Source organism: Plantibacter sp., from assembly GCF_059073635.1.
In genome coordinates, this window is sequence record NZ_JCACOF010000009.1 from 170673 (window position 1) to 228343 (window position 57671).

The window sequence follows — 57671 nt, forward strand, 5'->3', positions numbered from 1 at the left end:
GGTCTCGACCGACTCGACCGGTCGGTCATGGAAGGCATGCTCGACCGCTTCGCCGGAGGCCCGGTCGGGCTCAGCACACTCGCGGTCTCGGTCGGCGAGGAAGCGGAGACGATCGAGTCCGTCGTCGAGCCGTTCCTCGTCCGGATCGGCCTCATCACGCGCACGCCACGGGGCCGCGTGGCGACCCCGGCCGCCTGGCGGCACTTCGGCAGAACACCTTCTCAGCATGGCTCGACCCTCGATGGCCTATAATTTCCCTTTGGCGGTGCGTTCCCAACGTCTCCCGCCCTCAATCTCCTCTGGAAGGTTCCCATCGTGGATGCAATGACCCTCGTCCTGTTCGGCCTCGCCGGCGTCATGATCGTGTTCATGATGGTGAGCAACAACAAGCGGAAGAAGCAAGCCGCGGTGACGGAGCAGAAGCTCGTCCCCGGCGCCGAGGTGCTCACCGGCTTCGGTGTCTACGGCACCCTCATCTCGATGGACCGCGACTCCCGCAAGGCCGATGTCGAGATCGCCCCCGGCGTCATCGTCACCATCGACCCCCGCTACGCGGGTGCGGTCGTCGCACCGACGGTCGCCGAGACCGCCGAGGAGGCCCCCGTCGTCGAGTCGATCCCCGACGACGCCTCCTCGCTCGACCTCTCCAAGCCCGAATTCGGCCAGCGCGTCGAGGACACCTCGAAGCCGCAGAAGAGCGACGACTAGTCCCAACCCCTTCCCGGGTGGTGGCCGTCGTGCCACCGCCGGCAGAGAAAGCTGAGTTCCGAGTTTGGCAAAGTCGACTCCGGTCAAGAAAGCGTGGCGTTCGCTCACCTGGCTTGGCGTAATCCTCATCGGTTTGTTCGCGATCAACGCGGCCGGGGTCCTCTGGGGGAACAGCTCATGGGCGCCCAAGCTGGCCCTCGACCTCGAGGGCGGCACCCAGATCATCCTCGCGCCGAAGCTGGAGTCCGGCCAGACGGTCTCCAACGAGCAGCTGAACCAGGCCGTGGCGATCATCCGCCAGCGCGTCGACGCGTCCGGCGTGTCGGAGGCGGAGATCACGACGCAGGGTCAGAACGTCGTCGTCTCGATCCCGGGAACCCCCGACGAAGCGACGCTGAACCGCATCGAGAGCTCCGCGAAGCTCGAGTTCCGTCCGGTCCTCACCTCGCAGCAGCTGACTCCCGGTCAGCCGTCCAACACCTTCATCGGTGAGGACGGCGCCTCGACCCCGTATCCGACGCCGGATCCGGGCCTCGAGAGCACGCCGACCGCGTCGCCGACGAACGCGAGCGACCTGTCGCAGGTGACGCCCGCGCTGTACGCCGCCTTCCAGGCCTACGACTGCGCCGCGAACGCGGACTCGCTCGACGCCACCGCAGCGCCCGCTGCCGAGCCGCTCATCACGTGCGACGTCGACGGCACCTTCAAGTACGTCCTCGGCCCGGTCGAGGTGTCCGGAGAAGACCTGTCCGACGCGAGCGCCGGCATCAAGACGACGTCGTCGGGTGCCAGCACGGGCGAGTGGGCGGTGTACCCGGTCTTCAACGAGAAGGGCACCGCGCTCTTCGCCGACGTCACCGGCCGCCTGACCTCGCTGCAGAGCCCGCAGAACCAGTTCGCGATCGTGCTCGACGGCAACGTCATCTCCGCACCGCAGTCGCTCGCCGTCATCTCGGACGGCAAGCCGGAGATCAGCGGCTCCTTCACCGAGGAGTCCGCCAAGACCCTCGCCGACCAGCTCAAGTTCGGCGCCCTGCCGATCAGCTTCGTCGTGCAGAGCCAGGACACCATCTCGGCGACCCTCGGTTCGACGCAGCTGGAGAGCGGCCTCATCGCCGGTCTGATCGGGCTCATCCTGGTCGTCATCTACACGCTGTTCCAGTACCGGCTCCTCGGCACCGTGACCATCGCCTCGCTCGTCGCGGCAGCGGTGCTCACCTATGTGGTGATCCTGCTGATGTCCTGGCGTCAGGGCTTCCGGCTCTCCCTCGCCGGGATAGCAGGCCTCATCGTCGCGATCGGTTTCACCGCGGACTCGTTCATCGTGTACTTCGAACGCATCAAGGACGAACTCCGCGACGGCCGCGGTCTGGAGTCCGCCGTCGAAGCCGGCTGGAAGCGCGCCAAGCGCACCATCTACGCGGCGAAGGGTGTCAACCTCCTGTCCGCCGTGGTGCTGTACGTCCTCGCGATCGGCAACGTCCGCGGCTTCGCCCTCACCCTCGGCGTGACCACGATCATCGACGTCATCGTCGTGCTGCTGTTCACCCACCCGATGATGCAGCTCCTCGGCCAGACGAAGCTCTTCAACAGCGGCAAGCCGTTCACCGGTCTCGACCCGTCGGCGCTCGGCGCCATCTACCGTGGTCGTGCAGAGTTCCGGAAGCCCGTCTCGGTGCCCGGCGCCAAGGCCGCGTCCAGCAGCCGTGAGGCGGCCAAGCGCCAGACGATCGCCGAGCGCAAGCAGGCGGCCCTCGTCGGAGGCGGCTCCGACACCAGAGCAGACGATCTGCCGACCGATGGGAAGGACTCCTGATGGGTGCGTTCGCACGGTTCGGAAACGAGCTCTACACCGGGAAGCGCTCCTACGACTTCGTCGGCAAGCGCAAGATCTGGTACACGATCGCCATCATCGCGGTCGTCCTCTCGGTGTTGATCCCGGTCGTCAAGGGCGGATTCAACTTCGGCATCGAGTTCCGCGGTGGTTCGCAGTTCCAGATCGCCGACGTCAAGAGCACCGATCAGACGCTGGCCGAAGACGCGGTCGCGTCCGTCGTCAGCGGCGCGACCACCCACGTGACCGTCGTGGGCGGCAACTCGGTCCGCGTGCAGACCGACCAGCTGAAGAACGACAAGGTCACCCAGCAGGTGTCGGCAGCCTTGGCCGAGGCCTACGGCGTCGAACAGTCCGACATCACGAGTTCGTTCATCGGCCCGTCATGGGGTCAGGACGTCTCCAAGCAGGCGATCGTCGGCCTCATCGTGTTCCTCGTGCTCGCGGCGATCCTCATGGCCCTGTACTTCCGCACCTGGAAGATGTCCGCGGCCGCGCTGCTCTCCCTCATGCACGACCTCATCATCACGGCCGGTGTCTACGCCGCGACGGGCTGGGAGATCACGCCGGCCGCCATGATCGGTTTCCTCACCATCCTCGGGTTCTCGCTGTACGACACCGTCGTGGTGTTCGACAAGATCCGCGAGAACACGACGCTCGACGCCGACGGCGCGGCCCGGACGTTCGGGGAGTCGGTCAACCTCGCGGTCAACCAGACCCTGGTGCGCTCGATCAACACCGGCGTGGTGGCGGCGCTCCCGGTCGCGGCGATCCTGTTCTTCGGTGCCTTCGTCCTCGGTGCCGACACGCTGCGCGACATCTCGCTCGCTCTGCTCGTCGGTATCCTCGTCGGCACGTACTCGACGATCTTCGTCGCCGCACCGCTCTACGCGAACTTCCGGCACAACGAGCCCCGCATCGCCAAGCACGACAAGCGCGTGCTGCAGGCGCGCGAGCGCGCTCAGACCTCGGATGACGCCGAGGGCGAACGCACGGAAGCAGACGCGCCGCTGGCGCGTTGACCCTGACAGCGACCGACAACCGCGTGCACGAGCGCAGGGAGGCCTGAGATGGCGGACACCACGACATCCTCGACGGCCTCCCTGCGCCGTCTCGTCCCACGGATCTTCTCGAAGGCGCAGCCGGCCGGCGCCGTCGACACCCTGATGCGGACGGTGCGGCAGCACCATCCCAAGGCCGACCTGGCGCTCATCGAACGTGCGTACACGGTCGCCGAGCGGGCCCACTCCGGCCAGAAGCGCCAGAGCGGCGAGCCGTACATCACGCACCCGGTCGCCGTCTCCCAGATCCTGGCCGACCTCGGCATCGGACCGAAGACGATCGTCGCCGCCCTCCTCCACGACACCGTCGAGGACACCGACTACTCGCTCGACCAACTCCACGCGGACTTCGGCGACGAGGTCGCCATGCTCGTCGACGGCGTCACGAAGCTCGACAAGGTCAAGTACGGCGACAGCGCACAGGCCGAGACGGTCCGGAAGATGATCGTCGCGATGTCGAAGGACATCCGCGTCCTCATCATCAAACTCGCCGACCGGCTGCACAACGCCCGGACCTGGGGATTCGTCCCGGCCGAGAAGGCGGCGAAGAAGGCCACGGAGACCCTCGAGATCTACGCACCGCTCGCGCACCGCCTCGGGATCCAGGCGATCAAGTGGGAGCTCGAAGACCTGTCCTTCGCCGTGTTGTACCCGAAGCTCTACGCCGAGATCGAATCGCTCGTCAAGCAGCGGACGCCGCAGCGCGAGGAGTACGTGCAGCACGTCATCGACGCGGTGAACGAGGATCTCAAGGCGCAGAAGATCCGCGGCAAGGTCGCCGGTCGTCCGAAGCAGTACTACTCGATCTACCAGAAGATGGTCGTCCGCGGCCGCGAGTTCGACGACATCTACGACCTCGTCGGCATCCGTGTCCTCGTCAACTCGCTCCGCGACTGCTACGCGGTCCTCGGGTCGATCCACGCGCGGTGGACCCCCGTCCCGGGGCGCTTCAAGGACTACATCGCCACGCCGAAGTTCAACCTGTACCAGTCGCTGCACACCACCGTCGTCGGACCGGGCGGGAAGCCCGTCGAGATCCAGATCCGTACGAACGAGATGCACCAGCGGGCCGAGTTCGGTGTCGCCGCGCACTGGAAGTACAAGGAGCGGATGAACAGCGGGAAGACCGCGTCCTCCGCCGAGCCCGACAGCTCGATGGCCTGGCTCGCCCACATCTCCGACTGGCAGGCGGAGACGGCGGACCCGGGGGAGTTCCTCGACTCGTTGCGGTTCGAGATCGGTGCGAAGGAGGTCTACGTCTTCACCCCGAAGGGGCGTGTCGTCGGCCTGCCCGCCGGCGCGACGCCGGTGGACTTCGCCTACGCCGTCCACACGGAGGTCGGCCACCGGACGATGGGCGCTCGGGTCAACGGGCGGCTCGTGCCGCTGGAGAGCTCGCTCAACACCGGCGACGTGGTGGAGGTCTTCACCTCGAAGAACCCCGATTCCGGTCCGAGCCAGGACTGGTTGAACTTCGTCAAGAGCCCTCGGGCGCGGAACAAGATCCGCCAGTGGTTCACGAAGGAGCGACGCGACGAGGCCATCGAGCAGGGCCGTGACGCGATCGCGCGGGCGATGCGCAAGCAGAACCTGCCGCTCCAGAAGCTCATGAACCAGGACTCGTTCGCCGAGGTCGCGGCGCAGCTGCGCTACGAGGACGTCACGGCGCTCTACGCGGCCGTCGGCGAGGGCCACGTCTCGACGCAGTCCGTGCTCGAGAAGGTGGTCGCGCTCCTACAGAAGGACGCCGACAGCGAGCACGCCGAGTACACCGTCCCGGTGCGCGGGAGCCGCCGTGAGCGGCTGCAGAACAGCGACTCCGGGGTCCTCGTGCTCGGTGCTCCCGACATCCTGGTCAAGCTCGCGAAGTGCTGCACCCCGGTGCCGGGTGATGAGATCGTCGGGTTCGTCACGCGGGGCTCCGGCGTCTCCGTCCACCGTTCGGACTGCCACAACGTCCAAGGCCTCCTGCAGGAGCCCGAGCGCATGATCGATGTGGAGTGGGCGCCGTCGTCGAAGAGCGTGTTCCTCGTCCAGATCCAGGTCGAGGCACTCGATCGAGCTGGACTGTTGTCGGATGTGACGCGGGTGCTGTCCGAGTACCACGTCAACATCCTGTCGGCGACGGTGAACACCTCGAGCGACCGCCTGGCCATCAGCCGCTTCGTGTTCGAGATGGGCGACACCACCCACCTCGACCGGGTGCTGAACGCGGTCCGGCGGATCGACACCGTGTACGACGTCTACCGGGTCAACGGCGGCTGAGCGGGAGCGACCAGGACGCCAGTTCGCTCCGAGTCGGCTCGAGGCCGGGGAGCATCACCTCGGTGGCACTCGACACGACACGGACGATCCGTGTGCCGCCGAGGACCCGCGGGACGGAGCGGACCCAGGCGACGACCTCCTCAGGGCTGGTGAGCCCGAGCAGGAAGTAGTTGCGGATCGTCGTCATGGCCTCCTCAGCTTCGGCCCCGGTGCGCCGTGCCAGATCCGCGACCGTGCGCGTGGGGGTCGTGACCCGCAGTGCGCCGCACCGCTCGCTGTCGTCGGGGCGGAGTGACACCTGACGCAGACGCAAGCGGGGCGAACGCGCGCTTCGCCGTTCCATCGACACGAAGCCCGTGTGGACCCTCGGTGCGATGAGCGCCGCGCCGTGCAGCCAGGCGGCACTCGTCTCAGCGATGACCGCGCCGGCCAGCCCGGGCAGCTGTTCGAGGACCGCCGCGCGCAGCCTGACGGTGTCGGGTTCGTCGACACTGCAGTAGCCGTCTTCGAAGGCGAAGAGCTCGCCGTCGAGCCGCGCGGCGGCGAGCTCGGCGACGGAGAGCTCAGGTGGCTGGAGGTAGGCGGGGAGGCGGCTCGTGGAGGCCGAGGGATCCGTCGCGCAGTCTGGCTCGATGGGGGAGGACGTCTGGAGTGCCGTGGACATACGACGATCCTCCTGCAGCCGTCCGGCAGCAGGAGGATCGTCGACGGATCTGTGGAGAACCGCGACCGTCACGCGGTTGGTGGAGCGGATCCGCCTAGCGGATCGCCCCGAGCCACGCCTTGCGTGCATCCAGCGCCTCGATGGCCGCGGTGAGCCGGTCGGCGTCACCCGAGGCTCGTGCAGCCTCGACCTCGTCCTCGAGCTTGGCGATGGCGTCGGCGAGCTGGCTCGCGAGCCCCTCGGTGCGCGCCTTCGTCTCGGGGTTGTTGCGCTTCCAGTGCTCGTCCTCGAGCTGCTTGACGTGGGTCTCGATCTTGCGGAGACGGTCTTCGACGACGCGGACCTGCTCGCGCGGGACCTTGCCGATCTCGTCCCACCGACGCTGGATGTCGGTGAGCGCCTTGCGCGCCGAGTCCCGATTCGTGTCGGCCAGGATCGGCTCGGCATCCGCCAACACCGCGAGCTTCAAATCCAGGTTGCCCTGGAACTCCTCGTTGTCGCGCGCGTCGATCTCGGCCTTCGCGCCGTAGATCGCGTCGCCCGCGGCCTTGAACTTCGCCCAGAGTGCGTCATCCTGGCGCTTCCCGGCACGCGGGGAGGCCTTCCACTCGTCGAGCAGGCTGCGGTAGGCGGGGATGCCCTCGGCGCCCTTGGCGATGAGGGCCTCGGCGCGCTCGACGAGCTTCTGCTTGATCGCGCGTGCTTCCTTGTGGACCGAGTCCAGCTCCGTGTAGAACGCACGACGGTGCTGCTCGATCGTCGCGCGCGCCGTCCGGAACCGCTTCCAGAGGTCGTTGGCGTCGTTCTTCGCGAGACGCGGACCGTCGTGCTGCTGGCGCTGCCACTCGGCGAAGAGTTCGTCGAGTCGCGCCGAGGTCTGCTTCCACTGCACCCGTGCCGGATCCTGCTGCGCGAGCTGCTCGGCCTCCTCGACGATCGCGAGACGCGCACGTGCCGCTTCCTCGAGGGCTGCCTTGGTCTCCTGGCTCTGCGCCTCGGTCAGCTCGCTCACGGTGCCGTCGAGCGCCGCGAGGCGGGTCAGGAGCGCCTGGAGGTTGCCGACCGCGTTGGCGGACTCGACCTGCTTGGTGATCGACTTCACGGCCTTCGCGACGTCCGTCGCCGGCGCACCACGCTTCGCGCGCTGCTCGAGGAGCGTCACCTGTCCGGCGAGGTCCGTGAACTTGCGCTCGAAGTACGCGAGCGCCTCCTCCTTGGAACCGTCGGGGTACTGTCCGACCGCTCGTTCACCGTCGGCCTCACGGACGTAGACGGTGCCGTCGTCGTCGACACGGCCCCACGGTTCGATCTCTGGACTGGTCACGCGCATCACCCTTGCTGTGTGTTGACCGCCGTTCGTGGCGATCGTGATCGATCCACAAGCCTATTACCCCGAGTCCTGCTCGGGGCGACCGCTTGCGCCGGTCGGTTCCGTCTGGTGCAGGTTACTGCACGCGCTACTGGACCGTCACCGAGGTGATGGTGGCGGGGACCGCTGGAGCACCGTCACCGCTGCCGTCTGCGACACCGCCGGACACGACACCCGAGACGAGCTGGTCGAGACCGCTCGTGATCTGGCCGAGCACGGTGTAGCCGCCGGCGGCGTCGGACGGGATGGTCGAGTCCTGGTACACGAGGAAGAACTGCGAACCGTTGCTGTAGCCGTTCCCTCCCTGGCGTGCCATGGCGATGGTGCCGGCCGGGTAGACGTCGTCCGTCGGTGCGTTCTCGACCGGGCCGTAGCTGTAGCCGGGGCCGCCGGTGCCGGTGCCGTCGGGGTCGCCGCACTGCAGGACGTAGATGCCGCTCGTCGTGAGGCGGTGGCAGGTGACGCCGTCGTAGAAGCCGGATTGGGCGAGGGAGATGAAGGAGGAGACGCCCTGCGGCGCGCAGGCGCCGTCGAGGGTGAGGTTCATGACGACGTCGTTGATCGTCATCTCACCACTCCAGTCGCGGTCCTCGGCGATGGTGCTCGCGGGGACCTCGCCGGTGTTCGCGCCGTCCGTGGCCCCGGTGACACCGCAGGCCCCGGCCTCGGCGGAAGCCGTGGGCGTCGCGACCGGGGTGCCCGGACCGCCGGCGAAGAAGAACACCTGCGCAGCCGTGGCACCGGCCAGGATGACGACGAGCGCCGCCGCGGCGATCACGTTGTCGCGGACGCGGCGCTTCGAGCGGTGCTCGTGCACGGTGCGCCGGGCGTTGTAGGCGCGCAGTCGTGCGCGTGCTGCGCGTGCCTCTTTGTCCGGACCCTTGCTCGTTGCCACGTCGTTCCCTCCAGGTGCCGTCGGCCGAGCGGCGGCATCGCGCTGTCATCTGGCACCACGCCCGCGGCGGACTGCCCAGGAGAACCTTACGGGGAGCGCTCCGCGCGGACCAAACGACGCACGACGGCGGCGACCCCGTTCTGCAGCGGGTCCGCGTGTCGCAGGCTGCGGCTAGCCTGGTGGAATGTTCAGTCGAGGACCCGGCATCGCCGGCGCACCGGTTCCGCTCGCCGTGCGCATGCGGCCCCGCAGCCTCGAGGAGGTCGCCGGCCAGCAGCACCTGCTCCGTCCCGGCTCGCCGCTCGTCCGCCTGGCGAGCGACAACGAGGGGACGCAGGCGGCCGTGTCCGTCATCCTCTGGGGCCCACCGGGCACCGGGAAGACGACCCTGGCGCAGGCCATCGCGCACAGCTCCGGCCGCCGGTTCGTGGAGCTCTCGGCCGTGACGGCGGGCGTCAAGGACGTCCGGCAGGTCATGGAGGAGGCGATGTCGAGCCGCGACCTCTACGGCAGCTCGACCGTCCTCTTCCTCGACGAGATCCACCGGTTCACGAAGGCCCAGCAGGACGCCCTGCTCCCCGGCGTGGAGAACGGCTGGGTCATCCTGGTCGCCGCGACGACCGAGAACCCGTCGTTCTCGGTCATCTCCCCGCTGCTGTCGCGTTCGCTGCTCCTCACGCTCGAACAGCTGAGCGACGACGACCTCGGCATCCTCATCGACCGCGCCGTGACCGACCCGCGCGGCCTGGCCGGTCGCTTCACCGTGACGCCGGAGGCCCGCGCCGCGATCATCCAGTTGTCATCCGGCGATGCCCGACGAGCCCTGACGGCACTGGAGGCGGCCGCGATCGCCGCCGACTCCGATCTCGGCGCTCCGGTCGACCCCGACGAGCTCGATCTCGACGACGCGGGCCTCCTCGACGTCGGCGATGAGGATGATGAAGACGACGAAGACGGGGTGGACTCCGACACCGCGACGCGGGCGCCCCGCGGTCCCGTGATCACCGACGAGCTCGTCTCGCAGGCGGTCGACCGCGCCCTGCTCCGATACGACCGCAACGGCGACGAGCACTACGACGTCATCAGCGCGTTCATCAAGAGCATCCGCGGATCCGACGTCGACGCCGCGCTGCACTACCTCGCTCGGATGATCGAGGCGGGGGAGGACCCGCGCTTCATCGCCCGCCGCATCATCATCTCCGCGGCCGAGGACATCGGCATCGCCGACCCGCAGGCGCTGCCCATCGCCGTGGCGGCCGCCGACGCCGTCCAGTTCATCGGCATGCCCGAGGGTCGCATCCCGCTGGCCGAGGCCGTGGTGTACCTGGCCACGGCCGCCAAGTCGAACGCGGCCTACGTCGCCATCGACCAGGCCATCGCCGACGTCAGGGCCGGAGCCTTCGGACGCGTGCCGAAGCCGATGCGCGACGCCCACTACGCGGGCGCCAAGCGTCTCGGACACGGCAAGGGCTACCGCTACCCGCACGACCACCCGATCGGTGTCGTCGCCCAGCAGTACCTGCCCGACGAGCTCCGCGACGTCCGGTACTACCAGCCCACCGATCACGGCCACGAACGCGACATCTCGGCGCGGTTGGACAAACTCCGGAAGATCGTCCGGGGCGAGTGATCCTCGGGTCGCGGCGGCCCGGCGACCGGGGCACGTCGTGCTAGTATTGATCCGCCTAGAACCGGTGTGACTGCGCGGCTGCTCGATCACCGTGTTCGACGGGCGTGTTCTGTAGCCGAACAGCCCCGGCGGACCCCTCTGACTTTGTCCGGTGTGATTCCGGATCACCGACGCGTCTTCGCGCCGGTCATTCATCGTTTGAGACTTCATCGAAAGGAAACCGTGTCTACCAAGTCACGTACCCGCAGCAAGACCCGCCTCTCGCGGGCACTCGGCATCGCCCTCACCCCGAAGGCCGCCAAGTACCTCGAGAAGCGTCCCTACGCTCCCGGTGAGCACGGCCGCACCAAGCGCAAGGCCGACAGCGACTACGCCGTCCGTCTGCGCGAGAAGCAGCGTCTGCGCGCCCAGTACGGCATCCGCGAGGCTCAGCTCAAGATCGCCTTCCAGGAGGCACGTCGCACCCAGGGCCTGACGGGTGAGAACCTCGTCGAGATCCTCGAGACCCGTCTCGACGCGCTCGTCCTCCGTGCCGGCTTCGCCCGCACCACGGCTCAGGCTCGCCAGATGGTCGTGCACCGCCACATCATGGTCGACGGCCAGCTCGTCGACCGCCCGTCCTTCCGCGTGAAGCCGGGTCAGCTCATCCACGTCAAGCCGCGCTCCGAGGGCACCGAGCCCTTCCAGGTCGCCGCTGCCGGCGGTCACGTCGACGTCCTGCCGAAGGTGCCCGCGTACCTCTCGGTCGAGCTCGACAAGCTCCAGGCACGTCTCGAGCGTCGTCCGAAGCGCGCCGAGGTCCCCGTGACCTGTGAAGTGCAGCTCGTCGTCGAGTACTACGCAGCCCGCTAGGACTGCGGCCCGGCTCAGGGCACCACACGAAGAGGCATCGGCTCCGGCCGGTGCCTCTTCGTCGTTGTACGACGCCATCGGTCCACCGCGCTCGACTACGATGGATGCTTGGTACGCCCGGCGACGCCCGGGTGGTCGCACCGCAGATGAGGAGTTCCCCATGAAGAACGTGTTCTGGCTGATCGTCGGCATCGGCGCCGGCTTCGTCGTCGCCCACGAGATCAACAAGACACAGTCCGGCAAGCGGTTCTTCTCCGAGCTGGACTCACGCGTCAGGGAGTTCACCGACACCGTCGGCGACGCCTACAAGGAGCGCGAGGCGCAGCTGCGCGACACGGCGGAGACCGTCGTCGCGCGCGTCGAGGACGCCGCAGAAGACCTCACCAAGCCGTAGCGGCACGCCCGGACGGGCATCGCCGCAGCGCACGAACATCGACACGCACACCCCTGACGTACGGACACCATGGACACCGCTGACATCCGCTCCCGCTGGCTCACCTTCTTCGGCGATCGGGGGCACACCGTCGTCCCCTCCGCCTCCCTCGTCAGCGACGACCCCTCGCTCCTCTTCACGGTCGCCGGCATGGTGCCGTTCGTGCCGTACCTCACGGGCGTCGTCCCCGCGCCGTTCGACCGCGCCACGAGCGTCCAGAAGTGCATCCGCACCAACGACATCGAAGAGGTGGGCAAGACGCCCCGGCACGGCACCTTCTTCCAGATGAACGGCAACTTCTCCTTCGGCGACTACTTCAAGGAGGGGGCGATCACCTACGCGTGGGAGCTCCTGACCGGCAGTGAGTCGAGCGGCGGCCTCGCCTTCGACGAGAAGGACCTCTGGGTCACCGTGTACAAGGACGACGACGAGGCGATCGACCTCTGGAAGCGCGTCGCAGGGCTCCCCGAGCACCGCATCCAGCGGCTCGACAAGGACACGAACTACTGGTCGACCGGTCAGCCCGGACCGGCCGGCCCGTGCTCGGAGATCTTCTTCGACCGCGGTCCCGCGTACGGAGCCGACGGCGGCCCGGCGACCGACGACGACCGGTACGTCGAGATCTGGAACCTCGTCTTCATGCAGTACCTGATCGAGAACGTCCGCGGCAAGGTCGACTTCGACATCGTCGGCGAACTCCCGAAGAAGAACATCGACACCGGCATGGGGCTCGAGCGGGTCGCCTTCCTCAAGCAGGGCGTCGAGAACATGTACGAGATCGACCAGGTGCGCCCGGTCCTCGATCGCGCCGCCGAGTTGAGCGGCCGTCGCTACGGCGCCGACCACGACGACGACGTCCGGATGCGCGTCATCGCCGACCACGTGCGTTCCTCGCTCATGCTCATGAGCGACGGCATCACCCCGTCGAACGAGGGACGCGGGTACATCCTCCGCCGCCTCATGCGACGCACCGTCCGTGCGATGCGCCTCCTCGGTGTCGACACCGCGACGTTCCCCGAGCTGTTCTCCGCGTCGCGCGACGCCATGAAGGCCGCCTACCCCGAGGTCGAGACCGACTTCGGCAGGATCTCGCAGAGCGCCTACGCCGAGGAGGAGACCTTCCTCCGGACATTGGCCAGCGGGACGACCATCCTCGACCTCGCGCTCGAGCAGACGAAGGGCACGGGCCGGACGGCCCTCGCCGGCGACTCCGCGTTCCTCCTGCACGACACCTACGGGTTCCCGATCGACCTGACCCTCGAGATCGCGGAGGAAGCCGGCCTCTCCGTCGACCGCGACGCGTTCGATTCGCTCATGACCGCGCAGCGCCAGCGGGCGAAGGCCGACGCGAAGGCGAAGAAGAGCGTCCTCGCCGACCTCTCGGTCTACAGCGACATCCGCGCCAAGGGCGAGACCGTGTTCACCGGCTACACCGAGCTCGAGACCGAGAGCCGCATCCTCGGCATCATCGTGGGCGGTCACCCGGTGCAGCGCGCGGTCGCCGGTGACATCGCCGAGGTGATCCTGGCGGAGACCTCGCTGTACGCCGAGTCCGGCGGGCAGGAGGCCGACCAGGGCGTCATCGTCGGTCCCGGATACGAGCTCGAGGTGCTCGACGTCCAGAAGCCGGTCAAGGGTCTCATCGCGCACAAGGTGCAGGTGAGCCAGGGCGAGGTGGGCGTTGACGCACCGGCGACGACCATCGTCGACGCGAGCTACCGCCGCGGCGCGCAGCAGGCGCACTCCGGCACGCACATCATCCACGCCGCCCTGCGGCAGGTGTTGGGCGACAGCGCCCACCAGTCCGGTTCGTCGAACAAGGCCGGGTATCTGCGGCTCGACTTCACCTGGAACCAGCCGCTGTCACCGGCGACGAAGTCGGAGATCGAAGAGATCTCCAACAACGCCATCCGCGACAACCTGCAGGTGAGCACCCGCGAGATGGCGCTCGACGACGCGAAGGCGCTCGGCGCCATGGCGCTGTTCGGCGAGAAGTACGGCGAGACCGTCCGCGTCGTCGACATCGGCGGACCGTGGTCGCGTGAGCTGTGTGCGGGCACCCACGTCAGCTCCAGCGCCGAGATCGGGTTGATCAACCTCGTCAGCGAGTCGTCCGTCGGCTCGACGAACCGTCGGGTGGAGTCGCTCGTCGGACTCGAGGCATTCCGCGACCTCGCCGCCGAGCGGGCGCTCGTCTCACAGCTCTCCGGCAGCCTCAAGACGCCGAAGGAGCAGCTGCCCGACCGCATCGCCGAACTCGTCGCGAACCTCAAGGCCGCTGAGAAGAAGATCGCCGCGTTCGAAGCCCGTGGGCTGAGCGAACGCCTCCCGGCACTGGCGCAGACCGCTCACCGCGTCGGCCCGGTGTCGCTCGTCGCCGAGCACCTGGGCGAGCTCGGGTCACCGAACGACGTCAGGACGCTCGTCACGCAGCTCCGCGAGCAGCTCGGCGCGAGCCCGGCGGTCGTCGCCCTGGGCGCGGTCGTCGGCGGGAAGCCCGCGATCGTCGTCGCGACGAACCAGGGTGCCCGCGACGCCGGACTCAAGGCAGGCGTCCTCGTCCGGGTCGCTGCCGGTGTCCTCGGCGGCAACGGTGGCGGGAAGGACGATCTCGCACAGGGTGGCGGCGTCGACGCCACCGCGCTCGGCGACGCCCTCGCGGCGATCGCACGCGAGATCGCCTGACGTGACGGACGAGTTCCGCCGCGGAGTCCGACTCGGGATCGATGTCGGGAAGGCCAGGGTCGGGGTCGCGAGAAGCGATCCCGACGGCCTGTTGGCCACGCCGGTGGAGACGGTCCCACGGGACCTCGGGGGCGATGCCGACATCCGGGCGATCGCGGTCATCGCCGAAGAACTCGGCGCGGTGGAGCTCGTCGTCGGTCTCCCGATCGCCCTGTCGGGGAAGGACACGGCGTCCACGCAGGACGCCCGGGAGTTCGCGGCCCGGCTCAGATCGATCACCGGTGTCCCGGCCCGTCTCGTCGACGAGCGCCTGACGACGGTGACCGCCCACAGCGCCTTGCGCTCCGCTGGGAAACGACAGAAGCAGACCCGCTCGATTGTCGATCAGGTGGCGGCCGTCATACTCTTGCAGTACGCCCTCGACGCCGAACGCGGTTCGGGGCGACCCCCCGGAAGCCCCGTCGACCCGTGAACAGGACGTGCCTGTGTCGAATCTGACACCTCAGAACAACCCAGCAGACGATCCGCTCGCCGACCTCTTCACGTCCGAACGGAACGCCGCGGGGGAGCAGCCGGTGCCACTGTCCCGACGCGAGGCACGTCAGCAGCGTGAGGCCGCGGAAGCCGCCTCGACGCCGTCCGAGCCCGTCGAGGAAGACGCCGCGAGCGACACGGCCGAACCGGCCCCGACCGGCGTCGCGTCCGTCGGCCGACCCCACGACCGCGCGTCGTCGGGTGACTCCAGTGTCAGCGAGCCTGCCGCGAGCGACACACCCCTGAGCGGGCCGACCTCACGTGCGCCCGAGTCGGACGACACCGATTCCTCAGCGTCCCGGGCCAGGACCACGACCATCCCAGCGTTCGAGGACCTGCTCGCCGAGGACGACACGGCGAACGACAGCGGGCCGCAGCCGATCCATCGGGGGCGCCGTCGTGCGCTGGCCGGCGGGGAACCGCCGAAGCGCCGACGTGGCCGTCGCGGGCTCATCGCGCTCATCGTGTCGATCGTCGTCGTCGGGGGTCTCGTCGCGTGCGCCGCGGTCGTGTGGACGAGTTACGAGCCGCAGATCCGCAAGGTCCTCGGCTGGGAGGAACCGAACGACTACGAGGGTGCCGGCAGCGGCGAGGCCGTCGTCATGGTCAACGAGGGCGACATCGGCGAGGACATCGCGACGAGCCTGCACGACGCGGGGGTCACGAAGTCGTTCGACGCCTTCTACGACCTCCTCCTCGCACAGCCCACCCAGCCGGAGTTCTTCCCGGGCGCCTACAAGCTGAAGCTCAAGATGAGCGCCGAGTCCGCCCTTGCGGCCCTGACCGACGAGGCGAACCGCATGGAGGACACCTTCGTCATCCCCGAGGGCACCGCTGAGCAGGACGCCCTGCCGTCGATCGCGGAGGGCACCGGCATCCCGCTGGAGGAACTCCAGGCGGCGGCCGCCGACGTCGCGTCCTTCGGCCTCCCCGCCGAGGCGACCTCGCTCGAGGGGTTCCTCTTCCCGGCGACCTACAGCCTCCCCGACGGCGGCGATGCGCACGCGGTCCTCCAGACCCTCGTGAACCGGTCGTTCCAGGCGCTCGACGACGCCGGGGTGAAGCCCGAGGACCGTTGGAAGACCATCGTCCTGGCCTCGCTCATCCAGAAGGAGGCCGGCCTCCGCGACGACTACTACAAGGTGTCGCGGGTCTTCCTCAACCGGCTGGACCCGGCCCAGTGGGAGAGCGGTCTGCTGCAGTCCGACGCCACGGTCGCGTACGGGACGGGCAACACCCACCGGGTGTCGACCACGGACGCCGAGCGCGCCGACGCCTCGAACCCGTACAACACCTACGTCCACCCGGGCATGGTCGTGCGACCGATCTCGAACCCGGGCGACCTCGCGATCGACGCCGCGCTGCACCCGGCCGACGGACCCTGGCTCTACTTCGTCACCTGGAACCTCGACTCCGGCGAGACGATCTTCTCCACCACCCAGGAGGAGCACGAGGCCGCGGTCGACAAGTGGCTGTCCTGGATGGACGAGCACCCCGAGTACCAGTAGCGGGAGCGTGGCGCACATGAGTGGAACAGGGGCGGGTCACGGCGAGGACGGGCAGCCGCGGCTCGCCGTGCTCGGCGCGCCCATCGCCCACTCCAAGTCCCCGGCACTGCACGAGGCCGCCTACCGGGTGCTCGGGCTCGACTGGGACTACGGTCGCCACGAACTCGAGGCGGCCGGCCTCTCGGCCTTCCTCGACGACCTCGGCTCGGACTGGCGGGGGCTCTCGCTGACCATGCCCCTGAAGCATCGCGCGCTCGAGCTGGCCGACGTGGCCGACCGCGCCGCAACCGAGACCGGGGCGGTCAACACGCTGCGTCTCCGCCGAGCCGAGGACGGATCCCGTCGGATCGAGGGGTTCAACACCGACGTCGGCGGCATCGTCCGCGCGATCGGGGCGGCCGGCGTCGACGCGATCGCCTCCGCGGTCGTCCTGGGCGGGGGAGCGACGGCCTCCTCGGCGATCATGGCCGCGGCGGACCTCGGTGCCGAGCACGTCCACGTGGCGCTCCGACGACCGGCCCAGGCGCGACCACTCGAGGACCTCGCCGGCCGGCTGGGGCTGCGGTTCGCCTCAGGGCCGCTCGACGGTGAGACGCCTGACGCACCACTCGTGATCAGCACCCTTCCCGGCGGCGCCCTCACCGAACCGGGTCCGGTCCTGTCCCATGCTCCAGGCGCGCTCCTCCTCGACGTCGCGTACGACCCGTGGCCGAGTGTGCTCGCGGAGGCGTGGTCGCAGGCCGGCGGGTCGGTCCTCAGCGGACTGTCGATGCTCGTGCACCAGGCGTTGCTCCAGGTCCGGATCTTCGTCCTCGGCGATCCGCTCCTGCCGCTCGAGGACGAGACGACGGTGCTCCGGGCGATGCTCGACACGGTCCACCTCGATCACACCGGGGCGCCGGTCGCCTCGCACTGACCGCTCCGGACGCATCCGTCGCCCACCTGCACACCCGCCGGGCCGTCGACCGAAGGCGCACGGTCGCGTCCCGGCTCTATGGAAGGATAGGACCATGCTTCGTTGGCTCACTGCCGGAGAGTCTCACGGCCCGGAACTCATCGCCGTCCTCGAGGGACTCCCGTCCGGCGTCCCCATCTCCATGGACGGCGTCCGCGCCGACCTCGCCCGACGGAAGCTCGGCTACGGCCGAGGATCCCGCATGAAGTTCGAGGAGGACGAGCTCAACCTGTCCGGCGGCGTCCGCCACGGCTTCTCCATGGGCAGCCCGATCGCGATCCGCATCGGCAACACCGAATGGCCGAAGTGGGCCGAGGTCATGAGCCCCGAGCCGACCGAGATCTCCGACAAGTCGCGTGGCCGCAGCGCCGCGCTCACCCGCCCGCGTCCCGGGCACGCCGACCTGACGGGCATGCAGAAGTACGGTTTCGACGAGGCGCGTCCCGTGCTCGAACGCGCCAGCGCACGCGAGACCGCTGCGCGAGTGGCCCTGGGTGCCGTCGCGCGCTCCTTCCTCGGCGAGCTGGGCATCACCCTGGTCAGCCACACGCTGTCGATCGGGCCCGTGCGCGTTCCCGAAGACAGCCCGCTGCCGGTCCCGGCCGACGTCGACGCGCTCGACGCCGATCCGCTGCGCTGCTTCGACAAGGCGACCTCGGAGCGCATGGTCGCCGAGGTCGATGCGGCCAAGAAGGACGGCGACACCCTCGGCGGCATCGTCGAGGTCCTGGCCTACGGACTCCCACCGGGACTCGGCTCCTACGTCCACTGGGACCGCCGACTCGACGCACGGCTCGCAGCAGCGCTCATGGGCATCCAGGCCATCAAGGGTGTGGAGGTCGGCGACGGCTTCCTCACGACGACGCGTCGCGGTTCCGCGGCCCACGACGAGCTCGTCCAGGAGAGCGACGGCATCGCCCGACAGAGCGACCGCGCCGGCGGCACCGAGGGCGGCATGACCACCGGCACCGTCCTCCGTGTCCGCGCCGGCATGAAGCCGATCGCGACCGTCCCGCACTCGCTCCGCACCGTCGACGTCGCGACGAGCGAGGCCGCCACCGCGCACCACCAGCGCTCGGACGTCTGCGCGGTCCCGGCCTCCGGTGTCGTGGCCGAGGCGATGGTGGCCCTGGTCCTCGCCGAAGCGGTGCTCGAGAAGTTCGGTGGCGACTCCGTCCCCGAGACGAAGCGCAACCTCGACGGATACCTGGCAGCGATCCCGTCCAACCTGCGCACGCGAGGCGACCACGCCTCCAGCGCCGATGCCTGAGCAGGCCGCCGATCTCCGACTCCCCGTCGTCCTCATCGGACCGATGGGGTCGGGGAAGAGCCGGGTCGGCAAGCAGTTGGCGAAGCGCCTGGGCCTGCCGTTCGTCGACACCGACAGCGTCGTGTCCGGCGAGCACGGCGCGATCGCGCGCATCTTCGAGCAACACGGCGAGGCGCACTTCCGCGCCCTGGAGCGGGCGGCGGTCGCCGCCGCGCTCGAGCAGCCGGCGATCGTGTCGCTCGGCGGGGGAGCGGTCCTCGACGAGGACACGCAGCGTGAGCTCGCCGATGCACGCGTCGTGCTGCTGACGGTCACCGAGGAGGCCGTGCTGGCACGGGCCAACCTCGACAAGCGTCCACTGCTCCGCGACGACCCCGGCGCGTGGTCGCGCATCGCCGCCGCCCGGCGTCCCGTGTACGAACGACTCGCGGATGTCACCTTCGACACCTCGCACCGACCCATCTCAGGCATCGTCGACGAGCTCGTCGCCTGGGTGAAGGAGCCTGCATGAGCACCGAACCGACCACCCCGACCGAGCGGACCGTCATCGAGGTGACGGGATCCTCCCCGTACCCCATCACGATCGGGAGAGGGCTGGAGGACGTGCTCGTCGACGCCCTCGGGACCGGCGTGCAGCGGGTCCTCATCGTCCACCCGGCGACGCTGGGCGAGAAGGCGGCCAAGCTGCGCGAGACCCTGAGCGACCGGTACCAGGTGCTGCTCGCCGAGGTGCCGGACGCCGAGGCCGGGAAACGGGTCGAGGTCGCCGCGTTCTGCTGGGGAGTCCTCGGGCAGGCCGACTTCACGCGCTCCGACGCGGTCATCGGCTTCGGCGGTGGCGCGGTCACCGACCTCGCCGGCTTCGTCGCCGCCACCTGGCTGCGCGGCGTCCGGCTCGTGCAGGTCCCCACGACGGTCCTCGGCATGGTCGACGCGGCCGTGGGCGGCAAGACGGGCATCAACACCGCGGAAGGCAAGAACCTCGTCGGCGCCTTCTACGCCCCGGCCGCCGTCGTCTGCGATCTCGACACGCTCGACACCCTCCCGAAGAACGAGATCCTCGCCGGGTTCGCCGAGGTTGCCAAGGCCGGGTTCATCCGCTACCCGGAGATCCTCGACCTCATCGAGGCCGATGTCGACGCCGCGACCGACCCCGACACGCCCGCCTTCCGCCGCTGCATCGAGCTCGCGATCCGGATGAAGGCCGACGTCGTCAGCGAGGACTTCACCGAGCAGGGCCTCCGCGAGATCCTCAACTACGGGCACACGCTCGGGCACGCCATCGAGCACGCCGAGCGGTACCAGTGGCGACACGGTGCCGCGGTGGCGATCGGCATGATGTACGTCGCCGAGCTGTCCCGCCTCGCCGGCCGACTGTCGGACGAGGTCGTCGACCGCCACCGTCGCGTCCTGGAGCTCCTCAGCCTGCCGATCGCCTATCCGGTGGGCCGCTGGAACACCCTGCTCGCGACGATGCAGCGCGACAAGAAGACGCGCGGTTCGATGTTGCGGTTCATCGTGCTCGACGACCTCGCCAAGCCGACCGTCCTCCAGGGGCCCGAGACCTCGCTGCTCTTCGCCGCCTACCAGGAGATCGGCTCCTGACCGACGCCGGCGCGCTCCGCGAGCGCTCGTCCCGAACGGATACCCTCGACTCATGACCACCGTGCTCGTCCTCAACGGACCGAACCTCGGACGCCTCGGCAGCCGTGAACCCGACGTCTACGGCTCGGCCGACCTCGATGCGCTGCGCACCGTGCTCGAGACCGACGCTGGCGACGGGACGCGGATCGACCTGCGTCAGACGGACGACGAGGGCGAGCTGATCGGCTGGCTCCACGAGGCCGTCGACTCCGGGACGTCCGTGATCCTGAACCCCGCGGCGTTCACCCACTACAGCTACGGGCTCCGCGACGCGGCGGCCATGGTCACGAAGGCGGGCCTCCTGCTCGTCGAGGTGCACCTCTCGAATCCGCATGCCCGCGAGGCGTTCCGTCACACGAGCGTGATCTCCGGTGTCGCGACCGGCGTGATCGCCGGTTTCGGCTTCGACTCGTACCGCCTCGCCCTCGACCTCGTGGTCCGCCGCAGCACCGAGTGACGTGCGAGGCGCCCTGGTCCACCACGGGCGCGTTGGTCACGGGTCCTCGCAGCGGTTACACTCGTTCGTTGGGTCGTATCCGGCCGCACACTTTCCACGAACGGACATTCTCGCGCATGGCTTCTACCGCTGACATCAAGAACGGCATCGTCCTGAACATCGACGGGCAGCTCTGGACGGTGATCGAGTTCCAGCACGTCAAGCCGGGCAAGGGTGGCGCGTTCGTCCGCACCAAGATGAAGAACATCATGACCGGCAAGGTCGTCGACAAGACGTACAACGCCGGCACGAAGATCGACGTCGAGAACGTCGACCGCCGCGACTTCACCTACCTGTACGCGGACGGCGACTCCTTCGTCTTCATGGACAAGAGCGACTACGACCAGATCACCATCCCCGCCGTCGTCGTCGGCGACACCAAGAACTTCCTCCTCGAGAACCAGGACGTCACGGTCGCCCTCAACAACGGCAACCCCCTGTACGTCGAGCTCCCCGCGTCGGTCATCCTCGAGGTCACCTACACGGAACCCGGGCTCCAGGGCGACCGCTCGACCGGTGGCACGAAGCCGGCGACCGTCGAGACCGGCTACGAGATCCAGGTCCCGCTCTTCCTCGAGACCGGCACCAAGGTCAAGGTCGACACCCGCACGGGTGACTACCTCGGTCGCGTCAACGAGTGAGCGCTCGTACCAAGGCGCGCAAGCGCGCCCTCGATCTGCTCTACCAGGCCGACGTCCGTCAGCAGACCCTCGCTGAAGTCCTGTCCGCGGAAGCCTCTCGCGCCGTCAGCGAGCCCGACCGCCAGGCCTCCTGGTTGTACGCGAGAGAGATCGTCGACGGTGTCGGTGACCACGCCGAGGAGATCGACGAACAGATCGAGACGTACGCGCAGGGCTGGACGCTCGCGCGGATGCCCACGGTCGACCGGGCCATCCTCCGGATCGCGATCTGGGAGATCCTGTTCAACGACGAGGTGCCGCACGGCGTCGCCATCGACGAAGCGGTCGAGGCGGCCAAGACGCTGTCGACCGACGACTCGGCCGGCTTCATCAACGGCCTGCTCGGCAAGATCTCGCAGATCAACCCGCGGTGACGATGAGCGACGAGACCGGCGCGGCCCTGCCGCTGAAGCGCGTGCACCACATCGCGATCATCGCCAGCGACTACGAGGCCTCCAAGCGCTTCTACACCTCGGTGCTCGGCTGCGAGCTGCTCACCGAGGTGTACCGGGCCGAGCGTGACTCCTGGATGGGCGACCTCGCCCTGAACGGTGAGTACCTCATCGAGCTGTTCTCCTTCCCGGACCCGCCGGCGCGCGCATCCGGGCCCGAAGCGCTCGGACTGCGGCACCTCGCCTTCGCCGTCGACGACGTCGACGCCGGCCACGCCCGTCTGGTGGAGCTGGGTGTCCGCGTCGAAGACGTCCGGATCGACCCGCACACCTCGCGCAAGATGCTGTTCTTCTTCGATCCCGACGGCCTCCCGTTGGAGCTCTACGAGGCCTGATCCGACTGCTAGGCTCGGGTGTTGACCAAGACAACCTTTAAGACCGTCCAGAGAGGCGGAGAAGGGAGTCGGCGATGAGCGCACGTACCGTGCTGCACGAAGCTGACATCGCGCGGGCGTTGACTCGGATCTCCCACGAGATCCTCGAGTCCAACCGCGGAGCAGACGACCTCGTGATCCTCGGCATCCCGACGCGCGGGGTCATCCTCGCGAAGCGGATCGCCGCCACGATCTCCTCGATCTCGGGCGCGACCATCGTCTCGGGTGCACTCGACGTCACGATGTACCGCGACGACCTGGCGAAGCACCCGACCCGTGCACCGCAGCCCACGACGCTGCCGCCACAGGGGATCGACGGGCGCACGGTCGTCCTCGTCGACGACGTCCTGTACTCGGGACGCACGATCCGCGCCGCCCTCGACGCACTGACCGACCTGGGCCGCCCGCGCGTCGTGCGGCTCGCCGCGCTCGTCGACCGCGGGCACCGCGAGCTCCCGATCCGACCCGACTTCGTGGGGAAGAACCTGCCCTCCTCGCAGGCGGAGCGCATCTTCGTCCGGCTCACCGAGTTCGACGGCGACGACTCCGTGACGATCGAGGGGAGCGGCGAATGAGGCACCTGCTGTCGACGAAGACCCTCACCCGCGACGAGGCGATCGAGATCCTCGACGTCGCGGAGGACATGGCCGAGACGCAGTTCCGTGAGGTCCGCAAGCTCCCGACCCTCCGTGGGAAGACGGTCGTCAACCTCTTCTTCGAGGACTCGACCCGCACGCGCATCTCGTTCGAGGCTGCCGCCAAACGGCTGTCCGCAGACGTCATCACCTTCAGCGCGAAGGGGTCGAGCGTCTCGAAGGGCGAGAGCCTGAAGGACACCGCACAGACCCTCGCCGCGATGCACGCCGACGCCGTCGTGATCCGACACTCCGCCTCCGGTGCGCCGCAGACCCTCGCCGACAGCGGCTGGATCGACGCCGGCATCCTGAACGCGGGGGACGGGACGCACGAGCACCCGACGCAGGCCCTCCTGGACGCGTTCACGATGCGCAAGCGCCTCCACGGCGAGCGGTCCCGCGGTCGCGCGCTCGACGGGGTGGCGGTGACGATCGTCGGCGACATCCTGCATTCCCGGGTCGCCCGCTCGAACGTCTGGCTGCTCGACACGCTCGGCGCCGAGGTGACCCTCGTCGCCCCGCCGACACTGCTTCCGGTGGACCTCGGCCCCTGGCCGGCAACCGTCCGCTACGACCTGGACGACGCGATCGCCCAGCGTCCCGACGTGCTGATGATGCTCCGGATCCAGTCCGAACGCATGCACGCCGCCTTTTTCCCGAACAGCCGGGAGTATTCCAGGCGCTGGGGGCTCGACGACGAGCGGCTCGCCCGCCTCGATCCGGCTAGCATTGTCATGCACCCCGGGCCGATGAACCGCGGTCTGGAGATCTCGTCCGGGGCAGCCGACTCACCCCGGTCGACCGTCCTCGAACAGGTCGCCAACGGGGTGTCGGTCCGGATGGCCGCGTTGTACCTGCTGCTGTCCGGCGATCGAGAGGAATCCACCCGTGTCTGAGCCCACTTCGAACCACGACGTCACCCTGATCACCGGAGCGACGCTCGCCGACGGGACACGCACCGACCTCCTCCTGCGCGACGGACGGATCGCGGAACGCGGCTCCGGGCTGAGCGCCGTCGGCGCGACCGTCGTCGACGCGGACGGCCTCCTCGCGCTGCCCGGGCTCGTCGACCTCCACACGCATCTCCGGGAACCCGGGTTCGAGCAGAGCGAGACGGTGCTCACCGGCACGCGTGCCGCAGCCGCCGGCGGCTTCACCGCGGTGTTCGCGATGGCCAACACCTCGCCGGTGGCCGACACGGCCGGGGTCGTCGAGCAGGAGCAGTCGCTCGGTGAGCGCGCCGGCTACGCCACGGTGCAGCCGATCGGTGCCGTGACGGTCGGACTCGCCGGAGAACGACTCGCCGAACTCGGCGCCATGGCCTCCTCACGCGCCAAGGTCCGGGTCTTCTCGGACGACGGCCTCTGCGTGTCAGACCCGCTGCTCATGCGTCGCGCGCTGGAGTACGTGAAGGCCTTCGACGGCGTGATCGCCCAGCACGCGCAGGAGCCCCGACTCACTGTCGGTGCGCAAATGAACGAGGGCGCCCTCTCCGGCGAGCTCGGTCTCACCGGATGGCCGGCTGTCGCTGAGGAGTCGATCATCGCCCGCGACGTGCTCCTCGCCGAGCACGTGGGTTCCCGCCTCCACATCTGCCACGTCTCGACGGCCGGTTCCGTCGACGTCATCCGCTGGGCGAAGGCCCGGGGCATCCCCGTCACGGCCGAGGTCACGCCGCACCACCTGCTGCTCACGGAGGAGCTGGTGGCGAGCTACGACGCCCGGTACAAGGTGAACCCGCCCCTGCGACGGGCGGAGGACGTCCAGGCGCTGCGCGAGGCCCTCGCGGACGGCACGATCGACATCGTCGCGACGGACCACGCACCGCACCCGGTCGAGGCCAAGGACTGCGAGTGGGACGCCGCCGCGAACGGCATGGTGGGCCTCGAGTCCGCCCTCTCCGTCGTGCACGCGTCGATGGTCGCGACCGGGCTCCTGGACTGGAACGACGTCGCCCGGGTGCTCTCGGCGACGCCGGCGAGGATCGGACGGATCACCGGGCAGGGGGCTTCGATCGAGGCCGGTGCTCCGGCGGAGGTCGTGCTCTACGACACCGCCGCCACCCGTCCGTTCGGCACGGCCGACCTGGCCGGCAAGGGCGTGAACTCGCCCTACCTCGGCCTGGAGCTGCCCGGCCGCGTCGTCGCCACCTTCCACCGGGGCTACGCGACCGTCCTGGACGGCGCCGTGCTCCCGACGGAGCAGGTCGCGGCCGCAGCACGCCGTGCCGCGCGATCCGCGGAGGTCGAGCACTGATGGACGGGCGGATCCTCGCGGCCGTCCTCGTCGCCCTCGTCCTCCTCGGCATCCTCGCCCTCATGGCCTTCGCCTGGCGACGCCGCGTCGCGCGCGACGCCCAGGTCGGTCCCCTCGCGGAGCTCCCCGACCCGCGGCCGGTCCCGTCACTGACGGTCGAGGTCCTCTACGTCGCGACGTCGAAGCACGACCAGCCGCTCGAACGGCTGGCGTTGCAGGGACTGCGCTACCGATCCCGGGTCACGCTCGAACTCGGTGCCGCCGGAGTCGTCGTCGACGTCCCGGGGGAGCGGCCGACGTTCATCCCGGCGACGAGCATCGTCGGCGTCGACCAGACCAACCTCACGATCGACCGGGTCGTCGAGCCGGGCGGGCTCATCCGCCTGAGCTGGCGCCCCGTCCCGACGGTGATCGCGGACAGCACCTTCCGCGTCCTCGAGCAGGCGGACCGCGCCCGCATCATCGACACCGTCACGAGCCTCATCCCCGCCGCGGACGCCGGACTCCGGCCGACCGGCACCCCAGACACCGTCGCCGACATCACCTCGGCCGACGACTCCACCCCACCGCCTCACGAGAGGGCTTGACCATGACCTCCTTCACCCCACCCAGTCCAGCGGTACTCGTCCTCGAGGACGGCAACCGCTACGTCGGGCACGCCTACGGCGCGACCGGCCGCACGCTCGGCGAGGTCGTCTTCGCCACCGGCATGACCGGCTACCAGGAGACGCTGACCGACCCGTCCTACGCCGGACAGATCGTCCTGATGACCGCGCCGCACATCGGCAACACCGGCGTCAACCGCGAGGACATGGAGTCCGCCCGCGTCTGGGTCGCCGGATACGTGGTGCGTGACGCGTCGCGCGTCGTCTCGAACTTCCGAGCGGACCGCTCGCTCGACGACGAACTCGTCCAGGACGGCGTCGTGGGCATCAGCGGCATCGACACCCGCGCGGTGACCCGGCACATCCGTTCCGCCGGTTCCATGCGCGGCGGCGTGTTCTCCGGCGAGGACTTCGAGTTGTCCGGCGCCGAGCAGCTCAGTCTCGTCCGGGCCGGCGCGCAGATGGCCGGTCTGAACCTGTCGAGCCAGGTCTCCACGACCGAGCAGTACACCGTGCCGGCGGTGGGCGAGCGCGTCGGTTCCGTCGCGGTCCTCGACCTCGGCGTCAAGACGTCGACGCTCAACCACCTCGCCGCTCGCGGCTTCGACGTCGTGGTGCTGCCGCAGTCGGTGACCTCGGCCGAGGTCCTCGCGCTCGAACCGTCCGCCCTGTTCTTCTCCAACGGCCCCGGTGACCCGGCTGCGAGCGACGCGCACGTCGCCCTCCTGCAGGACGTGCTCCGCGCGGGCGTGCCGTACTTCGGCATCTGCTTCGGCAACCAGCTGCTCGGGCGCGCGCTCGGCTTCGAGACCTACAAGCTGCCGTTCGGTCACCGCGGGATCAACCAGCCGGTCCTCGACAAGGCGACCGGTCGGGTGGAGATCACCTCGCAGAACCACGGTTTCGCGGTCGACCTGCCGATCGAGGGCAGACACGAGACGCCCGCCGGGTTCGGCCTCGCCGAGGTCAGCCACTACAGCCTGAACGACGAGGTCGTCGAGGGCATCAACTGCATCGACATCCCCGCGTTCTCGGTCCAGTACCACCCCGAGTCCGCCTCGGGTCCGCACGACGCGGTCTACCTGTTCGACCGGTTCCGCGACCTCGTGACCGGCCACGCCACCACTTCCAGCACCAAGGAGAACAACTAGTGCCCAAGCGCGACGACATCAACAGCGTCCTCGTCATCGGCTCCGGGCCGATCGTCATCGGGCAGGCCGCCGAGTTCGACTACTCGGGCACCCAGGCATGCCGCGTGCTGCGCGAGGAGGGCGTCCGCGTCATCCTCGTCAACTCGAACCCGGCGACCATCATGACCGACCCCGACTTCGCCGACGCGACCTACGTCGAGCCGATCACCTGGCAGGTCATCGAGACGATCATCGCGAAGGAGAAGCCCGACGCGATCCTGCCGACCCTCGGCGGCCAGACGGCGTTGAACGCCGCGATCCAGCTGCACGAGCACGGCATCCTCGAGAAGTACGACGTCGAGCTCATCGGCGCGAACTTCGAGGCGATCAACAAGGGCGAGGACCGCCAGATCTTCAAGCAGCTCGTGCTCGACGCGGGCGCGGACGTGGCCCGCTCGTACATCGCCCACACGGTCGAGGAGGCCGTCGGCTACGCCGAGGACCTCGGCTACCCGCTGGTCGTCCGCCCCTCGTTCACCATGGGCGGCCTCGGCTCGGGCTTCGCATACACCGAGACGGAGCTCCGCCGGATCGTCGGCGACGGCCTCCACCAGAGCCCGACCACCGAGGTGCTCCTCGAGGAGTCGATCCTCGGCTGGAAGGAGTACGAGCTCGAGCTCATGCGCGACACGGCCGACAACACCGTCGTCGTCTGCTCGATCGAGAACGTCGACCCGGTCGGCGTGCACACCGGGGACTCCATCACGGTGGCCCCCGCCCTGACGCTGACGGACCGCGAGTACCAGAAGCTCCGCGACATCGGTATCGACATCATCCGCGCGGTCGGCGTCGACACCGGCGGCTGCAACATCCAGTTCGCGGTCGACCCGGCCGACGGCCGCATCATCGTCATCGAGATGAACCCGCGCGTCTCCCGCTCGAGTGCCCTCGCCTCGAAGGCGACCGGCTTCCCGATCGCGAAGATCGCGGCGAAGCTGGCCATCGGGTACCGCCTCGACGAGATCCCGAACGACATCACGAAGGTCACGCCCGCGAGCTTCGAGCCCACGCTCGACTACGTCGTCGTGAAGGTCCCGCGCTTCGCGTTCGAGAAGTTCCCCGCCGCCGACCCGACGCTCACGACCACCATGAAGTCGGTGGGTGAGGCGATGGCCATCGGACGCAACTACGCCACCGCCCTGCAGAAGGCGCTGCGGTCGCTCGAGAAGCGCGGTTCCAGCTTCCACTGGGGCGACGAGTCCCGCAGCGTCGAGGAGCTGCTCGAGGTCATGAAGACCCCGACCGACGGCCGCATCGTCGTCGTGCAGCAGGCGCTCCGCAAGGGTGCCACCGCTGAGCAGGTCTTCGAGGCCACCAAGATCGACCCGTGGTTCATCGACCAGATCGTCCTGATCAACGACGTCGCCGACTGGATCGCCGCGGCGGAACGCCTCGACACCGAGGTGCTCCGTACCGCGAAGAACCACGGCTTCTCGGACGCGCAGATCGGTCAGCTGCGCGGGTTCGGCGAGCAGGAGGTGCGCGAGGTCCGGCACATCCTCGGTGTCCGCCCGGTCTACAAGACGGTCGACACGTGCGCCGGCGAGTTCCCGGCGCTCACCCCGTACCACTACTCGAGCTACGACACCGAGACCGAGGTGGTCGCGAGCGACCGCCGCAAGGTGGTCATCCTCGGGTCCGGCCCGAACCGCATCGGCCAGGGCATCGAGTTCGACTACTCCTGCGTGCACGCGTCCTTCGCGTTGCAGGCCGCCGGCTTCGAGACCATCATGATCAACTGCAACCCGGAGACCGTCTCGACGGACTACGACACGAGCGACCGACTCTACTTCGAGCCGCTCACGCTCGAGGACGTCCTCGAGGTCATCCACGCCGAGAGCGAGTCGGGCGAACTCGTCGGTGTCGTCGTCCAGCTCGGCGGCCAGACGGCGCTCGGGCTCGCGAAGGGGCTCGAGGCCGCAGGCGTCCCGATCCTCGGCACCACGCCGACCGCCATCGACCTCGCCGAGGAGCGCGGCCAGTTCCAGGAGATCCTGGACGCCGCCGGCCTCGTCGCACCGAAGAACGGCACCGCGGTGGAGATCGAGGGTGCGCTGCGCGTCGCCGAGGAGATCGGCTACCCGGTCCTCGTCCGCCCGAGCTTCGTGCTCGGCGGACGCGGCATGGAGATCATCTACGACAGCGCCTCGCTCACGGACTACTTCGTGCGCATCGAGGACCAGGGCATCGTGGGCCCGGCCCAGCCGCTGCTCGTCGACCACTTCCTCGACGACGCGATCGAGATCGACGTCGACGCCCTGTTCGACGGCGAGGAGCTCTACATCGGTGGCGTCATGGAGCACATCGAGGAGGCCGGGATCCACTCGGGCGACTCGAGCTGCACCCTGCCGCCCGTCTCGCTCGGTCGTGCCGAGATCGACCGCGTGCGGAACGCGACGCTCGCGATCGCCCAGGGGATCGGCGTGCGCGGTCTGCTGAACGTCCAGTTCGCGATCGGCGCCGGCATCCTCTACGTCATCGAGGCGAACCCGCGTGCGTCCCGCACGGTGCCGTTCGTGTCGAAGGCGCTCGGCATCCCGCTGGCGAAGGCCGCATCACTCATCATGACCGGCGCGACGGTCGCCGAGCTCAAGGACTCGGGGCTCCTGCCCCCGGTCGACGGATCCCGCGTCCCGATCGACTCCCCGGTGTCGGTCAAGGAGGCCGTGCTGCCCTTCAAGCGCTTCCGCACGAAGGACGGCCAGATCGTCGACAGCGTGCTCGGCCCGGAGATGCGCTCCACCGGCGAGGTGATGGGCATCGACAAGGACTTCCCGCGCGCGTTCGCGAAGAGCCAGGAGGCGGCCTACGGCGGCCTGCCGTCGAGCGGAACGGTGTTCGTCTCGGTCTCCGACCGCGACAAGCGTTCGATCATCCTGCCGGTGCTGCGCCTCCAACAGCTCGGGTTCGACATCCTCGCGACCGACGGCACGGCCGAGGTACTGAACCGGAACGGCATCAGTGCCCGGACGGTGCGCAAGTACAGCGAGACCACGGCCGCGGGCGAGGACGACTCGATCGTCGACCTGATCAACCGCGACGAGGTCGACATGGTCATCAACACCCCGAGTGGCCGGTCGGCTCGCGCCGACGGCTACGAGATCCGCGCGGCCGCCGTCGCGGCCGACAAGCCGCTCTTCACGACGATCGCGCAGCTCACCGCCGCGGTCGGCTCCTTCGAGGCGCTCGGCGGGGGCTTCGAGGTCCGCTCGCTCCAGGAGTACGCACTCGATCGGGCTGCGCGCTCGTGACGGCTTCGTTCGGAACCCGACTGGACGAGGTCTTCGTCCGGTCGGGCCGACTCTGCGTCGGCATCGATCCGCACCGCTTCCTGCTCGAGGCGTGGGGACTGCCCGACACCGCCGCCGGCGCGGGGGCCTTCGGCCTCGCCGTCGTCGAAGCCGCAGCCGGTCGCGCCGGGATCGTCAAGCCGCAGGTGGCGTTCTTCGAACGGTTCGGATCGGCCGGGTACATCGCCCTCGAAGGGGTCCTCGCCGCGGCACGCGACGCCGGGCTCCTCGTGATCGGCGACGCCAAGCGCGGTGAGATCGGGACGAGCATGGAGGGCTATGCCGAAGCGTGGCTGACCCCCGGTTCACCGCTGGAGGTCGACGCCCTCACCGTGAACCCCTATCTCGGCTTCGGCTCACTGCAGCCGGTACTCGAGCTCGCCGAGCAGCACGGCAAGGGCGTGTTCGTGCTGACGGCGACCTCGAACCCGGAGGGTCGCGACGTCCAGCTCGCCGAGGACAGGGCCGGCCTCACCGTCGCGGCGTCGATGCTCGAGGAGATCGACCACTGGAACGCACGGCACCACCCCGGGGCGACCGGTTCGATCGGTGCGGTCATCGGAGCCACGCTCCGTCTCGAGGAGTTCGGCCTGACGGAGGTACCGCCGACGACCACGCTCCCGATCCTGGCACCCGGGTTCGGCCACCAGGGGGCCTCGGTCGCCGACCTCGGATCCATCTACGGCGACCTCGCGCCGGGCGTCATCGTCTCCGAGTCCCGGAGCATCCTCGCGGCCGGACCCTCGGGGATCGCGGACGCCGTCGAACGTTCCGTCGCAGCCGTGAGGAGCGCCCGTGGTTGACCAGGAGCAGGACCAGCCCAGTAGGAACATGCCGGAGGTCGATCGGGCCGCAGCCTCGCGTGAGGCCGTGCGCAAACGCCGCGCCCGCGCGACCGTCAAGGCGTCCATCGCCTCCGGCGCCCGCACCCCGTTGGAGGTGCTCGACGCCGCGACCGCCGATCCGGACGGTATCGAGGGCGGCATCCGCATCACCGAGTACCTCCTCAGCATCCCGAGTGTCGGCGTCACCAAACTGGGGCGAATCCTCGAATCGCTCGGCATCTCCTCGGTCAAGCGCCTCGGCGGTCTCGGCCGACTGCAGCGGGATCGCCTCCGCGCCTTCATCGCAGAACGCTACCCGGGCACCGCGCGCAGCAGACTCGTCGTGCTCGCCGGCCCGACGGCCGTCGGCAAGGGGACGGTGGCCGCCTACATCCGCGACCACTACCCGGAGGTGCACCTCTCCGTCTCGGCCACGACACGCAAGCCCCGGCCGGGGGAGCAGCACGAGGTGAACTACTACTTCGTGACCGACGACGAGTTCGACGGCCTCATCGAGGGCGACCGCCTGCTGGAGCACGCCACGGTCCACAACGCGTACCGCTACGGCACGCCACGCGAGCCGATCGAGCGAGCGCTCGCGGCCGGCGACAGCGCATTGCTCGAGATCGACATCCAGGGTGCCAGGCAGGTCCGGGAGGCGATGCCGGAGGCGACCCTGGTGTTCCTGCTGCCCCCGAGCTGGGACGAACTGGTCCGTCGACTGGTCGGACGAGGCACCGAGGACGAGGAGGAACGGGAGCGCCGACTGCGCACCGCGAAGGTCGAACTGGCCGCCGCGGACGAGTTCGACCACCGTGTCGTCAACGACGACGTGGCCCGCGCGGCCCAAGAGGTCGTAGACTTGATGAAGATTCACGGGGATTGACGTCCGACGCGCACCCCGCATCGATCCGATCTTCCCCGAACACAACCACACGAGGAGTGTGAACCTGCATGGCTGACAAGCTCAAGGGCATCATCGATCCGCCCATCGACTCCCTGCTCACCAAGGTCGAGTCCAAGTACGCACTCGTGATCTTCGCGTCCAAGCGCGCGCGCCAGATCAACGACTACTACGCCGACCTCCACGAGGGCAGCCTGTTCGACAACGTCGGGCCGCTGGTCGACTCGTCCGTCGAGGACAAGCCGCTCTCGATCGCGATGCACGAGATCAACGAGGACAAGCTCCAGATCAAGCCGATCGCCGAATAACCGCTTCACCACGACGAATCCGCCGGGCGCCAGACGACCGGCGGATTCGTCGTGTCGGTCCCGTTCCCGCCGCCGCCGACGCCCCGCGTCACGGACGGACGACGTGTCCGAGGCCTCGACTAGAGTGATGAACGGTCCGGCCCCGGAACACCGCGACGGCCGATCCCTCCACCATCGCACCACCACTTCCGACGGGAGACCGCATGACCGAGCTGCGCCTGTTCACCTCCGAATCCGTGACCGAGGGGCATCCCGACAAGATCTGCGACCAGATCTCGGACAGCATCCTCGACGCGCTCCTCGAGGTGGATCCGCGCAGTCGAGTCGCCGTCGAGACGCTCGTCACCACCGGGCTCGTCCATGTCGCCGGTGAGGTCTCCACGAGCGGCTACGTCGACATCCCGACGATCGTCCGCGAGCGCATCCGGTCCATCGGCTACACCTCGTCCGACATCGGATTCGACGGCGACTCCTGCGGCGTGAGCGTGTCGATCGGCTCGCAGTCCGCCGACATCGCCGCCGGAGTCGACCATGCCTTCGAGTCCCGCGAACAGTCCAGTGTCGACGCCTACGACCTCCAGGGCGCCGGCGACCAGGGCATCATGTTCGGGTTCGCGACCACCGAGACGCCGCAGTACATGCCGCTGCCCAGCTGGATCGCACACCGTCTCGCGGAGCGACTCGCCGAGGTCCGCAAGTCCGGCCAGCTCGACTACCTGCGCCCGGACGGCAAGACCCAGGTCACCATCGGATACGACGGCTTCCTCCCGAAGACCGTGGAGACGGTCGTGGTCTCCACGCAACACAATCCGGGTGTCTCCACGGAGCAGCTGCGTCGCGACGTCCAGCGTCACGTCATCGAACCGGTCCTCGCGACGGTCGAACTCGACAGCTCGAACGTGACGCACCTGATCAACCCGACCGGCATCTTCGTCGTCGGTGGCCCGATGGGCGACGCGGGGCTCACCGGACGCAAGATCATCATCGACACCTACGGCGGAGCGGCTCGACACGGCGGTGGAGCCTTCAGCGGGAAGGACCCGTCGAAGGTGGACCGCTCGGCCGCATACGCCATGCGCTGGGTGGCGAAGAACGCGGTCGCCGCCGGATTCGCCGAACGTCTCGAGGTGCAGGTCGCCTACGCCATCGGCAAGGCCGCGCCGGTCGGGCTCTACGTCGAGACCTTCGGGACGGCCCATGTGCCGGAGGCGGACATCACGCGCGCGATCCGCGACGTCTTCGACCTCCGTCCGGCCGCGATCATCGCCGACCTCGACCTCATCCGCCCCATCTACGCCGCAACGGCGGCGTACGGGCACTTCGGCCGCGAGCTCCCCGACTTCACGTGGGAGCGTCTCGACCGGGTGGAGGCGTTGCGGTCAGCAGCCGGGCTGTAGCCGTGGTCGGCGCGAGGGTCGCCAGGGTGGTACTCGACTCCCCGTTGCCACAGCTCGACCATCTGTTCGACTACGCCATTCCCGACGAGCTGGCCGATGACGCCGTGCTCGGCGCGCGCGTCTCGGTCCCGTTGCGCTCGGCCGGGCGGTCGGCGAACGGGTTCATCGTGGACCTCGCCGACTCGAGCGAGTTCGGCGGGGCGCTCAGCCCGCTGAGCTCGGTCGTGTCGTCGGTACCGGTCCTGACCCCGACCCTGTGGACGCTCGCTCGCCGTGTCGCGGATCGCAGCGCCGGCAGCGCGATGGACGTCCTGCGTCTCGCGATCCCGCCGCGACAGGTCCGGGTGGAGAAGACCTGGGCCGCCGCGGCCCCGCCGGAGCCTCCGTCGGTCGAGCGGCGCACCGTCCCGGGGTTCGCCCCCGGCTCCCTCGACCGTCTCGCGCCGGGGGAGCGGTACGCGATCAGCGCGATCCCCACCCTGACCGCGACGAGCGCGGGCGTCTGGCTCCCGGACTGGTCCTTCACGCTGGCGGCTCTCGCCGTGAACCAGCTGGCCGAGGGCAGAAGCGCGATCCTGTGCGTCCCCGACTACCGGGACGTCGAACACCTCCTTGCGGCGCTCGACGACCTCGGTGTCGGTGCCGCGGTCGCGAGGGCCGACGCCAAGCAGACCCCCGCTGCTCGCTACCGCTCCTACCTGGACGGACTGCATCCGGTGCCGCGGATCGTCGTCGGCAACCGGTCGGCCGTCTATGCACCGGCGCACGACCTCGGACTCATCGCCCTCTGGGACGACGGCGACCCCCTCCATCAGGAGCAGCTCGCCCCCTATGTGCACGCCCGCGACGTCGCGTTGACCCGGCAGGAGATGAGCGGATCCGCCCTTGTCTTCGCCGCGCATTCGCGCAGTACCGAGACGCAGCGACTCGTCGAACTCGGCTGGCTGCACGAGGTCGCACCCACCCCGCCGATACGACCGAGAGTCGTCGTGTCCCGGGCCAGCGGCGACGACGCCATGACGAGCCAGGCGAGGATCCCGTCGAGCGCGTGGCGCGCGGTCGACGAGGCATTGCATCACGGACCCGTGCTGGTCCAGGTCGCGCGGCCGGGGTACGCGCCGCACCTCGCCTGTCGACGGTGCGGGACGAGGGCCCACTGCTCGGTGTGCCACGGTCCACTCCAACTCGCCACAGCCCGTTCGCAGCCCTCCTGCCGTTGGTGCGGTCACCTCGCGGCTGGGTGGTCGTGCGAGACCTGTCACGACACCGCGTTCCGCGTCACGGCCGCCGGCACCGGCCGGACCGCCGAGGAACTGGGCCGGGCGTTCCCCCGGTACCGGGTCGTGGTGTCGGACGGAGACGCCCCCAAGTTCGAGGTCGGCCCGGAGCCGGCGCTGGTGATCGCGACCCGAGGCGCGGAGCCCGTCGCCGCGGGCGGCTATGCCGCCGTCCTCCTGGTCGACGCCGACCGCATGCTGGCGCGGGAGTCGCTCCGCGTCGCCGAGGACTGCCTGCGGTGGTGGTCGAACGCCGCAGCTCTGGCCGCTCCACGCGCGCCGGTGCTCCTGATCGGCGTCGAGGCCCCCGTGGCGAACGCCTTCGCCCTCTGGCAGCAACCGCGGTTCGCGAGTGAGGAACTCGCCGAGCGCAGAGAGCTCGGGTTCCCTCCCGCGGTCCGGAGCGCGACCCTCACCGGCACCCGCGACGCCGTCGACGCCGCTCTCGCCGCACTGCCCGCCGAGTACCGGAGCCGCGTGCTCGGCCCGACCGTCGACGAAGCGGGGGACAGCGTCGCGATCCTGCGGGTCGACTACGGCCACGCCAGGGCGGTCGCCGAGCAGTTGCGGGCGACCGTCGTCGCGCAGGCGGCGAAGCGTCGACGGCCGACCCCCGGCAGGCGGGCGCCGAAAGCCCCGCCTACACTCAGAGTACGATTCGACGATCCGGAGATGCTGTCATGATCCACCCCGTCCACGAAGTCCGAACCGCATGAGGCTGGTCTTCGCCGGCACCCCCGCCGTCGCCGTCCCGACGCTCGACGCCCTCGTCTCGGCCGGGCACGAGATCGCGGCCGTCGTCACTCGACCCGACGCCCCGCTCGGCCGCAAGCGGATCCTGACCCCGTCACCGGTGGCAGCGGCCGCCGAACGGCTCGGGCTCCCGGTCATCCGCGCTGCACGTCTCGACGACGACGCGACCGCGCGGATCGTCGCGCTCCGTGCGGAACTCGGCGTGATCGTCGCGTACGGCGGACTCGTCCGCGAACCCCTCCTGTCCGCGCCGGCACACGGTTGGATCAATCTGCACTTCTCATTGCTGCCGGCCTGGCGCGGCGCGGCTCCCGTCCAGCGGTCCGTGATGGCCGGAGACGCGGTCACCGGTGCATCGGTCTTCCAGCTCGTGCCGGCTCTCGACGCCGGAGACGTCTTCGCGACGGTGGAGACGCCGATCGGCGAGGGCGAGACCTCGGGGGAGCTCCTCGACCGCCTCGCCGAGCTCGGCGCACCGCTCACCGCGGAGGTCGTCGCCGCCATCGCCGCCGGCACCGCGGTCGCGGCCCCGCAGCAGGGCGAGGTGTCGCTCGCGCCGAAGCTCGACGGCCAGGACGGTCGGATCGTCTGGGACCGCCCCGTCGCCGACGTGTGGTCGCAGATCCGCGGGGTGACGCCCGAACCGGGCGCGTTCACCCTCCTCGACGAGTCACGGCTGAAGGTGCACCGTGCCGTCCCCGCGACGACCATGCCGACGGACCCACCGGCGCCCGGGACGATCGCGTCCATCGACGGCCTCGTCCTGGTCGGCACGGCGGACACACCGTTGCAACTGCTGCAGGTGCAGCCGGCCGGGCGCACGGCGATGCCCGCCGCCGACTGGTGGCGCGGCGCGTCCGCTGGAACCGATCGGCTGGTCACCGCGTGAGCGGCCAGCAGCCCGAGGGCCAGCGACGCCGCGACCGACGGCCCCGCGACGAGGAACCCCGACGCGGACGCCAGCGTCCCACGCGTCCGCGTGACTCGGCGACCGTGCAGCCGGCACGCCGAGTGGCCTTCGACGTCATCCACGCCGTCAGCACCTCGGACGCCTACGCGAACCTCCTCCTGCCACACCGGCTGGCCGAGGCGAAGTTGAGTCCGGCGGACGCCGGCCTCGCGACCGAGCTGACGTACGGCACCCTTCGCCGACGCGGGTACTACGACCGCGTCATCGCGCACGCGGCGAAGCGTCCCGTGACCGAGATCGACGACGCGATCCTCGACGTCCTGCGGCTCGGTGCCCATCAGCTGCTCTCCATGCGCGTCGCAGGCCACGCCGCCGTGAACGAGTCCGTCGAACTCGCCCGGTCCGCCGGTTCGCGGTCGGCGGCCGGCTTCACCAACGGTGTCCTCCGCACCATCTCGCGGACCGAACCCGCCGAGTGGGAGCGGATCCTGCTGGGTGAGGTCACGAACGACACCGATCGCCTGGCAGTGAGCACCGCCCACCCGTCGTGGGTCGTTCGGGCCATCAGGCAGGCGCTCGACCTGCAGGACCGCGGCGACGAACTCGAGGAGGCGCTGGCCGCGGACAACCTCGCCCCGCAGGTGAACCTCATCGCGCTCCCGGGGCTCGCCGATCGGCCCGAGGACGCCGAGCCGAACCGCTTCTCCCCATACGGCTTCCGCAACCCCGGCGGCGACCCGGTCCAGCTCGTCGGGACCGGCGGCGGCCGCCTCCGCGTCCAGGACGAGGGCTCGCAGCTCGCCGCGCTCGCGCTGACGCGGGCGGTACCGGTGCGGCCCGGCGAGCGATGGCTCGACCTGTGCGCGGGCCCGGGTGGCAAGGCGGCACTCCTGGCCGCCGAGGCTCTCGCCGGGGAGGCACGCCTCGATGCGAACGAACTGGTCCCTGCGAGGGCCCGTCTCGTGGAACGCGCCCTCGCAGGTGTCCCGCTCGAGGTGTCGGTCTCGACCGCCGACGGCACGAAGCTCGCTGCGGAGCATCCCGGGAGCTACGACCGAATCCTCCTCGACGCCCCGTGCACCGGGCTCGGCGCGCTGCGACGACGACCGGAGGCGCGGTGGCGGAAGACCCCGAAGGACGTCTCCGAACTCACCCGACTGCAGGGCTCACTGCTCGACGCCGCCATCACCGCGCTCGCTCCCGGCGGGATCGTGGCGTACGTGACGTGTTCGCCGCACGTCGGCGAGACGGCACTGATCGTGGAGAGCGCGCTGCGAGCCCACCCCGGGATGGAGCGACTCGACACCTCCGCGGTGCTCGACCAGGTCACGACCGAACCGCTCGACGCCGCGGCGCCCGGTGGCGCGGTCCAGCTCTGGCCGCACCGCCAGGGCACCGACGCCATGTACATCGCGCTGCTCCGCAAGCCCGCGGAGTCGGCCGGACCCACCGTCGATCGATAGGCTCGAGCACATGTCCGCGCGCATCAACCCGAGCATCCTGTCCGCCGATTTCGTGAACCTCCAGGCCGACCTGGAGCGGATCGCGAGCGCCGACCTCGTCCACGTCGACGTCATGGACAACCATTTCGTCCCGAACCTCACGTTCGGTCCGCAGATGGTCGGTCGCATCCAGGACGTGTCTCCGGTCCCGCTCGACGTCCACCTCATGATCTCGGACGTCGATCGATGGGCTCCCGGCTACGCCGAGCTCGGGGCGTTCTCGGTGACGTTCCACGCCGAGGCCACCGGCGACCCCGTCGCCCTCGCCAGACGCCTGCGTTCCATCGGGGCGCGTGCCGGGATCGCGGTGAAGCCCGGCACGCCCATCGAGCCGTACCTGGAACTCCTGCCGGAGTTCGACCAAGTGCTCGTCATGACGGTCGAACCGGGGTTCGGCGGACAGTCGTTCATGCCGGAGACCATGCCGAAGCTGCAGGCGCTGTCAGCCGAGGTCGCACGCACCGGTCTCGACGTCTGGCTCCAGGTCGACGGCGGGATCTCCGCGGACACGATCGGGATCGCGGCCGCCGCCGGTGCCGACACCTTCGTCGCGGGGTCGGCCGTCTACAGCGGTTCCGATCCGGCCTCGAACATCGCGCTGCTCCGGGCCGCCGCCGAGGCGTCGACGCACACCCACTGACGCAGCGGGCCGGTCCAGCGCGTCCGCGGTGCGCGCCGCCGCCCGGAACCGGTACCCTGGAGCACGTGAAAACCTTCGACGAGCTGTTCGACGAGCTGCGCCTGAAGGCCGAGACCCGGCCGGAGGGTTCCGGCACCGTCCGCGAACTGGACACGGGTGTGCACGGCATCGGGAAGAAGATCGTCGAGGAGGCCGCCGAGGTCTGGATGGCGGCCGAGTACCAGAGCGACACCGAGACGGCCGAGGAGATCTCCCAGCTGCTCTACCACGTGCAGGTGATGATGGTGGCGAAGGGGCTCACCCCCGCCGACGTCTACCGACATCTGTAGGAGCACGTCGCGGCGCATCCGCCGCGCCTCCTGATCACCCTGTCGAGACACCATCGCACAACACGAAAGTCACCCCATGCTGAGAGTCGCCGTGCCCAACAAGGGCTCGCTGTCCGAGACCGCCGTCGAGATGCTGCAGGAGGCCGGCTACGCGACCCGTCGCGACACCAAGGAGCTCCACGTCGTCGACGCACGGAACGACGTCGAGTTCTTCTACCTCCGTCCGCGCGACATCGCGACCTACGTCGGTTCCGGCGCCCTCGACATCGGCATCACGGGGCGCGATCTGCTCCTGGACTCGCACTCCGCCGCGACTGAACTCGCCGAGCTGGGCTTCGGCGGGTCGACGTTCCGCTTCGCCGGTCCGGCCGACGAGTTCTCCGAGCTCTCCGATCTCGCGGGGAAGACGGTCGCCACCAGCTACCCCGGCCTCGTCGGCAACTTCCTCCGCGACGCCGGTGTGGATGCGACGCTCGTCCACCTCGACGGTGCGGTCGAGTCGGCGGTCCAGCTCGGGGTCGCGGACGCGGTGGCCGATGTCGTGTCCACCGGCACGACCCTCCGGAAGGCCGGACTGGGCATCTTCGGCCCGGTGATCCTCGACTCCACCGCCGTGCTCATCGCGTCGCCGGAGACGAAGCCCACCACCGCGACGCTCATCCGCCGACTGCAGGGCGTCCTCGTCGCGCGGCAGTACGTGCTCGTCGACTACGACCTCCCGGTCCGGCTGCTCGAGCAGGCGACCGCCGTCGCCGGTGGCATCGAGTCGCCGACGATCTCGCCGCTCCGCGACCCCGAGTGGGTGGCGGTCCGGGTCATGATCCCTCGCGGCGACGCGAACGACGTCATGGACCGCCTCTACGAGCTCGGCGCACGCGCCATCCTCGTCACGGCCATCCACGCCGCCCGACTCTGAATCGCCCGTCCCTCACCACCCGTCCCAGTCGCTCTGCGGAGGCCTCCGTGTCACTCGCCACCCGAGTCATCCCCTGTCTCGACGTCGCCGACGGGCGCGTCGTGAAGGGCGTCAACTTCCTCGACCTCCGCGACGCCGGCGACCCCGTCGAACTCGCGAAGCGCTACGCCGAGCAGGGCGCGGACGAACTGACCTTCCTCGACGTCACGGCCACCGTCGCCGAACGCGACACCACCTACGACCTCGTCAGCCGGACCGCCGAGCAGGTCTTCATCCCGCTCACGGTCGGCGGCGGGGTCCGCTCGACCCAGGACGTCTCCCGGCTGCTGGCCAGCGGGGCGGACAAGGTCGGCGTGAACAGCGCCGCGATCGGCCGACCGGAGTTGCTGGGGGAGATCGCCGACCGCTTCGGCGCTCAGGTCCTCGTCCTCTCCCTGGACGTGAAGCGACACGCCGGCAGCGCATCCGGATGGATCGTCACGACACACGGCGGCCGACGTGAGACCGAACTCGACGCGCTCGCCTGGGCCACCGAGGCGATCGACCGCGGTGCGGGCGAGCTGTTGGTGAACTCGATCGACGCCGACGGCACCAAGGCCGGGTTCGACACCGAGCTCATCAGCGCCATGCGCGAGATCAGCCGGGTTCCGGTCATCGCGTCAGGGGGAGCAGGCCGCCTCGCCGACTTCCCACCCGCGATCGCCGCGGGGGCCGACGCCGTCCTCGCTGCGAGCGTCTTCCACAACGGCGAGTTGACGATCGGCCAGGTCAAACAGGAACTCGCCGACGCCGGTTGGACGGTGCGGGCATGAGCGCGGACATCACCATCCCGGTGGGCGCCGATCCGGAGACCGCGATCGGGCAGCTCACCTTCGACGCGCAGGGCCTGCTCCCCGCGATCGTGCAGCAGTGGGACTCCCGCGAGGTGCTCATGCTCGGCTGGATGGACGCCGAGGCCGTCCGCCGGACGATGACCGAGGGTCGGGTCACCTACTGGTCCCGCTCACGACAGGAGTACTGGCGCAAGGGGGACACCTCCGGACACGTGCAGTTCGTCCGGGCGCTCGCCTACGACTGCGACGGGGATACCCTGTTGGTGGAGGTCGATCAGCACGGCGCTGCCTGCCACACGGGCACGCGCAGCTGTTTCGACGGCCGGAGCCTCGACGTCGTCGCAGCGCCATCGCCGACACCATGAATCGAGTTGGAGCATGACCGAGAGCACTGCAGCACCCCAGTCCGGGCCGGTGGAGCCGCCGAGGCGCGACGAACCGTCCGAGGCTGACGAGCTCGAGTCACGAGCTCTGCGCAGTCGTCAGCGCCGCCTGAAGACCCTGCTCCTCGTCACCGCCGTCCTCGCCGACGCGCTCATCCTCGCGGCGTGGACCCAGACCTGGCTCTCGATCAGCCTCGTGGGCGTCGGCCCACACTCCGGCGCGCTCGACGTGGTCGGCTCCGTCGCCGCTCCCGCCCTGTCCGCACTCGCCCTCGCCGGTCTCGCCCTCGTCGCGGCGCTGGCGATCGCCGGGCCGGTGTTCCGCATCATCCTCGGCCTGCTGGAGGCCGTGATCGGCGCCTGCGTCATGATCTCGTCGATCGCCGTGCTCGCCTCGCCGGCGACCGCGGGCGCGGCGGCCGTGACCGAGGCCACGGGCGTCGCCGGGAGCCAGTCGACCATCGACCTCGTCGCGGCGACCACGCTCACCGCCTGGCCGGCGATCACCCTGGTGCTCGGCGTCGTGCTCGCACTCGCCGGGCTCGCGACCGTGCTCACCCACCGCCGGTGGCCCGGTCCGTCGAAGAAGTACCAGACCGTCCGGTTCACGCAGGTCGAGACGGCCCCGAGCGCCGACCCGGTGGGCGCCTGGGACGACCTCAGCCGCGGCGACGACCCGACGCGCTGACCGCTCCGCCGACCCCCGACGGCACCCCGGGCCACCTGGGAACTCGTGGCCCACGCACGGAACCGCGCGCCGGTTGCCGGTACACTGGAACCCGCACTCGCACAGAAGGAGAACCATGAGCACCGACCCCTCGGACCCCGGCCACGGACACTCGCCCGCCGCCTGGACGGCCGTGATCATCATGTTGGTCGCGTTCGCCGCCGGTACGGTCTTCTTCTGGCTCGACATGCCCGTCCTCGTCTGGGCCTCCGCCGGCGTCCTCCTCCTCGGGTGGATCACGGGCGGTGTCCTCGCCAAGGCGGGTTACGGCGTCGGCGGGTCCAAGACCGTGGCGAAAGAGCACTGAACATGCTCGCCGACCTGATGGCCGGCGCGAAGGAGGACGCTCTCGGGCGCCTCGCGGGCCGTCCGGCTGCAGTCGTCGAAGCCGCTGCTGTCGACGCCCCTCCGGCCATCGACGCCCTCGCTGCGCTCGCCCCGGCCGACCAGGTCAAGATCATCGCCGAGGTCAAGCGGTCCAGTCCGTCCCGCGGCGCGCTGGCCGACATCCCCGACCCGGCGCTCCTCGCCTCGCTCTACGAGCAGGGTGGTGCCAGCGCGGTCAGCGTGCTGACCGAGGGCCGGAAGTTCGGCGGTTCGCTGCAGGACCTCGAGGCCGTCCGTGCCGCGATCCGCATCCCGGTCCTGCGCAAGGACTTCATCTCCTTGCCGTACCAGGTGTTCGAAGCCCGGGCATCCGGCGCCGACCTGGTCCTCCTGATCGTCGCCGGACTCGATCAGGCCACCCTGTCGTCGCTGCATGAACTCGTCGTGCAGCTCGGCATGACCCCGCTGGTCGAGACCCATTCCGCCGACGAGCTGGCCAGAGCGAGCGACATCGGCGCGCGGCTCATCGGTGTCAACGCGCGGAACCTCAGCACCTTCGAACTCGACCAACACCTCTTCGGATCGTTGACCGACCGTTTCCCCGCCGACGCCGTCAAGGTGGCCGAGTCCGCTGTGCTCCGCGCCGCCGACGTCGCCGCCTACCGACGTGACGGCGCCGACGTCGTCCTGGTCGGCGAGGCGCTCGTCACCGGCGACCCCGTCGCCACCCTCGAACAGTTCCTGGGAGCCACCGCATGACCATGTCACCAGCCACCCCCGCCCACGCGGAACCGACGCACCTCCGAGACGAAGCCGGTCCGTTCTTCGGCGACTTCGGCGGACGCTACATGCCGGAGGCGCTCATCGCCGCGGTCGACGAGCTCGCGACGGCCTACGAGGCCGCCAAGGCCGACGAGAGCTTCCAGGCCGAGCTGACGACGCTGCTCCGCGACTACGCCGGCCGCCCGTCGATCATCACCGAGGTGCCACGCTTCGCCGCATCGGCCGGTGGTGCGCGCATCTTCCTCAAGCGCGAGGACCTCAACCACACCGGCTCGCACAAGATCAACAACGTCCTGGGCCAGGCGCTCCTCACGAAGCGCATCGGCAAGACCCGCGTCATCGCCGAGACGGGGGCCGGTCAGCACGGTGTGGCCACGGCCACCGCGGCCGCTCTCTTCGGCCTCGACTGCACGATCTACATGGGCGAGGTCGACACCGAGCGCCAGGCGCTCAACGTCGCCCGCATGCGGCTCCTCGGCGCGACCGTGATCCCCGTCACGACGGGGTCCCGGACCCTCAAGGACGCCATCAACGAGGCGTACCGCGACTGGGTCGCGTCGGTCGAGACCACGAACTACATCTTCGGCACCGCGGCGGGCCCACACCCCTTCCCGGTCATGGTCCGCGACTTCCAGAAGATCATCGGAGAAGAGGCCCGCGCACAGCTCCTCGAGCTGAACGGTTCACTTCCCGACGCGGTCGTCGCCTGCGTCGGTGGCGGCTCCAACGCCATCGGTATCTTCCACGCCTTCCTCGACGACGCGGACGTCGCGCTCTACGGAGTGGAGGCTGCCGGCGACGGCGTCGACACCCCACGGCACGCCGCGTCCATCGGCCGCGGTCGTCCGGGTGTCCTGCACGGTGCCCGCACCTTCGTCCTCCAGGACGACGACGGCCAGACCGTCGAGTCCCATTCCATCTCCGCAGGCCTCGACTACCCGGGCGTCGGACCGGAGCACGCCTGGCTCGCCGACACCGGCCGGGCGACGTACGTCCCCGCGACGGACGCCGAGGCGATGGAGGCCTTCCGGCTCCTGAGCCGCACCGAGGGGATCATCCCAGCGATCGAGTCCGCCCACGCACTGGCCGGGGCCATCGTCCTCGGCAAGGAACTGGGCCCCGAGGCGACCATCCTGATCAACCTCTCCGGGCGCGGAGACAAGGACGTCGAGACGGCTGCCACCTACTTCGGACTCCTCGACGAGGCCGGGCGGAACGCATGACCGCCCCGGCCACCGACCACACGACGGTCTCACCGGTCGCCTCGGCGATCGACGCCGCCGCCGTCGACCGCCGCGGCGCCCTCATCGGGTACCTCCCCGTCGGGTTCCCCGACCTCCAGACGAGTATCGACGCCGCCATCGCGCTCGCGCAGAACGGCGTCGACGTCCTCGAGCTCGGCGTGCCCTACTCCGACCCCGTGATGGACGGAGCGGTCATCCAGGCAGCGACCATGACCGCCCTCGCGGAGGGGTTCCGGTTGCGCGACGTCTTCACGGCGATCAGCGCCATCCGCGCCGCCGTGGACGTCCCGGTCCTCGTCATGACGTACTGGAACCCGGTGCTGCAGTACGGCGTCGAGCGCTTCGCCTCCGACCTCGCCGCGGCCGGCGGAGCCGGGCTCATCACCCCCGACATCACCCCCGACGCCGCGGCGGACTGGCTGGACGCCAGTGAACGCCACGGCCTCGACCGGGTCTTCCTCGCAGCACCGACGTCGAGCGACGAGCGCCTGTCGCTCGTGACCGAGCGCTCCCGCGGCTTCGTGTACACCGTCTCCACGATGGGCATCACCGGTGCCCGGCAGGACCTCGACGCGGCCGCGAAGACCCTCGTCGGTCGTCTCCGCACGGCGGGGGCACAGCACGCGTGCGTCGGCATCGGCATCTCGACCGCGGAGCAGGTCCGCTCGGTCCTCGAGTACGCCGACGGAGCCATCGTCGGCTCCGTCTTCGTCAAGGCTCTCGCCGACGGCGGCGTCCCGGCGATCACCGAGGTCGCCCGTTCACTCGCGGCCGGCACCGCCCGCTGAGGGTATCCTCACCACGTCCGCGATGCTGAAAGCCCTACACTCGATCAGAGTTCGTAACGAAAGGCGACCACTGCAGTGATTGCACCCCTCAGCATCCCGAGCCCGAACCCGGACATCGCGACCTTCAGCGTGGGCCCGTTCACGGTGCACATGTACGCGCTCTGCATCATCGCCGGGATCATCGCCGCCACCATCCTCACCTCCCGGCGGCTGACGAAGCGCGGTGCCGAGCCGGGCATCGTGCTCGACATCATCCTGTGGGCCATCCCCTTGGGGATCATCGGTGCGCGGATCTTCCACGTCCTGACCCACCCCGGCGACTACTTCTACCCGGGTGCCGACCTCCTGCGGACGCTCTACATCTGGGAGGGCGGCATCGCGATCTTCGGTTCGCTCATCGGTGGAGCGGTCGGCGCCTACATCGGCTGCCGCATGACCGGGATCCGGTTCTGGACCTTCGCCGACGCCCTCGCGCCCGGCCTGCTGCTCGCCCAGGCGTTCGGTCGCCTCGGCAACTACTTCAACCACGAGCTCTACGGGCTCCCCACGGACCTGCCCTGGGGCCTCGAGATCGAGGCCAGCAACCCCGCGTTCCCGATCGGTCTGCCCGCCGGCACGCTGTTCCACCCCACGTTCCTGTACGAGATCATCTGGAACCTGCTGGGGGTGGCCGTCATCCTCTGGATCGGACACCGCTTCAACCCGCAGTGGGGCCGCCTGTTCGGTGTCTACCTCATCTGGTACGGCGCCGGTCGCACGGTCTGGGAGACCATCCGGATCGACCCGAGCGAGTACCTCTTCGGCATCCGCGCCAACGTCTGGGCCGCGATCCTCGCGATCGTCGTCGGACTCGCGATCATCGTCATCCAGTCGCGTCGCCACACGGGTGCCGAGCCGTCGCCGTACGTCCCCGGCCGTTCCTGGGCCGATCCGAAGGCTGCGGTAGACTACTACGACACCGACGCGGAGAACCTGGGGCTGCGCAGTGCCTCCGCCGACGACGATGCCGACGGATCAGACCGCACTGCGTCATCCACTCCGTCGTCCGAAGCCACGGTCGCCACAAGCAAGACCGGCTCTCGCTCCTAGGCTGAACGCACCCTCGTCGGCCCGGTGGATCCCGGCTCAGCAGGGGATCCATCACCCGTTTCGTCCCAGGGCCAGCGACGTCCCCCTTCTGATCCCCTTTCGTGAGGACGGTAATTCCATGGCGCATGCACCGTACGCTTCGTTCAGCTCGGTTCCGCCCAAGCAGGGCATGTACGACCCGGCGAACGAGAAGGACGCCTGTGGCCTGGCGATGGTCGCGACCCTGACGGGCGAGGCCTCGCACAGCATCATCGACGCGGCGCTCGGTTCGCTCCGCAACCTGGAGCACCGCGGCGCGATCGGTTCCGACGCCGGGACCGGCGACGGCGCGGGCATCCTCACCCAGATGCCCGACGCCTTCCTGCGCGGCGTCGCCGGATTCGACCTGCCGCCGCTCGGTGCGTACGCCGTGGGCATCGCCTTCCTGCCCACCGACGCCTCCGAGCGCGCACAGCTCCAGACGCGCATCGCCGCGATCGCCGCCGAGGAGGAACTCACCGTCCTCGGCTGGCGCGAGGTGCCGGTCGACCCCGACGAGCTGGGGAAGCTCGCCCGTGCGGCCATGCCGGCGTTCGAGCAACTGTTCGTCACCGGGTCCGGCGCCTCGACGCCGACCGGGATCGCCCTCGACCGACTCGCCTTCCGGCTCCGGAAGCGGGCGGAGCGCGAGCTCGGGGCGTACTTCATCTCCCTGTCGAGCCGCACGCTCGTCTACAAGGGCATGGTCACGACGCTCCAGCTCGAACCGTTCTACCCCGACCTGTCCGACGAGCGGTTCGCGACCAAGCTCGCCATCGTCCACTCGCGGTACTCCACCAACACGTTCCCGTCCTGGCCGCTCGCCCAGCCGCTGCGCATGATGGCGCACAACGGCGAGATCAACACGGTCGAGGGCAACCGCAACTGGATGCGCGCGCGGCAGTCGCAGCTCGAGTCCGAGCTCATCGGCGACATCCGCCCGCTGCTCCCCATCATCACGCCCGGAGCGAGCGACTCCGCCTCGTTCGACGAGGTCCTGGAGCTGCTGACGCTGACCGGACGGTCCCTCCCGCACGCCATGATGATGATGGTGCCCGAGGCCTGGGAGAAGCAGACCGGGCTGTCGCAGGAGCGACGCGACTTCTACGAGTTCAACTCCATGCAGATGGAGCCGTGGGACGGTCCGGCCGCCCTCACCTTCACGGACGGCTCACTCGTCGGCGCGACCCTGGACCGGAACGGCCTGCGTCCCGGTCGCTGGCTGGAGACGACCGACGGTCTCGTCGTCCTGGGTAGCGAGATCGGCGTCCTCGACGTCGACCCGAGCCGGGTCAAGCGCAAGGGCCGCCTGCGCCCCGGAAAGATGTTCCTCGTCGACACCGAGGCCGGGCGGATCATCGAGGACGACGAGATCAAGGACGAGCTCTCGGCTTCGGCACCCTGGGGCGACTGGCTCGACGCCGGACGCATCAACCTGAGCGACCTGCCGGAGCGCGAGCACATCGTGCACACGCCGGCATCCGTCACCCGCCGCCAGCGGACCTTCGGGTACACCGAGGAGGAGGTGCGCATCCTCCTGCAGCCCATGGGCCAGAACGGTGCGGAGCCGCTCGGCGCGATGGGGTCGGACACCCCGATCGCGGTGCTCTCCGACCGCCCTCGGCTCCTGTTCGACTACTTCGTGCAGCAGTTCGCCCAGGTCACCAACCCGCCGCTCGACTCGATCCGCGAGGAGGTCGTCACCTCGCTGAAGCTCGGGCTCGGCCCGGAGCGCAACCTCCTCTCGTGGGGCCCCGAGCACGCCAAGCAGGTCGTCCTCGACTTCCCGGTCATCGACAACGACGAGCTCGCCAAGATCCAGCACATCGACCCGAACCCGGCGAGCCCGCTGACGACGACCGTCAAGGCGCTGTACCGCGTCGAGGACGGCTCGGCCGGACTCGAGACGCGCCTGCGCGAGATGTGCGACGAGGTCGACCAGGCGATCCTCGCCGGCTCGGAGTTCATCGTCCTGAGCGACCGTGACTCGAACTCCGACCTCGCGCCGATCCCGTCGCTGCTCTCGCTCGCCGCCGTGCACCACCACCTGATCCGCGCCGAGAACCGGATGAAGGTCGGGCTCGTCGTCGAGGCCGGCGACGTGCGCGAGGTCCACCACGTCGCGCTGCTCATCGGCTACGGCGCCTCCGCGATCAACCCGTACCTGGCCATGGAGAGCTGCGAGGACCTCGTCCGCAGCGGCCTCATCCAGGGCGTCACCCGCGAGCAGGCCGTCAAGAACGTCATCAAGGCGCTCGGCAAGGGCGTGCTCAAGATCATGTCGAAGATGGGCATCTCCACGGTGTCCTCCTACGCCGGAGCACAGGCCTTCGAGGCCGTCGGCCTGAGCCAGCAGCTCGTCGACAGCTACTTCACCGGTACGGAGACGAAGCTCGGCGGTGTCGGCATCGAGGTGATCGCCGAGGAGAACGCGAAGCGTCACCGGTACGCCTACCCCGAGGACGCCGCATCGACGGCCCACGAGCGCCTGCAGTCGGGCGGCGAGTACCAGTGGCGTCGCGACGGTTCGCCGCACCTCTTCAACCCGGAGACGGTCTTCAAGCTGCAGCACGCGACCAAGACGCGCCGGTACGACATCTTCCGCGAGTACACCCACATGGTCGACTCCCAGGCGGCGCAGCTCATGACGCTCCGCGGGATGTTCACGCTCCGCGCCGGTGCCCGCCCGCCCGTCCCGCTCGACGAGGTCGAGTCGGTCGCGTCGATCGTGAAGCGGTTCTCGACCGGGGCGATGAGCTACGGTTCCATCTCGCGCGAGGCGCACGAGACGCTGGCGATCGCGATGAACAGCATCGGTGCCAAGTCGAACACGGGTGAGGGCGGCGAGGACGTCGACCGGCTCCTCGACCCGACGCGCCGCAGCGCGATCAAGCAGGTCGCCTCCGGCCGGTTCGGCGTGACGAGCATGTACCTGACGCACGCCGACGACATCCAGATCAAGCTCGCCCAGGGTGCGAAGCCCGGCGAGGGCGGGCAGTTGCCGCCGACGAAGGTGTACCCGTGGGTGGCACGGACGCGGCACGCCACGGCGGGCGTCGGCCTCATCTCGCCGCCGCCGCACCACGACATCTACTCCATCGAAGACCTCAAGCAGCTCATCTTCGACCTGAAGCGTGCGAACCCGAAGGCCCGGATCCACACCAAGCTGGTGAGCCAGTCCGGCATCGGTGCGGTGGCCGCGGGCGTCGCGAAGGCGCTCTCGGACGTGATCCTGGTCTCGGGTCACGACGGCGGAACCGGCGCGAGCCCGTTGAACTCCCTGAAGCACGCCGGGACGCCGTGGGAGCTGGGTCTCGCTGAGACGCAGCAGACGCTCATGCTCAACAACATGCGCGACCGCGTCGTGGTGCAGGTCGACGGTCAGATGAAGACCGGACGCGACGTCGTCATCGGCGCACTGCTCGGCGCGGAGGAGTTCGGCTTCGCGACGGCACCGCTCGTCGTCTCCGGGTGCGTCATGATGCGCGTGTGCCACCTCGACACCTGCCCGGTCGGCGTCGCGACGCAGAACCCGGTGCTGCGCGAGCGGTTCACCGGCAAGCCGGAGTTCGTCGTGAACTTCTTCGAGTTCATCGCCCAGGAGGTGCGCGAGTACCTCGCCGAGCTCGGGTTCCGGACGCTCGAGGAGGCGATCGGCCACAACGAACTGATCGACGCCGACCGAGCGATCGACCACTGGAAGGCGTCCGGGCTCGACCTCGCCCCGGTCCTCGTGGGTCCTGTCTTCGCCGACGACGAGCCGCGGATCAACCGCCGGCCGCAGGAGCACGAGCTCGAGAAGCACTTCGACCAGCAGCTCATCACGGCCGCCTCGGACGTGCTCGAACACGGCGGCCACTTCTCGGTCGACCTGCCCATCCGCAACACGGAGCGGGCGGTCGGCACCATGCTCGGCCACGAGGTCACCCGGCGGCACGGCGAGAACGGGCTCCCGGCAGGGAGTATCGACATCACCCTGCGCGGCTCGGCCGGGCAGTCCTTCGGTGCGTTCCTCCCCGGCGGCATCGCCCTGCGGCTCATCGGCGACTCGAACGACTACGTCGGCAAGGGCCTGTCCGGTGGGCAGATCGTCGTCCGGCCATCCGAGCGCGCAGCCTTCGCGCCCGAGGAGAACGTCATCGCCGGCAACGTCATCGGGTACGGCGCGACCCAGGGCACCATGTTCCTGAGCGGGATCGTCGGCGAGCGGTTCCTGGTGCGCAACTCCGGCGCCACGGCGGTCGTCGAAGGCGTCGGTGACCACGCGCTCGAGTACATGACGGGTGGTCTCGCCGTCATCCTGGGTCAGACCGGCCGGAACCTCGGCGCGGGCATGTCCGGCGGCACGGCCTACGTGTTCGACCTCGAACGCGACCAGGTCAACCGCGACTCCCTCGCCTCGGGGGAGCTCACCCTGTCCGAACTCGACAGTGCCGACGCCGAGATCGTCCGCGACCTCCTCGAACGGCACGTCGTGGAGACCGGTTCTCCGCTGGCCGGCCGGCTGCTCGCCGACATCGAAGACTCACTCGCCCGGTTCGTCAAGGTCCTCCCGCGTGATTACGCGGCAGTCCTGGCGACCCGACAGACCGCACTCGACGAGGGGCTCGACCCCGACGGCGACATCGTATGGAACCGAATCCTGGAGGTGACCGGTGGCTGATCCCAAGGGATTCCTGAAGGTACCGGAGCGCGAGCTCCCGAAGCGCCGGCCCGTGCCGGTCCGCATCATGGACTGGAAAGAGGTCTACGAGCAGAGCGACCCCGCGACCGTCCGCAAGCAGGCTGGTCGCTGCATGGACTGCGGCATCCCGTTCTGCCACCAGGGCTGCCCGCTGGGCAACCTCATCCCGGAGTGGAACGACCTGATGTGGCGAGGCGAGGGCCGCTCGGCCATCGAGCGGCTTGCACGCCACGAACAACTTCCCGGAGTTCACGGGTCGTCTCTGCCCGGCGCCGTGCGAGAGTTCGTGCGTGCTGGGCATCAACCAGCCCGCCGTGACCATCAAGCAGGTCGAGGTCTCGATCATCGATCAGGCGTTCGCCAACGGGTGGGTCGAGTCCCACCCGCCGGAGCGGCTGACCGGCAAGACGGTCGCCGTCGTCGGCTCCGGGCCGGCCGGCCTCGCCGCAGCCCAGCAGCTGACGCGTGCCGGCCACACGGTCGCGGTCTACGAGCGCGACGACCGCATCGGCGGTCTGCTGCGCTACGGCATCCCCGACTTCAAGATGGAGAAGAAGCACCTCGACATCCGGCTGAAGCAGATGCAGGACGAGGGCACCCGGTTCCGCGCCGGCGTGAACATCGGGGTCGACATCAGCTGGGACGAGCTCCGCGCCCGCTACGACGCCGTCGTCATCGCCACCGGTGCCATGGTGCCGCGCGACCTCCCGATCCCCGGTCGTGACTTCTCCGGGGTCCACTTCGCGATGGAGTACCTCGTGCAGGCGAACCGCGTCGGCGCCGGAGACACGGTCTCCGACCAGATCACGGCGGAGGACAAGCACGTGGTGGTCCTCGGCGGCGGCGACACCGGTGCCGACTGCATCGGCACGGCGCACCGTCAGGGTGCCGCCTCCGTCACGAACCTCGCCATCGGCACGCAGCCGGCGGGGGAGCGGCCCGAGCACCAGCCGTGGCCGATGATGCCGACGCTCTTCGAGGTCGCGAGTGCGCACGAAGAGGGCGGCAACCGCGAGTACCTGGTGTCGACCGTCGAGTTCCTCGCCAACGAGGCCGGCGAGGTGCGGGCGATCCGCGTCGCCGAGACGGAGTTCGTCGACGGCCGTCGCGTGCCGAAGAGCGGCACCGAGCGGGAGATCCCCGCCGACCTCGTCCTGCTCGCACTCGGGTTCACGGGCCCGGAGGGCGAGACCCTCGAGTCGCAGTTCCAGCTCCCCTTCACCGGGCGCGGCAACGTGGCACGGGAGCACGACTACCAGACCAACCAGCCCGGCGTGTTCGTCGCGGGTGACGCCGGTCGTGGCCAGTCCCTCATCGTCTGGGCGATCGCCGAGGGCCGCGCTGCGGCGTCGGCCGTCGACCAGTACCTCGAGGGTGAGACCCAGCTTCCCTTCCCGGTCCGTCCCACGGACCAGCCCATCTCCCTCTAGGCTTTCAGGCGGACGACAAGCGTCGGACGCATCATGCCGAGCAGTGAGTACCGAAGCGCCTCGTGCGCAGAAACCATGGAGAACACACACACATGAGACGAGCCAAGATCGTCGCAACGCTGGGGCCTGCAGTCTCCAGCTATGAGAACATCCGGGCCATCATCGATGCGGGGGTCGATGTCACCCGGATGAACCTGAGCCACGGCAGCTACGACGTGCACGAGGCCATCTACGCCAACGTGCGCAAGGCCACCGAGGACTCCGGCCGTGCCGTCGCCGTCCTGGTCGACCTGCAGGGCCCGAAGATCCGCCTCGGCAAGTTCGAGGGCGGCCCGTACGACCTCGCCGTCGGCGACATCTTCAAGATCACCATCGAGGACATCCTCGGTACCAAGGAGATCTCCTCGACGACGTTCAAGGGCCTGCCCCAGGACGTCAAGCCGGGCGACTTCCTCCTGATCGACGACGGCAAGGTCAAGGTCGAGGTCGTTGAAGCGGACGACACCGTCGTGACCACTCGCGTCATCGTCGCCGGCCCCGTGTCGAACAACAAGGGCATCAACCTCCCCGGTGTCGCCGTCAACGTCCCCGCGCTCAGCGAGAAGGACGAAGCGGACCTCCGATGGGGACTGCGTCTCGGCGCCGACCTCATCGCCCTGTCCTTCGTGCGCGACGCGGCCGACATCGACCGCGTCCACGAGATCATGGCGGAGGAGGGCCGCAAGGTCCCCGTGATCGCCAAGATCGAGAAGCCGCAGGCCGTCGAGAACCTCGAGAGCATCGTCGAGGCGTTCGACGCGATCATGGTCGCCCGTGGCGACCTCGGTGTCGAGCTCCCGCTCGAGGCCGTCCCGATCGTGCAGAAGCGCGCGGTGGAGCTCGCCCGCCGCATGGCGAAGCCGGTCATCGTCGCGACGCAGATGCTCGAGTCGATGATCTCCAGCCCCATCCCGACCCGCGCGGAGACCTCCGACGTCGCGAACGCGGTGCTGGACGGTGCTGACGCGGTCATGCTCAGTGGCGAGACGAGTGTCGGCGCCTACCCGGTGATCACGGTCCAGACCATGGCCCGGATCGTCGAGTCGACCGAGATCCACGGTCTCGACCGCGTTCCGCCGCTCGGCACGAAGCCGCGCACCCAGGCCGGAGCGATCACGTTGGCGGCCGTCGAGGTGGCGGACTTCGTCGAGGCGAAGTTCCTCTGCGTCTTCACGGAGTCGGGCGAGTCGGTCCGCCGCATGGCCCGTCTCCGCAACCGGATCCCGATCCTGGCGTTCACGCCCGACCCGGCCATCCGTCGTCGGATGGCGCTGAACTGGGGCGTCGAGTCCTTCGTCGTCGAGCGCGTCACGCACACCGACCAGATGGTCGCCCAGGTGGACGAGGTCCTCGTCGCCACGGGCAAGGCCGCCGTCGGTGAGCCGGTCATCATCATCTCCGGTTCCCCTCCCGGCATCCCCGGGACGACGAACGACATCCGCGTCCACAAGGTGGGCGACGTCCTCTAGTCGTCGACAGCAGCGAAGGCCGTGGTCCTCCCGTACGGGGACCACGGCCTTCGTCGTCCGCCGGGTGTGCGGTGGCACCGCGATTCCGGACGCCGTGGGTCTAGCCTGATGCCCATGAACCGTTCCGTCCTCGTCGACGACACCCTCCGCAGCGCGGTGGGCCTGGAGCCGGGAGGCGTCGACCGTGAGGCGACCGGTGTCGGCGGGACTCCTGGCCTCCCGATTCGCCGTCCTGGAGCTCGCCGCGGTCGCCGTCGGCGCCGTGGAGGATGCCGCCGACCGACTCCGCATCGCCCTCGGATACGAGCCGATGCACACGGCTCTCGACCTCGAGCGGATCGCCGCGGCCTACCAGAGCGACCGCCTGTTGCGGATCGACGGAGCAGCCGTGGACGCGTTCGCGCCACTGTCCGGCTTCTTCGCCGCGGCAGACGGCTGGGTGCGCACGCACGCGAACTACCCGCACCATCGTCGCCGCCTGAGCGCCATGCTCGGGATCGGCGACGAGGCCACCCGCGCAGAGCTCGCCTCGGCGATCGCCTCCCGCTCGGCTCTCGACCTGGAATCGGAGGCCGCGGGAGTCGGCGCACTCCTCGTCGCCGTCCGGAGCGCTGCCGAGTGGTCGTCCACACCACAGGCCGCCGTCGGTGATGGACCGCTCGTCAGGCGTCATGGCGGCTCCGTCGGCTCGACGATCGCCTCGCGGGTGCGGCCGACGAGGCGGCAACCCTTGCGCGGCCTCCGCGTCCTCGACCTGACGCGGGTGATCGCCGGTCCGGTGTCCACGAGGACCCTCGCGCTCCTCGGCGCGGACGTCCTGCGCGTGGATCCACCGCAGGTCCCCGAGATCCCGTGGCAGCACACCGACAGCGGCCAGGGGAAGCGGACGGCGACGCTCGACGCGTCGACACCGCGCGGCCTCGCGACACTGCAGACGCTGAGCGACGAGGCCGACATCCTGGTGACGGGGTACCGACCACACGCCCTCGAGCGCCTCGGTCTGCGAGGTCGCGACGGTCTGGTCACCGGCTCCGTCGACGCCTGGGGTACGACGGGGCCCTGGGGTGATCGACGCGGTTTCGACAGCCTGGTCCAGGCCGCCACGGGCATCGCGCTGGTCGAAGGGGAGGACGGCGCCCCGGGTGCCCTGCCGGCTCAGGCGCTCGACCACAGCGCGGGATACCTGCTGGCGGCGGCCATCGTCGACGACGTGGCGGCGGTCGTCGGCGGCGGTGATGCCGGCCGGTCGTCGGTGTCGCTCGCCCGCGTCGGTGCGGCGCTCCAGCGACTGCCACGATCCGAGGAACGCCCGCCGTCGGACCTCCCGGGAGCGCGGTGCCTGGTGACCCACGGTGCGGTGACGACGGCCCGCCCCGGGCTCAGCGCCTTCGACGACCACGCGTCCCCGGCGGCGGTCCTGGGGAGCGCCGAACCGCAGTGGACCCCGCGCAGCTGATCCCGGCACACTCCGCACCGGGAGATGACCGCCGTCCGGTCGCTCGCCTACCCTGGAGGTATGCGCCTCATCCTCATCAGACACGGTCAGACCTCGTCCAACGTCGCCGGCCTGCTCGACACCGCGATCCCCGGTGCCGTCCTCACCGACCTCGGCGAGACGCAGGCGGCCGCCCTCCCCAAAGCGCTCGTGGGGGAGCGGATCGACGCGGTCTACGCCTCCACCGCGGTGCGGGCGCAACAGACCGCCGCACCTGTCGCCGAAGTCAGCGGGCTTCCCGTGATCGTCCGTGACGGACTCCGGGAGATCAGCGCCGGCGACAACGAGATGCTCGGGTCGCCCGAGGCCGTCCAGGTCTACATCGACACCATCGTGGCGTGGGCGATGGGCGACCTCGACACCCGGATGCCGGGCGGCGAGAACGGCCACGAGGTGTTCGCGCGCTTCGACGCCGTGATCGAGGAGCTCGAGGGTTCCGGACTGGAGAGCGTGGTGGTCGTGAGCCACGGAGCGATGCTCCGGTCCTGGCTCGGGCTGCGCGGGGCGAACGTCGACGGACACTTCATCGGCACGCACCCCATCACGAACACGGGCGTCATCATCGTCGACGGGGACACGACCACCGGTTGGCGGGTCGACACGTGGACGGGCGACGCCGTCGGCGGACCGGAGCTGACGACGGAGGCCGACGGTCCGGCCGCCGCCGTCGAGCGCGGCTTCTGATCAGTTCGCGTCGTCGGCCGAGGTCGCGCCGTCCGTGAGGAACGGTCCGGGCTCTTCGCCGGGCTGACCCGGGAGTGAGCCGACGAGACGGTCGAGCTCGGCGGCGTCGACGTCGATGCCCTGGTCGCTGAGACGGTCCGCCAGCGCTGCCCGGACGTCGAGGTCGGGAGTGAGGGACCGGTCGGCTGCGACCTGCACGAGGATGCCCTGGAGCCGGTCGTCGGTGCTGGCGTCGTGGACGTCCTGGCGCGGGTCGGTGTGCTCTGCGGTCATGGTGTCGGGTCCCATCGTGTCGGACGACGTGAGGTACGCCGTGCTCTCGACGGTACGCTACGGCGTCGCCGACACCTCCCGCAGGGGCTTGACGATCGAGAGCGGTTCACGGGTCGTCGGAGCCTGGTGAGCTGCAGTCCGAAGCTGAGACTCCACTCGTCGCGGTACCGGTGGTGGGACTCGAACCCACACGTCTTTCGACAAAGCATGTTGAGTGCGCCCGGAGGGCTTTCCCACTCGTTCGCGGTACCGGTGGTGGGACTCGAACCCACACGTCTTTCGACAAAGCATTTTGAGTGCTCCGCGTCTGCCATTCCGCCACACCGGCGCGTCCGCCGCACGGCGAACAGCAACCTGCATCAGAGTACCGTAGGATTTGAGGGTGACCGAGCAAGAGACCCCTCCCGCAGCCCCACGGCGCGTCGTCGTCGCTGAGGACGAATCCCTCATCCGCCTCGACATCGTCGAGATCCTCCGCGACAACGGTTTCGAGGTCGTCGGCGAGGCCGGCGACGGCGAGACCGCTGTCGCCCTCGCGACGGAACTCCGTCCGGATCTCGTGATCATGGACGTCAAGATGCCTCAGCTCGACGGCATCTCCGCGGCCGAGCGCATCGGTAAGGCGCACATCGCCCCGGTGGTCCTCCTCACGGCCTTCAGCCAGAAGGAGCTCGTCGAGCGGGCGAGTGAGGCAGGTGCCCTCGCCTACGTCGTGAAGCCGTTCACGCCGAACGACCTCCTTCCCGCGATCGAGATCGCCCTCTCGCGCTACCAGCAGATCATCACCCTCGAGGCCGAGGTCGCCGACATGGTCGAGCGGTTCGAGACCCGCAAGCTCGTCGACCGGGCGAAGGGCCTCCTCAACGAGAAGATGGGCCTCACCGAGCCCGAGGCGTTCCGCTGGATCCAGAAGGCCTCCATGGATCGCCGCCTCACCATGCACGATGTCGCGCAGGCCATCATCGAGCAGCTCAGCGCCAAGAAGTAGCGCTCCTCCCTCGTCGCAAGAGCGGCCCGTCCCCTCGGGGGCGGGCCGCTCTGCTGTGTCCGGTGCCGGACTCGTCAGCCGGTCGGTGCGTCCTTGATGAGGTTCGTGATGCGGATCGTGGAGCACCGTCGTCCCTGCTCGTCGGTGACGGCGATCTCGTGCACGGTGAGCGAGCGACCGAGGTGGATCGGCGTGCAGACACCCGTCACGATGCCCTCGGTGGCGGATCTGGTGTGCGTCGCGTTGATGTCGATGCCGACCGCGAGCTTGCCCGGGCCCGCGAAGAGGTTGGCGGCCATCGAGCCGAGGGACTCGCCGAGCACGACGTACGCCCCACCGTGCAGCAGCATCGCGGGTTGGGTGTTGCCCTCC

The 57671-nt window shown here is 69.6% G+C and carries 51 protein-coding genes, 1 tRNA gene and 3 pseudogenes (2 of these 55 cut by a window edge); 49 read left to right on the forward strand and 6 right to left on the reverse strand.

Annotated features, from left to right (window positions below; translation table 11 throughout):
• The 5 genes and pseudogenes from ruvB to AC5JOC_RS10835 form a co-directional block, all read left to right on the forward strand.
• A pseudogene (ruvB, locus tag AC5JOC_RS10815) lies at positions 1-252 on the forward strand (Holliday junction branch migration DNA helicase RuvB) (it extends 781 nt beyond the left edge of the window).
• Positions 253-324: 72 nt separating this feature from the next.
• Positions 325-708: a preprotein translocase subunit YajC gene (locus AC5JOC_RS10820; protein ID WP_085510869.1), complete on the forward strand. Its 384-nt coding sequence runs from the start codon at positions 325-327 to the stop codon at positions 706-708.
• Positions 709-772: 64 nt separating this feature from the next.
• On the forward strand, positions 773-2524 hold the full coding sequence (secD, locus tag AC5JOC_RS10825; RefSeq protein WP_071260131.1) for a protein translocase subunit SecD: 1752 nt from the start codon (positions 773-775) through the stop codon (positions 2522-2524).
• Positions 2524-3564 (forward strand): protein translocase subunit SecF, encoded by a 1041-nt coding sequence (gene secF, locus AC5JOC_RS10830; RefSeq protein ID WP_086473302.1) that lies wholly within the window; start codon positions 2524-2526, stop codon positions 3562-3564. Before secD ends, secF begins: the two co-directional genes overlap by 1 nt.
• Before the next feature lie 48 nt (positions 3565-3612).
• Entirely contained in the window at positions 3613-5868 is a 2256-nt protein-coding gene (locus tag AC5JOC_RS10835) for a RelA/SpoT family protein (protein ID WP_079705918.1), read from the forward strand.
• Here the strand turns inward: AC5JOC_RS10835 and AC5JOC_RS10840 are convergent.
• The 3 genes from AC5JOC_RS10840 to AC5JOC_RS10850 all read right to left on the reverse strand — a co-directional run bounded on the left by AC5JOC_RS10840 (position 5855) and on the right by AC5JOC_RS10850 (position 8796).
• Positions 5855-6532, reverse strand: a complete 678-nt coding sequence (locus AC5JOC_RS10840) for a hypothetical protein (RefSeq protein ID WP_124769335.1) — start codon at positions 6530-6532, stop codon at positions 5855-5857. The two genes, AC5JOC_RS10835 and AC5JOC_RS10840, sit on opposite strands and share 14 nt — an antisense overlap.
• 94 nt (positions 6533-6626) lie before the next feature.
• Entirely contained in the window at positions 6627-7856 is a 1230-nt protein-coding gene (locus AC5JOC_RS10845; protein WP_369808437.1) for a DUF349 domain-containing protein, read from the reverse strand.
• Between the two features lie 133 nt (positions 7857-7989).
• Complete coding sequence (locus AC5JOC_RS10850; protein WP_079705920.1) at positions 7990-8796, reverse strand: peptidylprolyl isomerase; 807 nt, start codon at positions 8794-8796, stop codon at positions 7990-7992.
• Between the two features lie 184 nt (positions 8797-8980).
• Between AC5JOC_RS10850 and AC5JOC_RS10855 the strand changes: the two genes are divergently transcribed.
• The 43 genes and pseudogenes from AC5JOC_RS10855 to AC5JOC_RS11065 all read left to right on the forward strand — a co-directional run bounded on the left by AC5JOC_RS10855 (position 8981) and on the right by AC5JOC_RS11065 (position 56038).
• Positions 8981-10426: a replication-associated recombination protein A gene (locus tag AC5JOC_RS10855; RefSeq protein ID WP_137241688.1), complete on the forward strand. Its 1446-nt coding sequence runs from the start codon at positions 8981-8983 to the stop codon at positions 10424-10426.
• Between the two features lie 222 nt (positions 10427-10648).
• A complete protein-coding gene (gene rpsD / locus AC5JOC_RS10860; protein WP_064293825.1) occupies positions 10649-11278 on the forward strand; it encodes a 30S ribosomal protein S4 in 630 nt (209 codons plus the stop codon).
• A 160-nt stretch (positions 11279-11438) separates the two neighbouring features.
• Positions 11439-11672, forward strand: a complete 234-nt coding sequence (locus AC5JOC_RS10865; protein WP_064293826.1) for a hypothetical protein — start codon at positions 11439-11441, stop codon at positions 11670-11672.
• A 69-nt stretch (positions 11673-11741) separates the two neighbouring features.
• Complete coding sequence (gene alaS / locus AC5JOC_RS10870) at positions 11742-14396, forward strand: alanine--tRNA ligase (protein WP_192004912.1); 2655 nt, start codon at positions 11742-11744, stop codon at positions 14394-14396.
• A 1-nt stretch (position 14397) separates the two neighbouring features.
• Entirely contained in the window at positions 14398-14868 is a 471-nt protein-coding gene (ruvX, locus tag AC5JOC_RS10875; RefSeq protein WP_079705923.1) for a Holliday junction resolvase RuvX, read from the forward strand.
• Positions 14869-14881: 13 nt separating this feature from the next.
• Positions 14882-16438 (forward strand): endolytic transglycosylase MltG, encoded by a 1557-nt coding sequence (gene mltG, locus AC5JOC_RS10880; RefSeq protein WP_494246437.1) that lies wholly within the window; start codon positions 14882-14884, stop codon positions 16436-16438.
• Positions 16439-16454: 16 nt separating this feature from the next.
• Positions 16455-17354, forward strand: a complete 900-nt coding sequence (locus AC5JOC_RS10885; protein WP_430890959.1) for a shikimate dehydrogenase — start codon at positions 16455-16457, stop codon at positions 17352-17354.
• Between the two features lie 94 nt (positions 17355-17448).
• On the forward strand, positions 17449-18663 hold the full coding sequence (gene aroC, locus AC5JOC_RS10890; RefSeq protein WP_064293830.1) for a chorismate synthase: 1215 nt from the start codon (positions 17449-17451) through the stop codon (positions 18661-18663).
• The gene (locus AC5JOC_RS10895) at positions 18656-19174 is read left to right on the forward strand and encodes a shikimate kinase (protein WP_430890957.1); all 519 of its coding nucleotides are present in this window, start codon (positions 18656-18658) and stop codon (positions 19172-19174) included. Before aroC ends, AC5JOC_RS10895 begins: the two co-directional genes overlap by 8 nt.
• Entirely contained in the window at positions 19171-20268 is a 1098-nt protein-coding gene (gene aroB / locus AC5JOC_RS10900) for a 3-dehydroquinate synthase (protein ID WP_079705926.1), read from the forward strand. The genes AC5JOC_RS10895 and aroB overlap by 4 nt, the downstream gene beginning before the upstream one ends.
• 52 nt (positions 20269-20320) lie before the next feature.
• Positions 20321-20764 carry a type II 3-dehydroquinate dehydratase gene (locus AC5JOC_RS10905; RefSeq protein ID WP_124769342.1) on the forward strand — a complete coding sequence of 148 codons (444 nt, stop codon included), beginning with the start codon at positions 20321-20323 and terminating at the stop codon, positions 20762-20764.
• A 116-nt stretch (positions 20765-20880) separates the two neighbouring features.
• The gene (gene efp, locus AC5JOC_RS10910) at positions 20881-21444 is read left to right on the forward strand and encodes an elongation factor P (protein ID WP_056005785.1); all 564 of its coding nucleotides are present in this window, start codon (positions 20881-20883) and stop codon (positions 21442-21444) included.
• Positions 21441-21857 (forward strand): transcription antitermination factor NusB, encoded by a 417-nt coding sequence (gene nusB, locus AC5JOC_RS10915; protein ID WP_064293834.1) that lies wholly within the window; start codon positions 21441-21443, stop codon positions 21855-21857. Before efp ends, nusB begins: the two co-directional genes overlap by 4 nt.
• Positions 21858-21859: 2 nt before the next feature.
• Entirely contained in the window at positions 21860-22270 is a 411-nt protein-coding gene (locus AC5JOC_RS10920; protein WP_086473292.1) for a VOC family protein, read from the forward strand.
• Between the two features lie 68 nt (positions 22271-22338).
• Positions 22339-22884, forward strand: a pseudogene (gene pyrR / locus AC5JOC_RS10925) (bifunctional pyr operon transcriptional regulator/uracil phosphoribosyltransferase PyrR); the annotation flags it as partial.
• On the forward strand, positions 22881-23840 hold the full coding sequence (locus AC5JOC_RS10930; RefSeq protein ID WP_071260160.1) for an aspartate carbamoyltransferase catalytic subunit: 960 nt from the start codon (positions 22881-22883) through the stop codon (positions 23838-23840). The pseudogene pyrR and the gene AC5JOC_RS10930, both read left to right, overlap by 4 nt.
• The gene (locus tag AC5JOC_RS10935; protein WP_494246438.1) at positions 23833-25200 is read left to right on the forward strand and encodes a dihydroorotase; all 1368 of its coding nucleotides are present in this window, start codon (positions 23833-23835) and stop codon (positions 25198-25200) included. Before AC5JOC_RS10930 ends, AC5JOC_RS10935 begins: the two co-directional genes overlap by 8 nt.
• A complete protein-coding gene (locus AC5JOC_RS10940; RefSeq protein ID WP_124769343.1) occupies positions 25200-25787 on the forward strand; it encodes a PH-like domain-containing protein in 588 nt (195 codons plus the stop codon). The genes AC5JOC_RS10935 and AC5JOC_RS10940 overlap by 1 nt, the downstream gene beginning before the upstream one ends.
• Positions 25788-25789: 2 nt before the next feature.
• Positions 25790-26956 carry a glutamine-hydrolyzing carbamoyl-phosphate synthase small subunit gene (gene carA / locus AC5JOC_RS10945; RefSeq protein WP_085510883.1) on the forward strand — a complete coding sequence of 389 codons (1167 nt, stop codon included), beginning with the start codon at positions 25790-25792 and terminating at the stop codon, positions 26954-26956.
• Positions 26956-30246, forward strand: a complete 3291-nt coding sequence (carB, locus tag AC5JOC_RS10950) for a carbamoyl-phosphate synthase large subunit (protein ID WP_086473290.1) — start codon at positions 26956-26958, stop codon at positions 30244-30246. Before carA ends, carB begins: the two co-directional genes overlap by 1 nt.
• Positions 30243-31088, forward strand: a complete 846-nt coding sequence (pyrF, locus tag AC5JOC_RS10955) for an orotidine-5'-phosphate decarboxylase (protein ID WP_192004906.1) — start codon at positions 30243-30245, stop codon at positions 31086-31088. Before carB ends, pyrF begins: the two co-directional genes overlap by 4 nt.
• 28 nt (positions 31089-31116) lie before the next feature.
• The gene (gmk, locus tag AC5JOC_RS10960; RefSeq protein WP_064293842.1) at positions 31117-31995 is read left to right on the forward strand and encodes a guanylate kinase; all 879 of its coding nucleotides are present in this window, start codon (positions 31117-31119) and stop codon (positions 31993-31995) included.
• 68 nt (positions 31996-32063) lie between these two features.
• The gene (gene rpoZ, locus AC5JOC_RS10965) at positions 32064-32321 is read left to right on the forward strand and encodes a DNA-directed RNA polymerase subunit omega (protein WP_056005756.1); all 258 of its coding nucleotides are present in this window, start codon (positions 32064-32066) and stop codon (positions 32319-32321) included.
• 203 nt (positions 32322-32524) lie between these two features.
• Positions 32525-33718 (forward strand): methionine adenosyltransferase, encoded by a 1194-nt coding sequence (gene metK, locus AC5JOC_RS10970; RefSeq protein WP_064293843.1) that lies wholly within the window; start codon positions 32525-32527, stop codon positions 33716-33718.
• Between the two features lie 26 nt (positions 33719-33744).
• Positions 33745-35679, forward strand: a complete 1935-nt coding sequence (locus tag AC5JOC_RS10975) for a primosomal protein N' family DNA-binding protein (RefSeq protein WP_494246439.1) — start codon at positions 33745-33747, stop codon at positions 35677-35679.
• Between the two features lie 28 nt (positions 35680-35707).
• Positions 35708-36637, forward strand: coding sequence for a methionyl-tRNA formyltransferase (gene fmt, locus AC5JOC_RS10980; protein ID WP_274499942.1), 930 nt, complete (start codon positions 35708-35710; stop codon positions 36635-36637).
• Complete coding sequence (locus AC5JOC_RS10985; RefSeq protein WP_426738053.1) at positions 36634-38121, forward strand: RsmB/NOP family class I SAM-dependent RNA methyltransferase; 1488 nt, start codon at positions 36634-36636, stop codon at positions 38119-38121. Before fmt ends, AC5JOC_RS10985 begins: the two co-directional genes overlap by 4 nt.
• A gap of 10 nt (positions 38122-38131) precedes the next feature.
• Positions 38132-38800, forward strand: a complete 669-nt coding sequence (gene rpe / locus AC5JOC_RS10990) for a ribulose-phosphate 3-epimerase (protein WP_079705936.1) — start codon at positions 38132-38134, stop codon at positions 38798-38800.
• 65 nt (positions 38801-38865) lie between these two features.
• A complete protein-coding gene (locus AC5JOC_RS10995) occupies positions 38866-39129 on the forward strand; it encodes a phosphoribosyl-ATP diphosphatase (protein ID WP_064293847.1) in 264 nt (87 codons plus the stop codon).
• A 76-nt stretch (positions 39130-39205) separates the two neighbouring features.
• Positions 39206-40045 carry an ATP phosphoribosyltransferase gene (gene hisG, locus AC5JOC_RS11000; RefSeq protein ID WP_064293848.1) on the forward strand — a complete coding sequence of 280 codons (840 nt, stop codon included), beginning with the start codon at positions 39206-39208 and terminating at the stop codon, positions 40043-40045.
• A 47-nt stretch (positions 40046-40092) separates the two neighbouring features.
• Positions 40093-40857 carry an imidazole glycerol phosphate synthase subunit HisF gene (gene hisF, locus AC5JOC_RS11005; protein WP_494246440.1) on the forward strand — a complete coding sequence of 255 codons (765 nt, stop codon included), beginning with the start codon at positions 40093-40095 and terminating at the stop codon, positions 40855-40857.
• Positions 40854-41243 (forward strand): phosphoribosyl-AMP cyclohydrolase, encoded by a 390-nt coding sequence (gene hisI, locus AC5JOC_RS11010; RefSeq protein ID WP_079705938.1) that lies wholly within the window; start codon positions 40854-40856, stop codon positions 41241-41243. The genes hisF and hisI overlap by 4 nt, the downstream gene beginning before the upstream one ends.
• A gap of 13 nt (positions 41244-41256) precedes the next feature.
• Positions 41257-41949, forward strand: coding sequence for a Trp biosynthesis-associated membrane protein (locus AC5JOC_RS11015; protein WP_411558387.1), 693 nt, complete (start codon positions 41257-41259; stop codon positions 41947-41949).
• 115 nt (positions 41950-42064) lie between these two features.
• Complete coding sequence (locus tag AC5JOC_RS11020) at positions 42065-42295, forward strand: DUF6704 family protein (protein ID WP_079705940.1); 231 nt, start codon at positions 42065-42067, stop codon at positions 42293-42295.
• A gap of 2 nt (positions 42296-42297) precedes the next feature.
• The gene (trpC, locus tag AC5JOC_RS11025) at positions 42298-43074 is read left to right on the forward strand and encodes an indole-3-glycerol phosphate synthase TrpC (protein ID WP_079705941.1); all 777 of its coding nucleotides are present in this window, start codon (positions 42298-42300) and stop codon (positions 43072-43074) included.
• Positions 43071-44321 (forward strand): tryptophan synthase subunit beta, encoded by a 1251-nt coding sequence (trpB, locus tag AC5JOC_RS11030; RefSeq protein ID WP_370281926.1) that lies wholly within the window; start codon positions 43071-43073, stop codon positions 44319-44321. The genes trpC and trpB overlap by 4 nt, the downstream gene beginning before the upstream one ends.
• Positions 44318-45130 (forward strand): tryptophan synthase subunit alpha, encoded by an 813-nt coding sequence (gene trpA / locus AC5JOC_RS11035; RefSeq protein WP_079705943.1) that lies wholly within the window; start codon positions 44318-44320, stop codon positions 45128-45130. The genes trpB and trpA overlap by 4 nt, the downstream gene beginning before the upstream one ends.
• Before the next feature lie 75 nt (positions 45131-45205).
• Positions 45206-46219, forward strand: coding sequence for a prolipoprotein diacylglyceryl transferase (gene lgt / locus AC5JOC_RS11040; RefSeq protein ID WP_079002517.1), 1014 nt, complete (start codon positions 45206-45208; stop codon positions 46217-46219).
• 118 nt (positions 46220-46337) lie between these two features.
• The gene (gltB, locus tag AC5JOC_RS11045) at positions 46338-50900 is read left to right on the forward strand and encodes a glutamate synthase large subunit (RefSeq protein WP_159878807.1); all 4563 of its coding nucleotides are present in this window, start codon (positions 46338-46340) and stop codon (positions 50898-50900) included.
• Positions 50893-52351 (forward strand): annotated as a pseudogene (locus AC5JOC_RS11050) (glutamate synthase subunit beta). The gene gltB and the pseudogene AC5JOC_RS11050 overlap by 8 nt, the downstream one beginning before the upstream one ends.
• Before the next feature lie 92 nt (positions 52352-52443).
• On the forward strand, positions 52444-53859 hold the full coding sequence (pyk, locus tag AC5JOC_RS11055; RefSeq protein ID WP_079705946.1) for a pyruvate kinase: 1416 nt from the start codon (positions 52444-52446) through the stop codon (positions 53857-53859).
• A 196-nt stretch (positions 53860-54055) separates the two neighbouring features.
• Positions 54056-55315, forward strand: coding sequence for a CoA transferase (locus tag AC5JOC_RS11060; protein WP_494246441.1), 1260 nt, complete (start codon positions 54056-54058; stop codon positions 55313-55315).
• A gap of 60 nt (positions 55316-55375) precedes the next feature.
• A complete protein-coding gene (locus AC5JOC_RS11065) occupies positions 55376-56038 on the forward strand; it encodes a histidine phosphatase family protein (RefSeq protein ID WP_079705948.1) in 663 nt (220 codons plus the stop codon).
• Here the strand turns inward: AC5JOC_RS11065 and AC5JOC_RS11070 are convergent, their stop codons facing one another.
• Positions 56039-56311 carry a hypothetical protein gene (locus AC5JOC_RS11070; RefSeq protein WP_124769355.1) on the reverse strand — a complete coding sequence of 91 codons (273 nt, stop codon included), beginning with the start codon at positions 56309-56311 and terminating at the stop codon, positions 56039-56041.
• A 247-nt stretch (positions 56312-56558) separates the two neighbouring features.
• Positions 56559-56639: transfer RNA gene (locus AC5JOC_RS11075), tRNA-Leu, on the reverse strand.
• Between the two features lie 54 nt (positions 56640-56693).
• Between AC5JOC_RS11075 and AC5JOC_RS11080 the strand changes: the two genes are divergently transcribed.
• On the forward strand, positions 56694-57299 hold the full coding sequence (locus tag AC5JOC_RS11080; RefSeq protein ID WP_064296913.1) for an ANTAR domain-containing response regulator: 606 nt from the start codon (positions 56694-56696) through the stop codon (positions 57297-57299).
• A gap of 74 nt (positions 57300-57373) precedes the next feature.
• Here the strand turns inward: AC5JOC_RS11080 and AC5JOC_RS11085 are convergent, their stop codons facing one another.
• Positions 57374-57671 carry the 3' portion of a hotdog fold thioesterase gene (locus AC5JOC_RS11085; RefSeq protein WP_079705949.1) on the reverse strand. It continues 125 nt past the right edge of the window, so the window shows 298 of its 423 coding nt (coding positions 126-423); its start codon lies beyond the right edge, outside the window — the gene reads right to left on this strand; its stop codon occupies positions 57374-57376.

What these genes read in the sequence shown, in the direction of transcription:
- AC5JOC_RS10820 (WP_085510869.1), top strand. Translation starts at nt 325, where the DNA reads ATGACCCTCGTCCTGTTCGGCCTCGCCGGCGTCATGATCGTGTTCATG.
- secF (WP_086473302.1), top strand. Translation starts at nt 2,524, where the DNA reads ATGGGTGCGTTCGCACGGTTCGGAAACGAGCTCTACACCGGGAAGCGC.
- AC5JOC_RS10835 (WP_079705918.1), top strand. Translation starts at nt 3,613, where the DNA reads ATGGCGGACACCACGACATCCTCGACGGCCTCCCTGCGCCGTCTCGTC.
- AC5JOC_RS10840 (WP_124769335.1), bottom strand. Translation starts at nt 6,532, where the DNA reads ATGTCCACGGCACTCCAGACGTCCTCCCCCATCGAGCCAGACTGCGCG.
- AC5JOC_RS10855 (WP_137241688.1), top strand. Translation starts at nt 8,981, where the DNA reads ATGTTCAGTCGAGGACCCGGCATCGCCGGCGCACCGGTTCCGCTCGCC.
- AC5JOC_RS10865 (WP_064293826.1), top strand. Translation starts at nt 11,439, where the DNA reads ATGAAGAACGTGTTCTGGCTGATCGTCGGCATCGGCGCCGGCTTCGTC.
- alaS (WP_192004912.1), top strand. Translation starts at nt 11,742, where the DNA reads ATGGACACCGCTGACATCCGCTCCCGCTGGCTCACCTTCTTCGGCGAT.
- AC5JOC_RS10885 (WP_430890959.1), top strand. Translation starts at nt 16,455, where the DNA reads ATGAGTGGAACAGGGGCGGGTCACGGCGAGGACGGGCAGCCGCGGCTC.
- aroC (WP_064293830.1), top strand. Translation starts at nt 17,449, where the DNA reads ATGCTTCGTTGGCTCACTGCCGGAGAGTCTCACGGCCCGGAACTCATC.
- AC5JOC_RS10895 (WP_430890957.1), top strand. Translation starts at nt 18,656, where the DNA reads ATGCCTGAGCAGGCCGCCGATCTCCGACTCCCCGTCGTCCTCATCGGA.
- aroB (WP_079705926.1), top strand. Translation starts at nt 19,171, where the DNA reads ATGAGCACCGAACCGACCACCCCGACCGAGCGGACCGTCATCGAGGTG.
- AC5JOC_RS10905 (WP_124769342.1), top strand. Translation starts at nt 20,321, where the DNA reads ATGACCACCGTGCTCGTCCTCAACGGACCGAACCTCGGACGCCTCGGC.
- efp (WP_056005785.1), top strand. Translation starts at nt 20,881, where the DNA reads ATGGCTTCTACCGCTGACATCAAGAACGGCATCGTCCTGAACATCGAC.
- AC5JOC_RS10920 (WP_086473292.1), top strand. Translation starts at nt 21,860, where the DNA reads ATGAGCGACGAGACCGGCGCGGCCCTGCCGCTGAAGCGCGTGCACCAC.
- AC5JOC_RS10930 (WP_071260160.1), top strand. Translation starts at nt 22,881, where the DNA reads ATGAGGCACCTGCTGTCGACGAAGACCCTCACCCGCGACGAGGCGATC.
- AC5JOC_RS10940 (WP_124769343.1), top strand. Translation starts at nt 25,200, where the DNA reads ATGGACGGGCGGATCCTCGCGGCCGTCCTCGTCGCCCTCGTCCTCCTC.
- carA (WP_085510883.1), top strand. Translation starts at nt 25,790, where the DNA reads ATGACCTCCTTCACCCCACCCAGTCCAGCGGTACTCGTCCTCGAGGAC.
- gmk (WP_064293842.1), top strand. Translation starts at nt 31,117, where the DNA reads ATGCCGGAGGTCGATCGGGCCGCAGCCTCGCGTGAGGCCGTGCGCAAA.
- rpoZ (WP_056005756.1), top strand. Translation starts at nt 32,064, where the DNA reads ATGGCTGACAAGCTCAAGGGCATCATCGATCCGCCCATCGACTCCCTG.
- metK (WP_064293843.1), top strand. Translation starts at nt 32,525, where the DNA reads ATGACCGAGCTGCGCCTGTTCACCTCCGAATCCGTGACCGAGGGGCAT.
- fmt (WP_274499942.1), top strand. Translation starts at nt 35,708, where the DNA reads ATGAGGCTGGTCTTCGCCGGCACCCCCGCCGTCGCCGTCCCGACGCTC.
- rpe (WP_079705936.1), top strand. Translation starts at nt 38,132, where the DNA reads ATGTCCGCGCGCATCAACCCGAGCATCCTGTCCGCCGATTTCGTGAAC.
- hisG (WP_064293848.1), top strand. Translation starts at nt 39,206, where the DNA reads ATGCTGAGAGTCGCCGTGCCCAACAAGGGCTCGCTGTCCGAGACCGCC.
- hisI (WP_079705938.1), top strand. Translation starts at nt 40,854, where the DNA reads ATGAGCGCGGACATCACCATCCCGGTGGGCGCCGATCCGGAGACCGCG.
- AC5JOC_RS11015 (WP_411558387.1), top strand. Translation starts at nt 41,257, where the DNA reads ATGACCGAGAGCACTGCAGCACCCCAGTCCGGGCCGGTGGAGCCGCCG.
- AC5JOC_RS11020 (WP_079705940.1), top strand. Translation starts at nt 42,065, where the DNA reads ATGAGCACCGACCCCTCGGACCCCGGCCACGGACACTCGCCCGCCGCC.
- trpC (WP_079705941.1), top strand. Translation starts at nt 42,298, where the DNA reads ATGCTCGCCGACCTGATGGCCGGCGCGAAGGAGGACGCTCTCGGGCGC.
- trpB (WP_370281926.1), top strand. Translation starts at nt 43,071, where the DNA reads ATGACCATGTCACCAGCCACCCCCGCCCACGCGGAACCGACGCACCTC.
- trpA (WP_079705943.1), top strand. Translation starts at nt 44,318, where the DNA reads ATGACCGCCCCGGCCACCGACCACACGACGGTCTCACCGGTCGCCTCG.
- gltB (WP_159878807.1), top strand. Translation starts at nt 46,338, where the DNA reads ATGGCGCATGCACCGTACGCTTCGTTCAGCTCGGTTCCGCCCAAGCAG.
- pyk (WP_079705946.1), top strand. Translation starts at nt 52,444, where the DNA reads ATGAGACGAGCCAAGATCGTCGCAACGCTGGGGCCTGCAGTCTCCAGC.
- AC5JOC_RS11065 (WP_079705948.1), top strand. Translation starts at nt 55,376, where the DNA reads ATGCGCCTCATCCTCATCAGACACGGTCAGACCTCGTCCAACGTCGCC.
- AC5JOC_RS11070 (WP_124769355.1), bottom strand. Translation starts at nt 56,311, where the DNA reads ATGACCGCAGAGCACACCGACCCGCGCCAGGACGTCCACGACGCCAGC.